Raw genomic sequence first — 55,327 nt, forward strand, 5'->3', positions numbered from 1 at the left:
CACCTCCACATATGGTGAATCACAAAATCCGGCCCGTGGAAATCCCATCGATTCAGATTTCAAGGATGACGCTTTAGTCTGTCGTTTCGACGATCAGCAATTCCCGTTCGGACGCGCCACGCGCGTGGCTCAGCGCCTCTTGGTATTCGGGCGAGTGATAGCAGGCCTCGGCATCCTCGACCGAGGGGAATTGCGCCACCACGTTGCGCGGCCGTTCCTTGCCTTCCAGCTGCACAAAGCGCCCGCCGCGGGCGATGAACCGGCCGCCGTGCTTGGCGATGGCCGGCCCGGCCAGTTCGGCGTAGCGGCCATAGGCCTCGGCGTCGGTGACGGTCACATGGGCGATCCAGAGTGCGGGCATGTCTTATCCTCCAATCACGGCTTCGGCGGCCTTGATGGCGGCCTCGGCATTTTCGGCGCTGGCGCCGCCGCCCTGCGCCATGTCCGGACGGCCGCCGCCGCCCTTGCCGCCCAGTTCGGGCACCGCGGCCTTGACCAGATCGACCGCCGACACACGGCCGGTCAGATCCTCGGTCACGCCCGCCGCCACGGCGGCCTTGCCGCCGGTGTCGGCGATCAGCAGCACCGCGCCCGAGCCCAGCCGCGCCTTGTGCTCGTCGATGAGCGGCGGCAGATCCTTGCCCGACACGCCCTGCAGCACCTGCGCCACGAACTTGACGCCCGCGATTTCGCGCGCCTCCGCCCCGCCTTGCGCGGCGCCACCCGCCATGGCCAGATCGCGGCGCAGCTGCGCCACCTCGTTGGCCAGCGCGCGGCGTTCCTCCATCAGCGCGCGGACCCGTGCGGGCACGTCGGCGGCCTGGGTCTTCAACTCGAGCGCCAGATCGGTGATGCGGTGATCCTGCTCGCTGAGATACCGAAAGGCCTCGGCCCCGGTCAGCGCCTCGATCCGGCGGACGCCAGCGCTGCTGGCGCTGTCGCCCAGCGTGACAAAGACACCGATATCGCCGGTCTGGCGCACATGCGTGCCGCCGCACAGCTCGATCGAATAGGTCTGGCCATCCGCCCCCTTGCCCGAGCCGTGCTGAACGCCCATGCTGACCACCCGCACCTCGTCACCGTATTTCTCACCGAACAGCGCCTGCGCGCCGATGCCGCGCGCGTCATCCGGCGTCATGATCCGCGTCTCCACGGGCGCGTTCTGGCGGATGTAGCCGTTGACCTCTTCCTCGACCTGTTTCAGCTCTTCGAGGCTGAGCGCCTTGCCATGGCTGAAGTCGAACCGAAGCCGGTCGGGTGCGTTGAGCGAGCCGCGCTGCGCGACGTGATCGCCAAGCGCGCGCCGCAGCGCCTCGTGCAGCAGGTGTGTCGCCGAGTGGTTGGCCCGGATCGAGCCGCGCCGGGCATGGTCCACCTCCAGCTGCACCGCGTCGTTTCGGGCGAACGTGCCGCGTTCGACCGTCACCTGATGGGCAAAGACCTTGCCGCCGCCCATGCGCTGGGTGTCGGTCACGGTGGCGTAATCGTCCTCATCCTCCAGCCGCCGGATCCAGCCGTGATCGCCGACCTGGCCGCCGGATTCGCCATAGAACGGAGTCTGGTTCAGCACGATCCAGCCGTTTTCGCCCGCCTTAAGCGCGTCGACCGCCTTGCCGTCGCGCACCAGCGCCAGCATCTGGCCCTCGGCCACCTCGGTGTCGTAGCCCAGAAAATCAGTCGCGCCATGCTCTTCGGCGATGTCGAACCAGATTGCCAGATCCGCGGCCTCGCCCGATCCGGCCCAGGCCGCGCGGGCCTTGGCCTTCTGCTCGGCCATGGCGGCGTCGAAGCCATCTGTGTCGACGGTCCGGTTACGCTCGCGCAGCGCATCCTGCGTCAGGTCGAGCGGAAAACCGTATGTGTCGTAAAGCTTGAACGCCGTCTCGCCGGGCAGCGCGGCGCTGTCGGGCAGGTCCTTCAGCTCTTCGTCCAGCAGTTTCAGCCCGCGGTCCAGCGTCTGCTTGAACCGTGTCTCCTCCAGCCGCAGGGTTTCCTCGATCAGCGCCTGCGCGCGGCCAAGCTCGGGATAGGCCGCCCCCATCTGCCGCACCAGCGCGGGCACCAGCCGGTGCATCACCGGATCCTGCGCACCCAGCATATGCGCGTGCCGCATCGCGCGCCGCATGATCCGGCGCAGCACATAGCCGCGCCCGTCGTTCGACGGCATCACGCCGTCTGCGATCAGGAACGAGGTCGAGCGCAGATGATCGGCGATCACCCGGTGATGGGTCTTGCCCGGCCCATCGGGATCGGAGCTGGTGGCATCCGCGCTGGCCTCGATCAGGCTGCGGATTAGGTCGGTGCTGTAATTGTCGTTGGTCCCCTGCAACAGCGCCGCGACCCGCTCGATCCCCATGCCGGTGTCGATGCTCTGCGCCGCCAGCTCCTTGCGGGTGCCATCCTCGAACTGCTCGTATTGCATGAAGACGAGGTTCCAGATCTCGACAAAGCGGTCGCCGTCCTCTTCCGGGCTGCCCGGAGGGCCGCCCCAATATTGCTCGCCGTGATCAAAGAAAATCTCGGTACAGGGGCCGCAGGGGCCGGTCGGGCCCATCATCCAGAAATTGTCATCCGTGGCGATGCGGATGATCCGGTCCTCGGGCACGCCGGTCTTTTTCCAGATCTCCGCCGCCTCGTCGTCAGTGTGGTAGATCGTGACCAAAAGCCGGTCCTTGGGGATGTCGAGCTCTTTGGTGATCAGCTCCCACGCAAAGGGGATCGCCTCGGATTTGAAGTAATCGCCAAAGCTGAAATTCCCCAGCATTTCAAAGAAGGTATGATGCCGCGCGGTATAGCCGACATTATCCAGATCGTTGTGCTTGCCCCCGGCGCGCACGCATTTCTGCGCGGTGGTGGCGCGCTTGTAATCGCGATGCTCGACGCCGGTGAAGAGGTTCTTGAACTGAACCATGCCGGAATTGGCGAACATCAGTGTCGGGTCGTTGCGCGGCACCAGAGGGCTCGAGGCGACAACCTCGTGACCCTGTTTTTCAAAGTAGCCGAGAAAGGTGGATCGGATATCGTTCAGCGTGGGCATGAGAGTATCGCCTTTTGCGCGCGTCGTCGGGATTGGCGCAGGTGTAACGGCCTGATCTGGCACTGTCCATAAGCGCATGTACCGCAGGCCCGGCCCCGGCCCGGAACGAAAAAGGGCGCCCCGTCGGGCGCCCCTGTGACTTTGCCTGTCTCGGCTGGTCAGGCTTCGACGACGTCGCCGTCCTCGCCACCCTCGCCACCGCCTGCCATGTCGAAGTCCAGGCCGTGCGCTGCACGAATCTTGTCCTCGATCTCCAGCGCTGTGCCGGTGTTCTCGCGCAGGAAATTCTTGGCGTTCTCGCGCCCCTGCCCGATGCGTTCGTCGCCGTAGGAATACCAGGCGCCGGATTTTTCGACCACGCCGGCTTTGACGCCCAGATCCAGCAATTCGCCGGTCTTGGAAATCCCCTCGCCATACATGATGTCGAATTCGACCTGTTTGAACGGCGGCGCGACCTTGTTCTTGACCACCTTCACGCGGGTGGCGTTGCCCACAATCTCGTCGCGGTCCTTGACCGAACCGATGCGCCGGATGTCGAGTCGCACAGAGCTGTAGAATTTCAGCGCGTTGCCGCCGGTCGTCGTTTCGGGGCTGCCGAACATCACGCCGATCTTCATCCGGATCTGGTTAATGAAGATGACCATGCAATTGCTGCGCGCGATCGAGCCGGTGAGCTTGCGCATCGCCTGGCTCATCAGGCGGGCGTGCACGCCGACGCTCGAATCGCCCATATCGCCCTCAAGCTCGCTCTTGGGGGTCAGCGCGGCGACCGAGTCGACGACCACCATGCTGACCGCCCCCGATCGCACCAGCGTATCGGTAATCTCGAGCGCCTGTTCGCCGGTGTCGGGCTGCGAGATCAGCAGCTCGTCCAGATCGACGCCCAGCTTGCGCGCGTACTGCGGATCGAGCGCATGTTCGGCGTCGACAAAGGCGCAGACGCCGCCCTTTTTCTGTTCCTCGGCCACGCAATGCAACGTCAGCGTCGTCTTGCCCGACGATTCGGGCCCGTAGATTTCGATGATCCGCCCCTTGGGCAGCCCGCCGATCCCCAGCGCGATGTCCAGCCCCAGCGACCCGGTCGAGGTCGACTCGATATCCTTGATGGCGTTTTCGCCGCCCAGTTTCATGATCGAGCCCTTGCCGAACTGCCGTTCGATCTGGGCCAGCGCACTGTCGAGCGCCTTTTTCTTGTTCGCGTCGCGCTTGCTGTCCATCGTCAAAAGATCTGCCGTTGCCATGATTTGATTGTCCTTATTCCACACCCCGTCACGGGCGGCAATTGCTGCTTTCGTTCACCTCTTGTTCCGTTATGTATGAGATCAAAAAGAGAACATTTCAAGTCGTATTTTCTTTGCTCACTCTGGGGCCTCAGCGTTAAAGATTGGTTTACGACGATTGACCGACCGGTGAAGGAGCGCAGATGCTGGTTTTCTGGAAGCAAAGGCTGGTGGTGCTGGCGGTGCCCAAGACCGGCACTTCGGCCTTTGCCCGCGCGCTTGCGCCGCATGCGTCGATGAGCGTTCAGGACCCGCCCGAGCTCAAGCATGCGCCGCTTTACCGCTACAACCGCTTCTTCCGGCCGATGTTCGAAAAGATGGGCGCGGATCACATGGAGACGGTGGCGGTTCTGCGCGAGCCGGTCAGCTGGCTGGGCAGCTGGTATCGCTACCGGCAGCGGCCGTTTCTGGACGGCAAGCCCGTTTCGACGAAGTCCATGTCCTTCGACGCCTTCGTCGAGGCCTATACCCGCGGCGATCGCCCGCCCTTCGCCAATGTGGGCAGCCAGGCGAAATTCATCGAGCCGCGGCCCAACGGCACGGCGGTCACGCATCTATACAAGTACGAAAACCAGGCCGGGCTGATCGGGTTTCTGGAGGACCGGCTGGGGCTGAGCATCGACCTTCCGCGTGAAAACGTGTCGCCCCGGCGCGATCTGGCGTTGTCGGCGGACCTAGAGGCCAAGCTGCGGCGCAAATGCACGGCGGATTTCGCGGCGTGGGACTCGGCGCTCTGACGTCCGGGATCAGGCGAACTGTGCGTGCACGACGTCGGTCAGCTCGTTGAGCGAGAAGGGTTTGGGCAGAAAGACCGAATCGACCGGGCGGTCCTGGCCTTCGCCAAAGGCGTCCTCCGCATAGCCCGACATGAAGACCACGCGCACCTCGGGCCGTTTGACCAGCGCCTCGCGCACCCAGGTCGGGCCGTCCATCCCGGGCATCACCACATCGGTCACGAAGACATCGACCTCCAGCGTGCCGTCGTCTAACAGCGACAGCGCCTCTTCGGCGGATTCCGCCTCGATCACCGTGTAGCCACGCAGCCGCAGCGCCCGCGCGGCGAAGGCGCGCACCGGGGCCTCGTCCTCGACCAGCAGAACGACGCCTTCGCCGTTCCGCGTGATCGCGGGCGTCTCTTTCACCGGTTTGGCGGTCTCCTCCGGGGCGGCTTCCTCGAAGGCGGGGAACATCAGGGTGAAGCAGGTGCCCTTGCCGACGACGCTGTCGACGAAGATGAACCCGCCGGTCTGTTTGACGATCCCGTAGACCGTCGACAGGCCCAGCCCCGTACCCTCGCCGGTGGGCTTGGTGGTGAAGAACGGCTCGAACACCTTTTGCAGCTGGTCCTTGTGGATGCCCACGCCCTCGTCGGTGACCTTGACGGTCACATAGGTGCCGGGCGCCACGACCGCGCGGTCGCGCCGGAACGGTTCGCGCAGCACCGCGCGCTCGGTCTCGATCAGCACGCTGCCGCCGTTGGGCATGGCGTCGCGGGCGTTCACGACGAGGTTCATCATCACCTGTTCAAGCTGGCGCTTGTCGCCCCGGATCGCCGGCAGCACCGGTTCGTGGCTGAGCTTGAGCTTGACCCGCTCGCCGACCAGCCGGTTGAGCAGGTGGGTCAGATCCGCCAGCGTGTCACGTAGATCCAGAACCTCGGGGCGCAGGGTCTGCTTGCGCGAGAACGCCAGCAATTGTGACACAAGCGCGGCGGCGCGGTTGGCGTTCTGGTTGATCTGCACCAGGTCGCCGTAATCCGGATCGCCCTGATCGTGGCGCAGCAGCATCAGGTCGCAATGGCCGGAAATGGCGTTCAGCAGGTTGTTGAAATCATGCGCCACACCGCCCGCAAGCTGGCCGATGGCCTGCATTTTCTGGCTCTGGACGAACTGCGCCTCCAGCGTCTTGAGCTCGGTCGCGTCGTTCAGCACGGCCACCAGCAGGGGTTGGCCGTCCTCGATCACGCGGTTGAGCGTGACCTGAACGAACATCTCGCGGTCGGTGCGCGAGAGCCGCAGAAATTCCGAGCGGTTAAGGCCACGTCCCGCCGCCGCATCGGTCAGCCAGTCCGAAATCGACCTGCCCAGCCCCTCCATCAGATCGCCCATCGTCAGGCGCGGCGTGATTTCGGTATCCAGCAGCTGGCGCGCCTCGCGGTTGGCGCGCAGCACCTCGCCGGACGGGTTCACCTTGAGCAGCGGCACGGGAAGGCTGTCGAACTCGGTCTTGTCGGCGGGTTTCAGGGTCGCGTCGCCGACCGCCTCGAACAGCAATTCCTCGCGCCCGGCGCCGGCTTCGCCGACATGGATCAGATAGCGGCGCGTGCCGTCGGGTGTGTGCACGTTGTGGATGTCGCCCGGGGAGATGCGTTCCTCCTCTATCGCCTCGGCGATGTTGCGGGGCCGCTTGCCGAGCAGGTTGCGCGCCTGTTCGTTCATATAGAGCACCGCGCCCCGCCGCCCCAGCGTCAGGATCGGATGTTGTTTGCCCTTGTCCGGCCCCTGCCCGGCCTGGCCCGGCAGCGTCAGGCGCCAGACCACGGTTTCCCCGTCGAGCTGCTGCACACGGATGCAGGCGGTGCCACGCGGGCCCGCCACATCCTCGACCGCGATACCGTTTTCCGAGGCGCGCAGCTGCAGGCGGAACACGATTGCGGCCGGGCTGGCGAAATGTCCGTCGAGCGCGCTGGCCAGCGGCTCGCCGGTGCGCAGCGACAGGGCGTCACGCGCGGCAATATTGGCAAAGCGGATGCGGCCGTCGCAATCGGTCACGGCCGCCGGCGTCGCCTCGCCCTCCAGCAGCTGGGTGACCAGGGCGAAATCGGTCTTGCCCTGCGCCCGCGTCACCAGCGACCAGGCCGTCAGCCCGACCGCGACCGTTGCGATTGTCGCCGCCGCGGTCAGAAACCCCAGTTGCGCCGCCAGTCCCGGGGCCAGCATCGCAAGCCCAAGACACAACAGCGCCAGCGCAAAGAGCACGCCCTTGCGGCGCATCATCGATCTGGAGGCACGCGCCACCGGCGAAAAGCTCATCGTCGTATCGGCCAAGATGCCCACCGCTTACATGATTCCCTTCGGCATCATTGAAGCGTTCCGGGGTTAAACGTAAATTAACCGAAGATCCGAAATCTGGCAACAACTTAGAGTTGTTGTCCGTCACGCGTGCCGCAGCAGCGCCAGGAAAAAGCCATCGCCATCCTTGCCCGGCAGAAACCGGTTCTGCAGGACATTCGTCCAGCCGTCGCGCCGGGACAGGAAATGTGTCACTCGATTCGCGTTTTCCCCGTCCAGTACGGAACAGGTGACATAGGCCAGATACCCGCCATCGGCGACCAAAGCCGAGGCTTTCTCGAGGATCTGGTCCTGCGTGTGCATCAGGTCCTCCAGCCGCTCGGGCGTCAGCAGCCACTTGCCCTCGGGTGCGCGCCGCCACGAGCCAGACCCCGAACAGGGCGCGTCGCAGAGCACCAGATCGAAGGCCCCCTCCGGTGCATCGACAGGCGTGACGACCGCCCCCGCCCGCTGGGCGCGCACAGGCAGATCGCGCATGCGGCGCGGGTCGGCGTCATGGGCGATCACCTCGGCCCCGGTGCGCGCGGCCATGGCCAGCGCCTTGCCGCCGCCGCCGGCGCAATAATCCAGCACCCGCGCGCCCTCGGTCAGAGGCAAAAGATCGACGACCTTCTGGCTGGCGGCATCCTGCAGCTCGACCAGACCGTCGCGGTAGGGGGCGGAGTTCTGGATGCGGCGCGGGTTTTCGGTAACGCGCAGGGCGGTCGGCACGTCCGCGACGGGCTCGGTGCCCACGCCCTCGGCGGCCAGCGCAGCCTGCGCCGCGGCCACATCCGTCTTGCGCATGTTCACCCGCAGGAAGGTCGGCGCGCGGTGGCGCAGGGCCTCGGCGACCTCGGACGCCTGCTCTCCGAGCGATACGCGGAACGCGGCAAAAAGCCAGTCCGGCAGATCGGCGGCCTCTTGGGGCGTCGGCGCGCGGCCCCCGGCGCCTTCCTGCTCTGTCAGAGGCGACGGCCCGTGGCGCGACCCGTCGAAGAGCGTCTCGATCGCCAGCCCGCTCTGGCGCAGATGTCCGATCATCAGCGTGCGCCCACCCTCGCCGCCGCCACGCGCCGCCGCGCTGCGGCGGGTGCGCAGGATGTCGAAGACCAGATCGCGCACCGCCGCCCGGTCGCCGGACCCGGCATAGCGCGCGCCGCGCGCCCAGTTGGTCAGCGCCTTTTCGGCGGGCACCCCGTCGCCCATCCGGGCCAGCACCTCGATCGCGGCCTGAACGCGCGCGGCGGGGGTCATGCGGCGGGCTCAGGCAAGACGGTAGTTCGGGCTCTCGCGGGTGATCTGCACGTCGTGCACATGGCTCTCCTTGAGCCCCGCGCCGGTGATCTTGACGAACTGGCAGTTCGTGCGCATCTCTTCGATGGTGGCGCAGCCGGTATAGCCCATGGCAGCACGCAATCCGCCAACCAGCTGGTGCAGCACCGCGCCCGCGCCGCCCTTGTAGGGCACCTGCCCCTCGATCCCCTCGGGCACCAGCTTGTCGCTGGCGGCGTCCTTCTGGAAGTACCGGTCGGCCGAGCCGCGCGCCATCGCGGCGAGCGAGCCCATGCCGCGATAGGCCTTGAAGCTGCGGCCCTGGTACAGGATCACCTCGCCGGGCGACTCGTCGGTGCCCGCCAGCATGCTGCCCACCATCGCACAGGAGGCCCCCGCCGCGATGGCCTTGGCGAAATCGCCCGAGAACTTGATGCCGCCGTCGGCGATCACAGGCACGTCGCCCGCCGCCCTGGCGCAATCCATGACCGCGGTCATCTGCGGCACACCGACACCCGCGACCATCCGCGTGGTGCAGATGCTGCCCGGGCCGATGCCCACCTTGATCGCGTCCGCCCCGGCATCGATCAGCGCGCGGGTGGCCTCGGCGGTGGCGACGTTGCCGGCCACGATCTGCACCTCGTTCGACAGCGTCTTGGCCCGTTCGACGGCCTTGGCCACGCCCTCGGAATGGCCATGGGCGGTGTCGATCACGACCATGTCGACGCCCGCATCCACCAGCGCCTGCGTCCGTTCGAACCCCGCGTCGCCCACGGTCGAAGCCGCGGCGACCCGCAGCCGGCCAAGGCCGTCCTTGCAGGCGGTGGGGTTCAGAACGGCCTGTTCGGTATCCTTGAGCGTCAGCAGCCCGGTCAGCTTGCCGTTCGCGTCGGTCACCAGCAGCTTTTCGATGCGGCGACCCTTCATCAGGCTGATCGCCTCCTGCCGGTCGGCCGGTTCGCGCAGGATCGCGAGGTTTTCCGAGGTCATCATCACGCTGACCGGCGTGTCGTCGTGTTCGGCAAAGCGCATGTCGCGGTTGGTGACGATGCCGACGACCCGGCCCTCCGGGTCGACCACCGGGAAGCCGGTAAAGTTGTACCGTTCGATCAGCGCCTTGGCGTCGGCCAGCGTCTGATCGGCGCGCAGCGTTACCGGGCTGTAGACGATGCCGGATTCAAAGCGCTTGACCCGCCGCACCTCGCGCGCCTGCTCCTCGACGCTCAGGTTACGGTGAATGACCCCCATGCCGCCGGCCTGCGCCATGGTGATCGCCATACGTCCTTCGGTCACCGTGTCCATCGCAGAGCTCAAAAGCGGAATGTTGAGCGCGATGGCCTTGGTCACACGCGTGCGCGTGTCGGCCGTGCTGGGCAGCACGCTCGATGCCCCGGGCACCAGAAGAACGTCGTCGAAAGTGAGCGCCTCGCGAATCTCCATGGGTCTCTCCTTGGGAGGGGTCGGTTGGCAGTTGCCTATCGCATGGCATCCGCCCAAGGAAAACCCCAAAAGCATCGCTTTTGCATGTGCGGCATTACCCGCCACCGCGATAGGGACGGCAGCAAAGCCTCAAAGGACCGTGGTCACATCGGGCGCAGCAGTCTAGGCTGGCGGTCACGAGGTATGAACTTGGTCAAGGGGGCGGGATATGACGGACGGACACAAAGGCCGCTGCCTTTGCGGCGAGGTGGCCTACGATACGGGCGCCGCGCCGCTCTGGCTGACGATCTGCTATTGCCGGTTCTGCCAGCGCGCGACCGGTTCGGACCGCATGATCGAACCTATCTTCGAGCGCGCGCCCTTCGCCTTCACCCAAGGCCAGCCGACGGTCTACACTCTGCCGTCCGAGGGCAGCGGACAGGACGTCAACGTGCACTTCTGCGGCAAATGCGGAACCAAGCTGGCGCTGACGTTCGCGCGCTGGCCTGACCGGCTGGGCATCTATATCGGCACTCTCGACGACCCGGCGTCGATCGCCGCGACACCCGACAACAGCAAGCACATCTTCGTCTCGGAGGCCCGCCCCGGCACGATACTGCCTGCGGGCGTCAAGACCTTTGACCGCCACGCCACCGAAATCGACGGCACCCCGATCGAGCCGACCGTTCATGGCGTGCAGTTTTTTGTGGAGGGGTGACAGGGTGCTGCGTTTGGATCGAGACCCGGTTCGGCAACGATCCGGTTCAACCGCGAATTCGAACCGACGCCCGATTTTAGCTCAAGGCCGACATTCCGGTTAACGCCTATGCGGCTTGGAGCGGTTTCTGATGCAGCGGACGGTGAGCTGACGTTTGCTGCGGTATGCTCCAACGGCCGCTAGGTGTTTGATCCCAGGGTTTGATGGTGCGATCCATTCGTTGGAATGGAAGGACGCCTTATGGGACAGATACGCCACGGCTGGACACAGGCGTGGAACTCGGGCTCTTTAAGGATGTCTTCACACCGGAAAGGAGCCAGCATGGCACATGGCTATGACAGCGGGCGGCTTGATCTGCCGTTTACCGGCATCTGCACCTTCGCGCGCAAGCCTCATGTGGCGGATTGGTCCGCGCTGCAGGCCGATGTGGCTGTGCTGGGCGCGCCGTTCGACGCGGGCACCCAGTGGCGGCCGGGCGCGCGGTTCGGGCCGCGCGCGGTGCGCGAGGCCTCGACGCTTTTCAGCTTCGGCCATGCCGGGGCTTACGATCACGAGGACGACGCCATCTACCTCGGCCCCGAGGTGCGGATCGTCGACATGGGCGACGCCGATATCGTCCATACCGACACGCTGAAAAGCCACGCCAACATCCGCGCCGGCGTCGAGGCGGCGCTGAATGCGGGCGCGCTGCCGGTGGTGATCGGCGGCGATCATTCGGTCAACATTCCCTGCATCGAGGCGTTCGAGGGCCACGCGCCCTTCCATGTGCTGCAGATCGACGCGCATCTCGACTTTGTCGACGAACGCCACGGGGTAACACGCGGCCACGGCAACCCGATGCGGCGTGCGGCGGAAAAGACCCATGTCAGCGGGCTGACGCAGGTCGGCATCCGCAACGTCAGCTCGACCGCCAAGGAGGGCTATGACGACGCCCGCGCCATGGGCTCGGACATCCTGTCGGTGCGGCAGATGCGCAGGCTCGGCCCCGCCGCCACCGCCGCCCGAATCCCCGAGGGCAGCCCGGTCTATATCACCATCGACATCGACGCCTTCTGCCCCTCGATCGCGCCGGGCACCGGCACGCCCAGCCACGGCGGGTTTCTTTATTACGAGGTGCTCGAGCTTTTGCAGCAGGTCGCCCAAAGCCATGAAATCGTCGGCATCGACCTGGTCGAGGTGGCACCCGATTACGACCCCACGGGCAGCACCGCCATTCTTGCCGCGCAGTTGCTGATGAACCTGCTGGGCTTCGTGTTCCACGCGCGCGGCGCGTAGCCGCAGCGCCTCCGCCCGGAAAACGGGCGCGGGCAGGCTTATTCCCGCCACGCCGCGATCCATGACTTGCGGCGGCGGCGCGATCTGTCACAGATTGGGGAAAAACCACGCACAACCACAGGCAGCACACATGTCCCTACCCCTAGACGGATGCCTCGTTCTCGACCTCACCCATGTTCTGGCCGGCCCCTTCTCGTCGATGACCCTGCTCGATCTCGGGGCCAAGGTGATCAAGGTCGAACGCCCCGGCACCGGCGACGACACCCGCGCCTTTCCACCCTTCAAGGACGGCAAATCCGCCTATTTCGCGGCCATCAACCACGGCAAGAAGTCCATCGCGCTCGACCTCAAATCCGACGGCGACCGCGAGATTTTCGACCGGCTGCTGGCGCGCGCCGACATCCTGCTGGAAAACTACCGCCCCGGGGTGATGGAGCGGCTGGGCTATGGCTGGGGGACGCTGCACGAACGCTATCCGGCGCTGATCTATGGGGCGGTGTCGGGCTTTGGCCACACCGGGCCGGACGCCAAACGACCGGCCTACGACATGGTCGTGCAGGCGCGCGGCGGGGTGATGTCGATCACCGGCGAGAAAGACCGCGATCCGGTGCGCGTGGGCGCCTCGATCGGCGATATCGTGGCGGGCATGTACCTGACGCAGGGTCTGCTGGCCGCGCTTTACGACCGCACCCGCAGCGGCACCGGGCGCAAGGTGGATATCGCGATGCTCGACAGCCAGCTGGCCATTCTGGAACATGCCATCGCGCTGACCACCGTCACCGGCAAGGCCCCCGGCCCCTCGGGCGCGCGGCATCCCTCGATCACCCCGTTCGAGACGTTCCACGCCTCCGACGGGCTCTTCGTGATCGCGGCGGGCAACGACGTGCTATTCGAAAAGCTCTGCGTCGCGCTCAACCTGCCCATCGCCGACGATCCGCGCTTTGCCACCAACCCCGAGCGCTGCAAGCACGCACGCCTTCTGAAACGGCTGATCGAGGCGGTGACGCTGGATCACACCCGCGCGCACTGGATCGCCAAGCTGACGGCGGCGGGCATTCCCACCGGCCCGATCCAGACGGTGGACCAGGTGCTGAAGGATCCGCAGATCCTGGCGCGCAACATGGTGGTGGACGTGCTCGACAAACACGGGCGCGCCGCGTTCAAGGCCGCAGGCAACCCGATCAAGATGTCCGATACCGAGGACCGCACCACCCGCGCCCCCGCCCCCGATCTCGATGGCAACCGGGGCGAAATCCTGCGCTGGCTGGATTCCTGAGCCCGCCGGCGGCCGCCCCGCCCTCACGATGCCGTTTTCAGCCCCGGGCGCGCCGGAACCCGGCTTTCCATTCGCGCGCGCCGCGATATGGTGCGCGCACATCTTCCAGGAGCCGCCATGAGCACCGATCCCCTCGTCGTTTTCACCCCGTCCGGCAAGCGCGGCCGCTTTGCCAAGGGCACGCCGATCCTGACCGCCGCGCGGCAGCTGGGCGTCGATCTCGATTCGGTCTGCGGCGGGCGCGGGATTTGTTCGAAATGCCAGATCGCCCCGTCCTTCGGCGATTTCCCCAAGCACGGCATCACCGTGGCGCAGGATGCGCTGTCCAAGTGGAACGCGGTCGAGGAACGCTACCAGCAAAAGCGCGGGTTGAAGCCCGGGCGGCGGCTGGGTTGCCAGGCGACGGTGCAGGGCGACGTGGTGATCGACGTGCCCCCCGAAAGCCAGGTGCACCGCCAGGTCGTGCGCAAGGCCGCCGCCGTGCGGGCCATCGAAATGGACCCGGCCACGCGGCTTTTCTATGTCGAGGTCGAGGAACCCGACATGCACGAACCCACCGGCGATCTGGAGCGTGTGGCGCGCGCCTTGCAGGCACAATGGGGGATCGAGGAGATATCCACAGACTTTTCCACACTTCCCCTTTTGCAACCTATTCTGCGCAAAGGTCAGTGGAGAATCACCGTCGCCTTGCACAAACGCGATAAATCCGCTTTACCCAAGCTGATCGCCGCCTGGCCCGGCCTGCATGAGGCCGGCATCTTCGGTCTGGCCATCGATCTCGGCTCGACCACCATCGCCGCGCATCTGACCAACCTCGATACAGGCGAGGTCGTGGCCAGCGCGGGCATCATGAACCCGCAGATTCGCTTTGGCGAAGATCTGATGAGCCGGGTCAGCTATGCCATGATGAACCCCGGCGGCGCGGTCGAGATGACTCGCACCGTGCGCGAGGCCATCGACCAGCTGACCAACGACATCGCCGCCGAGGCCGGGATCGCGCCCGCGCTGATCCTCGAGACGGTCTTTGTCTGCAACCCGGTGATGCATCACCTGCTGTTGGGGATCGACCCGGTCGAGCTGGGCCAGGCGCCTTTTGCGCTGGCCACCTCGAACGCCATCGACATGACCGCGACCGAGCTCGGGCTGACCGCCCTGCCCGGTGCGGCGCAGATCTACCTCCTGCCCTGCATTGCAGGCCACGTCGGCGCCGACGCCGCTGCCGTTGCGCTGTCGGAACAGCCCGGCAAATCCGAGGATCTGGCGCTGATCGTCGACGTGGGCACCAATGCCGAGATCCTGCTGGGCAACACCACCCGCGTTCTGGCCTGCTCTTCCCCCACCGGCCCCGCCTTCGAGGGCGCGCAGATCAGCAGCGGCCAGCGCGCCGCCCCCGGCGCGATCGAGGCCATCCGCATCGACCCCATGACTAAGGAACCGCGTTTCCGCGTCATCGGCTGCGATCTGTGGTCGGACGAGGACGGCTTTTGGGACCGGACCGCTGCCACCGGCATCACCGGCATCTGCGGCTCGGGCATCATCGAGGCGGTGGCCGAATTGCGGCTGGCGGGGCTGATGGACGCATCGGGCCTGATCGGATCGGCCGAACAGACCGGCACCGCCCGCTGCCTGCCCGCCGGCCGCACCCACGAATACCTGATCCACGACGCCACCGCCGAGGGCGGGCCCCGCATCACCGTCACCCAGGGCGACATCCGCGCAATCCAGCTGGCGAAGTCGGCGCTCTATGCGGGTGCTCGGCTCTTGATGGACGAAATGGGCGTCGACAAGGTCGACCGTGTGGTGCTGGCCGGGGCTTTCGGCGCGCATATCTCGTCGATACACGCGATGGTGCTGGGGATGATCCCCGACGTGCCTCTGGACAAGGTCACCAGCGCCGGCAACGCCGCCGGCACCGGCGCGCGCATCGCGCTCTGCAACGTCGCCGCACGGCGCGAGATCGAACAGACCGTGCGCCGGATCACCAAGGTCGAGACCGCGATCGAGCCGAAATTCCAGGAACATTTCGTCGCCGCAAACGCGATCCCGCACAAGACCGACCCGTTCCCAGAACTGCTCAAGATCGTGACCCTGCCCCAGGTCAGCTTCAACACCGGCGGCGACAGCGAAGGCGGCGGCCGCCGCAGACGGCGGCGCGCGGGCTGAGATCGGTCGCGCGCCCCCTTGACCTGCCCCCGCCGCTTGCCTAATCAACGTCCAGAGCGCGGGTATGGTGAAAAGGTATCACGCGAGCTTCCCAAGCTTAAGTTACGGGTTCGATTCCCGTTACCCGCTCCAAATTATTGCATAAATCACTGATAAAATGAGAAAATTCAGGATCGGGTATGAATCTCCGCCTTTAAATCTGCCCGCAAAATTTCTGAAAGATCACGCGGTTTGCATCCTAATCCTAGATGATCTTTCCAAAGGCTCTGTATCGAACCTTGTTCGAATGGCACCAGCATAGTTCGAATGGCACCAGCATATCATCCGCCAAACCACCTTTAGCGGCAAGCTATCGGAACGAGCCCAGCTTTACCGCCTGACCGACTTTGGCCGTTTGGGGATGCTTAGGCTTGAAAGTAACCGGTTTGTCTTGGCGGGTACCTTCATGTCAGCATCTACTTACGCTTAATGATGACGTCGGCGACAAAATCCGAAAGAACCCAGATCGACTGGTCTGCCCACTGGGGTGCCAGTTCATCCCAAAGTTGGATGAACCGGGTCGCTGTGACCAAAAAATCATGCTCGGTTCGCGCGCCAGATTCCAGAACTACAGCACAGCGGGCCCATGAAGCTTGATTAGCGCACAATTTGGCTGCAAAATGGCATCGACGATGTTCCACTTCAGGGACATCGGTGTAAATAAATTATTGGGAAGCAGAAATGAATGGAACTATACTTCACATTGGCCATGACAGTGGTTAGGGGGCAATTAAGGGGCAAGATTGAAATAGATACAATTTTTTTGTCACACCATGTATCCACAGATATCCGCAAGCTCAGGCCCGGTTTGCGCGTTGATTTTGTTATAAACAATGGCCAGGCAGATGAGATATTGCCTGATATTGCATCTGGTCCAATTCCCGCGCATAAAAGCAAAATTGCCGCAGCGCTTTTGGCGCTTTTCCTAGGTGGCATTGGCATTCACAAATTCTATCTGGGAAAATCAACCGCAGGTATAATTACACTTGTAGCATCATTTACTGGAATATTTCTCCTGTTTATTCCAAACCTTTTAATTGCAATTATTTCACTGATTGAGGCGGTGATCTATTTGAATAAGTCAGAAGATGAGTTTTATGATAAGTATGTAATTGGAGATAAGGCTTGGTTTTAATATTATTGCTCAAGTTAGTGATGGTAATATTGGGTCCTGTCAAAAGCATTCCAGTAATTTCTTCTTTCGGTTGAGTGTTTCGGGATTTCCCTTTCGGGATGACCCCATGGGCCCGCAACGTCCCGTTGCCACGATCAGGATGCTGCCAACGTTTCATTGGCCGCCCGTGCCGAATATCTTGCTGCGCGCGCCTATCGGTTTCAGCGCGCGCCCGGCTTTACCCGTCAGACAAAAGGCTCCACCGATTTGCACGTTCACGCTAACCAAGAGAACCAGCGTCCGGTGCCCAACCGGATTTCGTCACAGGTCGAATTCCAGAACAGCGATTCCGTCCGATGTACCAAACGCACCACCAACGCGACGGGTGACATGAAAGATCGTACTACCCTTCGACCTTTACGAATCACGTTGCCCGCTCCACTTCTCCGTCAGACCTCTGCCATGAGCCGTGCGCGTAGCGTGTCGACGTCCGCGCGCAGGGTGTCGCGAATCGGCCCTTCCCTGGGCGTGTCGCGCAGGGTCGCGACCAGTTCCGGCCCCGGGCGGGCCTTACGGGTCCACGACAGCGCCGCGAGGATCGCGCGGGCCTCGGGCGGCAGGCGGTCGGGCACCTCGGCGCCGCTCAGTTCCGCCCATACGGAGGTCCAGCAGCGCGCCACGCTCCACGGGTTGTAGCCGCCGCCGCCCGACACGATCAGGCGCGGGCTGAGCGGGCGCAGGGCGCGCACCGCCGCCACATGCGCGCGGTTCGAGAGCGCCAGGCGCGACAGCGGATCCTCGGTCAGCGCATCGGCGCCGCATTGCAGGAACACGGCGTCGGGGCGAAAGGTCTCGACCGCAGGCAGGATCACCCGGTCGAGCACCAGCGCGAATTCGGTGTCGTTGAACCCCGCCGCCACCGGCAAGTTGAAGGCTGCGTCACCGCCCCGGTCGGTCAGCAGGCCGGTAAAGGGCCAGCGCCGCGCCTCGTGCACCGAGATCACGCGCACCTCTTGGGATCCGTCAAAGGCGGCCTCGACCCCGTCGCCGTGATGCGCGTCGATATCCACATAGGCCACGCGCCGCAGCCCCATCTGCAAGAGTTGCCGGATCGTCAGCACCGGCTCGTTCAGGTAACAGAACCCCGCCGCCCGGTCCGCAAAGCCGTGATGCGTGCCGCCGCCCGGGTTGTGCACCACGCCGCCGTCGCGCACCAGTTCGGCGGCCAGCAACCCGCCGCCTACTGCCGTGGCCGGGCGGCGGTACATCTCGGGAAACACCGGGTTGGAGAGCGTGCCCAGCCCGTGGCGGGCGCGGACATCGTCGCTTACCTCTTGCGCGGCTTCGGCGGCCTGAAGCGCCGTCACATAGTCCTGCGTATGAAACAGCCGTAGTGCCGCCGGTTTGGCCATGGGGCTTTGCCGGTAACGCTCCGGCGGCAGCCACCCCAGCGCGCGCCCAAGGTCGATGACCGTCGGCACACGCGGGATCGACAGCGGGTGCCGGCGGCCATAGCTCGACCCGCGATAGATATTGGACCCGATGAAGACGGCCTGCTGCATGGGGTCCAACCTAACCGCCCTGGCCGCCGCGCCAAGGGGCGTTGCGCTTGGCGCCGGCTTGGCTTAGCCCATTCCCATGCCCGCCTTCGACCATCGAACGATCGCCCTGACCGCCGCATTGCTGATGCTCGGCGCGGCGGGGGGTGCCGTGGCGCAGGCGCTGTCGCTGCCGATGCCGTGGATGCTGGGCAGCCTCGCGGCCTCTGGCGTCGCGGTGGGGCTGCTGCAGGACGGTGTTCTGCGCAGCTATTCCTTTCCGCAGCGCTTTCGGACGTTCTTTGTCGGGCTGATCGGCGTCATGATCGGTACTCAGGTGACGCCCGAGTTGCTGGGCCTTGCGGGGGAATTGCCACTGACGCTGGGGGCGCTGGTGATTTTCGTGGCGCTGGCGCATGGCGGCAACCACCTGATCTTTCGCCGGATCGGCGGCTACGACCCGCCCACGGCCTTCTACGCCGCCACGCCCGGCGGCATCATGGAGAGCCTCTTTCTGGGCGAGCGCGCGGGCGCTGATCTGCGCATTCTGACCTCGCAGCAATTCCTGCGGATCATCTTCGTGGTCACATTGGTGCCGGCGGGGCTTTCGATCTGGTTGGGCCATCCGGTGGGGTCGGCGGCGGGGATGAGCGCGGTGGGCAGCCAGCAACCGCTGACCGCCGCGACGCTGGGGCTGATCGCCACGGTCACGCTGGCGGGGCTGGCCGTTGCGCATTTCATCCACCTTCCGGCGGCGCAGATCACCGGACCCTTGCTGCTGGCGGCGGGGCTGACGGTCTGGGCGGGGCTCGATCTGCAGCTGCCGGTCTGGCTGATCATGGTGGCGCAGGTCGTGGTGGGCGTGAGCCTCGGCATGCGGTTCAAGGGCGTGACGGCGGCGATGCTGCGCCGGTCGGTCTGGCTCAGCGCGCTGTCGGTGGGCTATATGCTGATCCTGGGCGGTGTCTTCGCGGTGGGTCTGGCGCAAGCCACCGACATCCCGTTCCTGCACCTGCTGATCAGCTACGCGCCCGGCGGCGTCACCGAAATGTCGGTGATCGCGCTTAGCCTCGCGGCGAACCCGGCGCTGGTCAGCCTGCATCACGTCTCACGCATCCTGATGACGGTCGCCGCGCTGGCAGTGGCGCAGCGGGTCTGGGGCGGCGCGCGCTGAGGCGTTTACCACCCAGCGTGGTACAAGCCGCGACCAGCGCCTGCCCGTGGGATGGCGCAGCAGCATCAGGTCTCCGCGCTTTATGCGAGCCCAGTCATTGCTCCGAATGAGCGGCGCGCTGACGTCGCCAAAGCGGCGGCCTTCGGGCTTGATTACGCGACATTGGGCCACGAAGCCCCTTGGGCCCTACCCCTCCGCCTCGGCCTTTTCAGCAAGCGTCAGCCAATCCTCTTCGGCCTGGGCCAGCGCCTCTTGCCGGGTGACCAGCGCCTCGGTGGCCTTCTGGAATTTGACCGGCTCGCGGGTGAAAAGGTCGGGGTCGGCCAAAAGCGTCTCGAGCTTGCCGATCTCGGCGGTCAGCCGGTCGATTTCGCCCGGCAGAGCCTCGAGCCGGTGCTTTTCGGTAAAGCTGAGCCCCTGCGGCTCTTTCCTGGCCTTGGGGGCGGGTTTGGGCGCGGGTGACGCCGCCTTGCCGGCAGGTGCGGACGCGGCCGCCGTCTCGGTCTTCTGCGCCTGATAATCGCTCCAGCCGCCGGCATAGACCGTGGCGCGGCCGTCACCCTCCATGGCGATGGTCGTGGTCGCCACCCGGTCGAGGAAATCGCGGTCGTGGCTGATCAGCAGCACCGTGCCGTCGTATTCGCCCAGCAGATCCTGCAACAGATCGAGCGTTTCCACGTCAAGATCGTTGGTCGGTTCGTCCAGCACCAGAAGGTTCGATTCGCGCGCCATGATCCGCGCCAGCAAAAGCCGCGCCTTCTCGCCCCCCGACAGCGACCGCACCGGCGCGCGGGCCTGCCGCTCGTCAAAGAGGAAATCCTTGAGATAGCCGACCACATGGCGCGGCTGGCCCCGCACCAGCACCTGGTCGGCCTTGCCGCCGACCCGCATCTCGGCATCGCCGGTCAGGCTTTCCCACAGCGACATCTCGGGATCGAGCTGCGCGCGGGTCTGGTCGAACACCGCAGGCACCAGGTTGGTGCCCAGCGTGACCGTGCCCTCGTCCGGCGCGATCTCGCCCATCAGGATGCGGATCAGCGTGGTCTTGCCGACGCCGTTGGGCCCGACAAAGGCCACCCGGTCGCCGCGCTGAACGGTCAGGTTCAGGTTGCGCACGATGGTCTTGTCGCCAAAAGCGTGGCTGACGTTGCGCGCCTCGATCACCTTCTTGCCCGAGGCCGGACCGCCGCTCAGCTCCATCGCGGCGGCGCCCTGGCGGCGGATCTGCGAGGCGCGTTCGGCGCGCAGATCCTGCAGCGCGCGCACCCGGCCCTGGTTGCGCTTGCGCCGCGCGCTGATGCCTTCGACCGCCCAACGCGCCTCGGCCTTGATCTTTCGATCAAGCTTGTGGCGCTGCATGTCCTCGTCTTCCCAGACCTTGTCGCGCCAGGTCTCGAACTCGGCGAATCCGCGCTCTTGCCGACGCACCTGCCCGCGGTCGACCCAGAGCGTGGCACGGGTCAGCTGGCTGAGAAACCGGCGGTCGTGGCTGATCAGGACAAAGGCCTTGCGGGTCGCCCTCAGCTCATCCTCGAGCCAGCCGATGGCGGTGATGTCGAGATGGTTGGTCGGCTCGTCCAGAAGCCGGATGTCGGGATCCTGCGCCATCAGCCGCGCCAGCGCCGCGCGCCGCCGTTCGCCGCCCGAGGCATTGGCGACGGGCGTCGACGGGTCGAAGCCCAGCCCCTCGCCTGCCCGCTCGACCTTGTACATCTCGCCCGGATCGAGCGCCGCAGTGGCGAAATCGCCCAGGGTTTTGAAGCCCGACAGATCCGGGTCCTGCTCCATATAGCCGACGCTGACATCGGGCGGCACGACGCGCGTGCCGGTGTCGGGCTCGACCAGCCCGGCCATCACCTTCATCAGCGTGGATTTGCCCGATCCGTTGCGCCCCACCAGCGCCACCCGGTCCCCCGGCTGGACAATGAGCGACAGGTCGGAAAAGACCGGCGCCCCCCCGAAGGTGAGCGCGATATCGGTGAGTTGCAGAAGCGGTGTCATGGCCATGTCCGTGCGCTAGGGCCAATGGCCTCCGCCGTCAAGCGGGCGGTCTTGTTCGCTATTTCACGAAATATCGAAGGAGGCCGCCAGGCGGCGCAGCGCCTGCGCGCGCGCGGGCGGGATCCGCGCCACCTCGATCCCGGTGAAGACATGCAGCGTGTTCATCTGCCGGTCGATCACCGCATGGTCCGACACCCGACCGCCCATCGCCAGATAGCTGCGCAGCAAGGGCGGCAGCCCGGCGGCCGGCGGCGCGCCGCCCTGCCCGTCCGGTTCAAGCGCGACCGTCTCGGCGGCCTTCACGCCGGGGGCCCAGCGGGCCGGGGCCAGGAACCCGTCGGCCAACGTGGCCAGTGCGGCGCGATGCGGCGCGGGGTCGGTGCCGGGAAAGCTGCTGCAGCCAAAGAGGAACCCCACACCCGCCGCATCGACCATCGCGGTGACCGCCGCCCAGGCCATGCGCGGGATTTGCGGATCGCGCCAGCCGGGATGCAGCGCAAAGCGCCCCAGCTCGAGCAAGGGGGCGGGATAACGCCGCAGCCGCGTCAGATCGTAGAATTGCGCGGAATAGCTGGTATGGGCGTCCCGCGGCGCGATCACCCTCGCCCGGCAAGTGCAGACCGCCGCGCCCGTCGCGCGTTCCTCGACCAGCACATGGCGGCAGCGTGCATCGTGATCGTCCCCGTCCTCGCGCGCCAGCCGGAAGGCCAGACGCCGCAGCGCGCGGGCGGCCTCCAGATCGGACGCGCTCTGCGCCAGACGGCAGCGGAGTCGCGCGGGCGTCGGATCTGCCTTCGGCACCGGGATCGTGGTCGCATCGTCCGCCGGGCGCGGCACGCGTCAGCTGCCCAACAGATCCTCGGCGCGGATTCGGCCGATGTTGCCAAAGAGCTTGCGGATAAAGCTGATATCGCCATCGCCAGACCGCGTCACACGACGCGCCAGCGGCACCACCCGCCCGTCCTCGAGCCCGTAGCGCACGATGTTGTCGACCACCCCGTCGACGTCGAAGGTGATTGCCAGAACCTCGCGGTCGATGACTTCGGGGGCTTGCCAGGCAAAATGCCGGACCTGCGATTCGACGTAATAGAACCCGCTGTTGTCGAGCACGCCCGAGGTCGAAGGCACGCCGATCACGTCCTCGACCGTGGCGCGGGTGTCGACGCCGGGGACGATCTGCTGCAGGTCCGCCTCCAGCGGAACATAGCCGTGCTGACGGAATTGCGCCGTGCAGGCGGTGGTCGCGGTCAGCACCACGGCCAGAAGCCCGAACCTCAGCTTCGCTCTGAACCCGTCCATGACGCCCCTCTTGCCTTGGCCCTGCATGCCTCATATCTCGCTTACGACAGGTCGCGCGACCATTCAAGTAAAGGAAACCCCCGGACAATGGCCGAATTCGACGATCAGACCGACCGGCTGCGCGTCGCCAGCCTCAGCACCAAGCGGGAAACCGCCTTCGATCTGCGCCCGGGCGAGGCGCAGCGCGCCGCCCTGGCCGAGACGCTGGGACTGAGCGCGCTGCGCAAGCTGCGCTTTGCCGGCACCGTCGCGCCCGAGGGCAAGCGCGGCTGGCGGCTCGATGCCATGCTGGGAGCGACGGTGGTGCAGCCTTGCGTGGTCACCCTGGCCCCGGTCACCACCCGCATCGACGAGCCGGTGACCCGGCTCTTTCTGCCCGAGGCGCTGATCGAACCGGCCGCCCCCGAAGGCGAGATGGAAATGCCCGAGGACGACACCATCGACCCGCTGGGCGACACGATCAACCTTGGCCGGATCATGGCCGAGGCGCTGGCGTTGGCGCTGCCGCAATATCCCCGCGCCGACGACGCCGCGCTGGAAGAGGCGCAATTCGCCGCCGACGGCGTCACGCCGCTAAGCGACGACGACGTCAAACCGTTTGCCGGTCTGCAGGCGCTGCGCGACAAGCTTGCGGGGGAAGACTGACTTTCCGCTTGCGATTTTCGCGCGCGTCCCTATGTTCTCGCCTTCACGAGATTCAGGGTTGTCATGGGGCGGCATTCGCGCCTATGTGGCCCGATATTCCGCCACACGACGGGCGCCCGACGCGGAGCCCGTCCAGACAAAGATAGGTTGAGACATGGCCGTCCAACAGAACAAAGTATCGAAATCGCGCCGCAACAACCGCCGCGCGCATGACGCATTGGTCGCGGGCAACCCGAACGAATGCGACAACTGCGGCGAACTGAAGCGGCCGCACCACGTCTGCCCGTCCTGCGGTCACTACGCGGAACGCGAAGTCGTCGCGGCGACCGACGAAATCGAACTGGACGAAGACGCGGCATAATCCCGGATCAGGCCCCTTTCATGACCTCCCAGCAGGATCGAACGAAGGCGGGCAGCGATCAGGTGGTTCTGTCGATCGACGCCATGGGCGGCGATCTTGGGCCGGCGGCAGTTGTCGCCGGCATTGCTCTGTCCGCCAAGGCGAATCCCGAAATCCGCTTCCTGCTGCATGGCCCAAAACCAGAGCTGGAGCGGCTTCTGGCCAAGCGCGGCGATCTCGCCGACCGCTGCGAGCTGCGCCATGCCACCGGCGTCGTCAAGATGGACGACAAGCCAAGCTATGTCATGCGCAACGGCAAGGACACCTCGATGTGGTCCACGCTCGAGGCGGTGCGCAACGGCGAGGCGACGGTCGCGGTCAGCTGCGGCAACACCGGCGCGCTGATGGCGCTGTCGATGGTGCGGCTGCGCAAACTGCCGGGCATCAACCGCCCCGCCATCGCGATCCTCTGGCCTTCGCGCAACCCGCAGGGCTTTAACGTCATGCTGGACGTGGGCGCCGATATCCGCGCCGACGCCGAGGACCTTTTGCAATACGCGCTGATGGGCATGTCCTACGCCCGCAATGGCCTTGGCCTGACGCGCCCGCGCGTCGGCCTGCTGAATGTCGGCACCGAAGAACACAAGGGCCGCGCCGAGCTGAAAGAGGCGCATGAGCTGATCGGCCGCCACGCCGAGGCGGGCAGTTACGATTTCGTCGGCTTCGTCGAGGGCGGCGACATCCCCGGCAAGCGCTGCGACGTGATCGTGACCGACGGTTTCACCGGCAATGTCGCGCTCAAGACCGGCGAAGGCACCGCCAGCCTGATCGGCGATCTGCTGCGCCAGGCCTTCGCCTATTCCTTCATGTCGCGGCTGGCCTCGCTTTTGGCCTTTACCTCGCTCAACCGGCTGAAAAAGCGCATCGACCCGCGGCGCGTGAACGGCGGCGTGTTCCTAGGGCTGAACGGCACCGTGGTCAAATCCCACGGCTCGGCGGACGAGACCGGCGTGTCGGCCGCGGTCAAGCTGGCGGTCCAGCTGGCCCAGCAAGGGTTCAACGACAAGCTGGCGGCACGGGTTGCAACCGCGGCCGAACTGGCGCAAGACACTACCGGGCAATCAGACGAGACAGCTTCATGACCATTCGCGCCGCCGTGGCCGGCGTTGGGCACTACCTGCCCGACCGCGTTGTTCCGAATTCCGAATTCGAGAAAAGCCTCGATACCACCGACGAATGGATCCGATCCCGGTCTGGCATCGAACGCCGGCATTTCGCCGCCGAAGGGCAGACGACATCCGACATGGCGACCCGCGCCGCGCGCGCCGCATTGGACGATGCGGGGATGACGCCCGGCGATCTCGATGCGATCATCGTCGCCACCTCGACCGCCGATCTGACCTTCCCCTCCGCCGCGACCATGGTGCAGGCGCAGCTTGACATGAACCACGGCTTCGCCTTCGACGTGCAGGCGGTCTGCGCGGGGTTCATCTATGCGCTCTGCAACGCCAACGCGCTGATCCTGTCGGGCCAGGCCAAACGCGTTCTGGTCATCGGCGCCGAGACGTTCTCGCGCATCATGGACTGGACCGACCGATCGACCTGCGTGCTTTTCGGCGACGGCGCGGGCGCGCTGATCCTCGAGGCGGTCGAGGGCGAAGGCACCGCTGAGGACCGCGGCATCCTTGCCGCCGATCTGAATTCGGATGGTTCTTTCCGCGATATCCTCTATGTCGACGGCGGCGTCAGCACCCAGACCACGGGCTACCTGCGGATGGAAGGCAAAGAGGTCTTCCGCCACGCGGTGGAAAAGCTCGCCAGCACCGCGACCACGGCGCTGGGCAAGATCGGGCTGACCGGCGATCAGGTCGACTGGATCGTGCCGCATCAGGCCAATATCCGCATCATCCAGGGCACCGCGAAAAAGCTCGGCCTGTCGATGGACAAGGTCGTCGTCACGGTTCAGGACCACGGCAACACCTCCGCCGCGTCGATCCCGCTGGCGCTGTCGGTCGGCAAGCAGCGCGGCCAGATCAAGCCCGGCGATCTGATCATCACAGAGGCCATCGGCGGCGGTCTTGCCTGGGGCGCGGTCGTGCTGCGCTGGTAGCATAAAGCCGCCCTTACAAGCCATTGATATTGACTCGGAAATTGCGCACGCCCTATGCTGCGTGAAACTGGAGGGATAGCATGGGCGACAAAACACTGACCCGCATGGACCTGAGCGAAGCCGTGTTCCGCGAGGTGGGGCTGTCGCGCAACGAAAGCGCCGAGCTTGTGGAATCCGTTCTCACCCACATGTCAGACGCGCTGGTGGACGGCGAACAGGTCAAGATCTCGTCCTTCGGGACCTTTTCGGTCCGCGAAAAGGCCGCACGTGTGGGCCGCAATCCCAAGACCGGTGAGGAAGTGCCGATCCAGCCGCGCCGGGTCCTGACCTTCCGTCCCTCGCACCTCATGAAAGAGCGTGTCGCCGCCGGTAACAAACGCTGAGGCCCGGACCATGAGCAAATCCCGCGACGCCTTCCGCACAATCAGCGAGGTGGCGGAATGGCTCGACACACCCGCGCACGTGCTGCGGTTCTGGGAAAGCAAGTTCAGTCAGGTCAAACCGGTCAAGCGCGCCGGCGGCAGGCGCTATTACCGACCCGCCGATATGGCGCTTCTGGGCGGGATCAAACAGCTCTTGCATGACGAGGGCATGACCATCAAGGGTGCGCAGAAAACTCTTCGGGAACAAGGCGTTAAATACGTTTCTTCACTCTCGCAACCGATCGACGGCGAACCGGTGGAACCGGCGGGTCAGATCGAGGACGCCCCCTTCGCCCAGGCGGTCGAGCCCGAGGACACCGTGGTGCCATTCCCCGCCAATGAAGAGCCCGCGCCCGAGCCCGATCTCTTCGCCGCGCTGGCCGAACCCGCGTCAGACCAAATCGCCACGCCTCTCGCCGATCCGGCCGAACCCGAAACGGCGGAAGCCGTCGAGGGCGCAACAGCCGAGCCGGCGGTTCCCCCGGATACGCCGGATGCCACAGCCGACGCCGAAGAGGCGGAGGCACAGGGCATCGACACGCTGCCGGCCTTTCTGCAAGAACCCATGGCCGAGGTCGCGCCGCCCGAAACCGACAATCCTCCGGAGCCGGAACCGGAGCCCGAAGAGGGCGCGGCTGAGGAAGACGCGGTCACGCTCGCCTCCGAACCGGACCCGACAGAGGTCGCCGCGGAACCGGAGCCAGCCGAGCTCCCGCCCGAGCCGGAATCAGCCGGGTCCGCGGCGGAATCGGAACCGACAGAGGCCGCGGCAGCCCCCGAACCGGTTGTGATTCCACCCAAACCAGACCTCGATGCGATCCGCCCCGGCCCCGGCGCGCTCACCCATCTGGCCCGGATCGACGCGCTGCGCCCGATGCAGGCGGCCGAGCTCGCGCCGCTGGCGCGCGCGCTGCGCGACCATCTCGACGTCATGACCGCGCCGCGTGGCTGAAACGGCACTGCCGATTTCGTGATATTCGGGGTTGCGACTGGCCGCAAATCGGGTAAGACACGTCGCAGAGTTCGGGCTATGGCGCAGCCTGGTAGCGCGTCCGTCTGGGGGACGGAAGGTCGCAGGTTCGAGTCCTGCTAGCCCGACCAATTCATCCGAACATATCACCCTCCTGCCTTCTCACGACGGCCTTGGCAGGGCTTTTTCTCTCCCCCTTCCGGGCCGGGCTTGCTATGCAGGCGCAACGAAGGCGATTTTCACGGGGGGACGCGGATGACGGGCGTTTTGGCCAGCCAGCAGATCGAAGCGCTGTTTCAGAACGGCGCCATCGCCGCCGATGTCGCGCCGGTGGCGGGACAGGTTCAGCCCGCCAGCCTTGATCTGCGCCTGGGCAACGTTGCCTACCGGGTCCGCGCGTCGTTTCTGGCCGGCACGGGCCGTCCGGTGGCCGAGCGCATAGAAGAGTTCGAGATGCACCGCATCGACCTGACCCAGGGCGCGGTGCTGGAGAAAGGCTGCGTCTATGTCGTCCCGTTGATGGAGCGACTGGCCCTGCCCGATTATCTGCACGCCATCGCCAATGCCAAAAGCTCGACCGGGCGGCTCGATCTGCTGACGCGGACGATCACCGACGGCGGGACAGAATTCGACCGCATCGCGGCGGGCTACGCGGGCCCGCTCTACGCCGAGATCTGCCCCAGGTCGTTTTCGGTGCTGGTGAGGCCGGGGATGCGTCTGAACCAGATCCGCTTTCGCGAGGGCCGCGCGGTGCTGGACGACGCCGCATTGACCGACCTGCACGCGCGCGAAGAGCTGGTCACCGGCGGCGCGGCGGTGATCGGCGAAGGGCTGGGGTTTTCGGTCGATCTGCAACCCGCCGAGGGCACGCTGGTCGCCTACCGCGCCAAGCCGCATACCGGCGTGATCGACCTAGACCGCATCGGCCATTACGACCCCGCGGAGTTCTGGGATGCGCTGCATACCGATCGCGGGCGGCTGATCCTCGATCCGGATGCCTTCTACATCCTCGTTAGCCGCGAGGCGGTGCATATCCCGCCGCGCTACGCCGCCGAGATGGCCCCCTATCTGGCCATGGTCGGCGAATTCCGGGTGCATTACGCGGGCTTTTTCGATCCCGGCTTCGGCCATGCGCAGGCGGGCGGCAAGGGGTCGCGCGGCGTGCTCGAGGTACGCTGCCACGAAGCGCCCTTCGTTCTGGAACACGGCCAGGTGGTCGGGCGGCTGGTCTATGAGCAGATGTCAGAGGTGCCGCAGCAATTGTACGGTGCCGGGCTGGCGTCGAACTATCAGGGACAGGGCCTGAAGCTGAGCAAGCATTTCCGCGCTTGAACGCCCGGGTCAGAGCCGCCCCGCGCGACGCGCGGCCCGCGCGGCCTGGCGCGCGCGTTTCGCCACGCGGCGGGCTTGGCGCGCCTGTTTGCGTTCGGCCGGGGTCAATTCCTCGGGGGTGTCGGCGTGATGCGTCTGGCCGTCGCCCGCGGTGTTCCGGCCCTTTACGGCGCGGTTGATACCGGCGTTGACGCCCTTGTTCACAAGGCGCCGCAGCACCATACGCGAAATCATGTTGAAAAGCTGGTTCGCGTTCATCGCGCGCTCCGTTTTTGACTGCTTAGGTCAGCCCTACCACAGATCCGAGGCCATTTCAGTACCGCCGCGAAAAGAATTCCCGCCTGCCGCGCTGCGGCCCAGGCGGTCAGGCGCCGTCGTGGACCAGCTCGACCCGGTTCCGGCCCAAGGTCTAGGCGCGGTAGAGCGCCATATCCGCATGCCCCAGCCAAAAGCTCAGATCGCGCCCAGACCCCGGCTTGCTGAGCACCGCGCCGAACGAGGCCGTCACGCCGCCAACCTCGCCCTCGGGATCGCGGATCGCCGCAAGATGCCGGCGCATCCCCTCGACCCGGGATTCGAGAATGCCCTCGTTCGGACAGGCGAACAGGATCAGAAATTCCTCTCCGCCCCAGCGCACCAGCAGATCGTCGATCCGCATCCCCTGACGCAGGCTGCGGGCTATTTCCACCAGCATTCTGTCGCCGGCGGGATGGACGTAGCGGTCGTTGATGGCCTTGAAGTGATCCACGTCGATCATCACCGTGCCAACCGGCATCTCGTCGAGATGCGAGGCAAAGTAACTGGTGGCGGCCGACCGCCGGGACGCGCCGGTCAGCAGATCGATCTGACTTTCGCGGAAGAGATGGCGTTGCGTGCGCCGCGCCCGCGCGCTGATGTCGGAAAACCGCAGCCCGAACAACACGATGGCCACCAGCACCGCCAGGCACTCGGCGGTGTGCAGCACCGCAAGCGAGTTGTCCGATCTGAAGCCGAGCATGCTGAGCAGTGCGGTCGACACGATCGCACCGACAGCCCACAACAGCATCTGCAGCCGGACAAGCCGCCCGACCGACGTGTCGCTTAGGATCAGGCCAGGGCGCGGCGGCGGGCAAAGCGCACCAGATTGGCCAGTGACAGGGGCAGCAGGACCAGCGTGGTCGTCAGGGCCATTTCGCCGAAAAATTCCGAATGCCCGAGGATGTAGCCGTTGACGCTGATGAAGGGCGAAATGAGCGACAGCAATGCGCAGACGAAGGCCGCCCCGCTCATCCGGGCGCGCAACAACTGGCCAAGCGCGATCAGCAAGAGCGAAATGGCCGTGTTGATCCCCATCCGGCCCGGATGCGCCACGCCCAGCCATGCCATCAACCCGGCCGATTCGAGCGCCGGATAGACCAGGACGCAGGCGCAGACGCCCAGCCAGAGCCGGGTTTCGGTGCGCGACGCGACCTTGAGAGGCCGCTGGCTGAGCGTCGCGAGAAACCCCAGGACCAGCGCCACTGCGGTGATCGGGTTGGTGTGCGCATCCCCCGCAAGCACCGCGTTGAGATCGACGCCCGCAAAAAGATAATCGACCCAGATCGCCACCAACCCGACCGCGATCGCCGCAAAGCAGAATTTCCGCAGCGTCACCAGGCTTCGCAGATGCGAAAACGCCGGCATGGTGATGTCTTTTTCCCCTCGGTGGCCAGAAACCGGCGAGGACGATCCGACCATGCTGCCCAACCCGACCCTCATGCGTGACTGATCCATTCGCGCTCTCCCCAGATTCCCGGCAAGGTCGCACGCATCGGTTAAGAAATGGTCTAGGATTTCGGGAAACGAGCCGCGGGGTCAGTCCTCAAAAAGCTCGCTCTGGCCCTCGTCGGGGGATTCGTCGGCATCGACATCGCCCTCGCCCATTTGCGGCAGCGCGCCCGGCGGCGGGCGATTGTCCAGCAGGCCCGCGGCGCGCAATTCCTTCAGCCCCGGCAGATCGCGCGCCGATTCCAGGCCGAAGTGATCCAGGAAATCCTGCGTCACCACAAAGGTCACCGGCCGCCCCGGCGTCATCTTGCGGCGGCCAAAGCGGATCCACTCCATCTCGAGCAGCTGGTCCACCGTGCCCCGGCTGACGCTGACGCCGCGGATCTCTTCGATCTCGGCGCGGGTCACGGGCTGATGATAGGCGATGATCGCCAGCGTCTCGATCGCCGCGCGGCTGAGCTTGCGGGTCTCGGTGGTTTCCTTCTGCATGAGGAACCCCAGATCGGGCGCGGTGCGCATGGCCCAGCTGTCGCCCACCTTGACCACCTGCACGCCGCGCCCCTCGTAGCGCTTGCGCAGATGCACCAGCGCCTCGGCGGCGTCGCAGCCATGCGGCATGCGGTCATTCAGTTCCTTGACGGTGACCGGCTCGGCGGTGGCGAAGAGGATCGCCTCGACCATGCGCTCCTGCTCGCCCATGGGCGGCGCTTCGAAAAGCGTGCCCTCTTCCTCGGGCAGATCGTCGGGCGTGGTGTCCTCAGCCATCGCGGCCCTCCCGGCGGCGCAGTTCGATGGGGGCGAAGGATTCGGATTGGCGCAGTTCGGCCTTGCCTTCCTTCACCAGTTCCAGCGAGGCGGCGAAGGTGGCCGCGGTGGCCGAGCGCCAGCGCACCGGATCGGCATCCCAGCCTTCGGGCAGATAGCTGGAAATGTCGGTCCACGTCCCGGCAAAGCCAATGAGCCCGCGCATCCGGTCCAGAGCCTGCTCCATGGTAAACACGCTGTCGCGGTCCATCACGAAGGGGCGGAATTCGTCGCGTGTGCGGATGCGGCTGTAGGCCTGCATGAGGTCGAGCAGCGTCGCGGTGTATTGCACCCGCCGCACCCGCTCCATCCGTTCGGGCAGGCCCCGGGCAAAGAAATCGCGCCCCAGACGGTCGCGCCCCATGAGCCGCGCGGCGACGTCGCGCATCGCCTGCAGCCGTTCCAGCTGAAACGCCAGATGTGCCGCCAGTTCCTCGCCCGAGGGGCCTTCGTCGGTCGGGTCCGGCGGCAACAGAAGGCGCGATTTCAGGAAGGCCAGCCAGGCGGCCATCACAAGGTAGTCGGCGGCAAGTTCGATCCGCAGCGTTTTGGCCTTCTCGACGAAGGCCAGATATTGCTGTGCGAGCTCCAGCACGCTGATCTTGCGCAGGTCGACCTTCTGCGTGCGCCCCAGCGTCAGCAGAAGGTCGAGCGGGCCCTCGAATCCGTCCACATCCACGATCAGCGCCTCGGCGGCGAGCCGTTCGGCCACGCTGGGCAGGCTGCTGGTATCGGGCGTGTCGGTCATCAGGTTGCCGGGCCAAGGGTCATGTCAGGGCGCGAAGGTCATCGGCCAGCGCGTCAATGTCAACCTCGACCGGTTCGGGACGCCGTGCAAGCGCTGCGTCGGCGCGTTTCTGGCCTGCGTCATCCAGCTGGCCGACACGATCCATCAGCGCGCGCATCTCCTCCAGATCGCCGTTGCAATGCAGCACCGCATCGCAGCCCGCCGCCAGCGCCGCTGCACCACGCTCGGGAACGGTGCCCGACAGCGCCTCCATCGAGATGTCGTCGGTCATGATTAACCCGCCAAAGCCGATGTCCTCGCGGATAAGCCGCATCATCACGGGCGACACGGTCGCGGGGCGGTCCGGGTCAATGCGGTCAAAGACCAGATGCGCGGTCATGCCAAGCGGCAGGTCGGCAAAGGGTTTGAACGCGGCAAAATCCAGCGCCTCCAGCGCGTCGCGCGGTTCGGCGATATGCGGCAGCTCCAGATGGCTATCCAGCGTACCGAGCCCGTGGCCCGGCATATGCTTGACGACGGGCAGCACGCCCGCATCCAGATGCGCCTGCGCCGTGGCGCGCCCCAGCGCTACCACCTGATCCAGCGTCTCGCCATAGCAGCGGTTGCGCAGGAAAGGATGGGTGTCGGGGCGGGCGATATCCAGCATCGGCGCGCAATTGCCGTCGATGCCGTACCGCATCAGCTCAGTCGCGAGGATGCGGTAGCGCAGGTAAAAGCCGCGCGCGGCTTTCTCACCCAGTGCCGCGGCATGGTCCAGCGGCGGCGGCCATTCGCGCGCCAGCGGCGGGCGCAGGCGCTGCACGCGCCCGCCCTCCTGGTCGATGAAGATCGGCGCGTGCCATCCGACGGCATCGCGCAGATCGGAGGTCAGGGCGCAGAGTTGATCCGCGTCCTCGACGTTGCGGGCAAAGAGGATGAAGCCAAAGGGCTGGCAGGCGGCAAAGAAGGCGCGTTCGGCAGACGTCAGGCGCGGGCCGGCGCAGCCCAGGATCGCCGCGCCGAAACGCGCCGTGCTCACCGTGTGACCACCGGGATGCAATCGGCGTTCTCGGCCACGAAGGCCGCGCAGAAGCGGCGCGCGTCCGAAAGATCGCCGAAACCATGCGCGCGCAAACGGTAGAACACCCGCCCGCCAGAGCTGGCGCGCTGGATCACCCGGTCCTTGCCGTCCATGTAATCGCCGAACCGCGCCTCCAGCCGGGCCCATTCGTCGCGCGCGATATCGGGGCTGGCATAGGCGCCAAGCTGGACCAGCCGCGTGCCTGCGGGCAGGCTTTCGGGTTCGAGCTCTGCCGGGCCCTCGGGCGCGGCCTCGGCAGGGGCGAGGGCTACGGTGCGCAGGCCGCTGGGCCGCACCTGCGGGCGCAGCGACCGGGCAAGGCCGGGGCCAAGGTCGGGCGCGGGCGCCGCGACGGCTGCCAGTTCGGTCGCGACGGGCGGCGCGTCGGCGGTGTCGACCTCGCTCAGCGGGGCGACGCCCGCGGCGATCTGATCGGCGAGCGCCTGGATCGGGTCGATCTCGTCGGGGGTGTCGGTCGCGGCTTGCGAGAGGGACGTAGCCTGCTCGTCCTCCGGCCCGGTGTCGAGTGCCGTAAGTTCCACTGTCTCGGGCGGCGCCTCCTCGGCCACGGCGGCCAGCGGCACGTCCTCTTCGGTCAGCCCGATGGGCTGCGGCGCCAGCATCAGCCGGTCCGCCGGGGCAGCCGCCAGACCAGTGCCCGCGACATCGTTCACCGCCAGCCCCTGATGATCGGCCAGCCGCCCACCGGGGTCTTCCGGCGCGACGCGCATCGGCCCCTCGGCAGCGCGCACGACCGGAATACCGCTGACATCGCGCACCAAAAGCTTGTAGCCCCAGACCCCGACCCCCACGATCAGCGCCAGCGAAACCGCCGCACCGGCCCAGTTCGCCATGCTCGCGAAATTGCGGGGGGAAGGCGCCGGTTGCCCCGGCGCGGCCTGCGAATACTCTGCCATGTCCGCCTCTCTGCCCCCGGGTGGCCACGGCCCCCGGACGGTTTTCTTGCACTGCCTCGACCGGCCATGGCGCGCCTTTGTCAGCGCATCTCTTCTGCCGGTGTGACGCCCAAGATACCAAGACCTGCGGAAATGACAACTGCCGCGGCCCGCGCGAGGGCGATTTTGCCCTGCGATACGGCCGGATCGTCCTCTTGTAGGAACCGCAAGGACGGCTCGTCATGGCCGCGGTTCCAGAGCCCGTGCAATTCTGCCGCCAGCTCGCCCAGATAGGTGGCGATGCGGTGGGGTTCGTGCACCCGCGCGGCGATCTCTATCTGGCGCGGCCATTCGGCGATCTTGCGCGCCAGCGCCAGCTCGGCCTCGTGGGTCATGCCCGACAGATCGGCCCCGGCCAGCGTGGCGTCGGAAACGTCGATCCCCGCCGCTTCGGCCTTGCGCAGCACCGAGGCCACGCGGGCATGGGCGTATTGCACGTAAAAGACCGGGTTTTCCTTGGATTGCTCGACCACCTTGTCGAAATCGAAATCCAGCGCCACGTCGTTCTTGCGCGTCAGCATGTGAAAGCGCGCCACGTCCGGGCCGACCATATCCACCAGATCGCGCAGGGTGACGAAATTGCCCGCGCGCTTGGACATCTTGAAGGGCTCGCCGTTCTTGAAGAGCTTCACCAGCTGCAAAAGCTTGATGTCGAGCGGCACCTTGCCGCCCGAAAGCGCGCTGACCGCGGCCTTCATCCGCTTGACATAGCCGCCGTGATCGGCGCCGAAGATGTCGATCAGCTGATCGAACCCACGGGTGATCTTGTCGTAGTGATAGGCGATGTCGGGCGCGAAATAGGTCCAGCTGCCGTCCGACTTGATGATCGGGCGATCCACGTCGTCGCCATGTTCGGTCGATTTAAAGAGCGTCTGTTCGCGCGGCTCCCAATCCTCGGGGGTCTTGCCCTTGGGCGGCTCGAGCACGCCGCGATAGATCAGCCCCTTGTCGCGCAGGCTTTCGATGGCAGCCTCGATCTTGCCTGTGCCGTAAAGGCTCTTTTCACTGAAGAAGTGATCCATGTGCACGCCGAGTGCGGCCAGATCCTCGCGGATGAGCGCCATCATGGCGTCGGTGGAAAAGCTGCGCACCTCGGCCAGCCAGACGTCCTCGCCCTTGCCGACATAGGCGTCGCCCACCTTGTCTTTCAGCGCTTGGCCCACCGGCACCAGGTAATCGCCCGGATAAGTGCCGTCGGCGAATTCCACGTCGTGGCCATGCGCCTCGAGATAGCGCAGATAGACCGACCGGGCCAGAACATCGACCTGCGCGCCGCCGTCGTTGATGTAGTATTCGCGGGTCACGTCGTAGCCCGCGAAATCCAGCAGCGCCGACATGGCGTCGCCGACGATGGCGCCGCGGGCGTGGCCCACATGCATCGGGCCAGTGGGGTTGGCGCTGACGAACTCGACGTTGACCCGCGTGCCCTGCCCCATGTCCGAGCGCCCGAATTCCGCGCCTTGCGACAGCACCGCGCCGGGCAGCTCCTGCCAGACGGCATCGGCCAGCCGCAGGTTGAGGAACCCCGGCCCCGCCACCTCGGCGCTGGCGATGCGCGCATCGGCGGCCAGACGCGCGGCCAGCGCCTCGGCGATATCGCGCGGTTTTTGGCGGGCGGGCTTGGCCAGCACCATCGCGGCATTGGTGGCCATGTCGCCATGCGCGGCGTCGCGCGGGGGCTCGACCGTGATGTTAGACAGATCCAGATCGCCCGGCAGCGCGCCGGAGCCCTGCAGATCGGCTATCGCCGAGACGACAAGCGTGCGGATATCGGTAAAGAGGTTCATGAACGCCATCCTTGAGGTTGCCCGGGGTTTAGCACGGGCAATCCCGGCGTCAATCCGTCAGGCCTGTTGGCGTTCGGGCCGCTTGCCCATCATCGCCAATAGACGGATGCCGTCGCCATCCCGCGGCGCGTCGTCGGGGCCCAGAAAGCGCAGCTGACCGGCGGGGCCGATATCGGCGATGGCCACGGCCTCGGGATGGGTCTCGCGCCAGTTCTCGAGGGTGAATTCGGCGCTCAGCTTGGTGATGCGGAATTCGCAGCCGCCGGCCATGCGGGCGTTGACCTCGAAATAGGTCTCATTGGCGCCGATGGCGCGTCCGCCGAGGCTGGCGGGCAGCGCGTGGCGGGTGGATTTGTCGCGCACACGGCGCAGCTGAAAGACGTTCTCGCGCCCGAATTCCGGGGCAAGGTCGGTGGCCACCAGCGTGTTGTAGGCGTCGTTGTCGGTGGCGGCGATGATCTTTTCATAGCGCACCAGATCCAGCCGGTCCTCGGCCACCTCGGCCAGGATGTCGCCGAAGAAGGTCTCGACCCCGGCCTCGCGCGCGCCGCGCAGATGGGCGTGGTTCGGGTCGGCCACCACCACTGGCAGGTCCATCTTGCCAAGCGCGTCGGCCAGCGCCGTGGCCCATTGCGAGCCGCCGACGATGATCACACCGGGCCGGTCGGTGGCGTTGAGGCCCAGCAGCTTGGCCAGAGGCGACAGCGTGAAGCCGTGCAGCACCACGCTTGCCGCCACCAGCGCAAAGGCCAGCGGCGCGACCTGCGCGCCGTCGGCGATGCCAAGCTCGGTCAGCCGTTCGCCGAAAAGCCCCGCCACCGCCACCAGAACCACGCCGCGCGGGCCAGTGAAGGCCACCAGAAGCCGCTCGGCCCAGGGCACATCGCTGAACGCCAGCGACACCAGCACCGTCACCGGCCGCGCCAGCAGGATCACCGCGATCACGAAGGCCAAAGTCGTCCAGTCCAGCGACAAGAGCACCTCGCGGCTCATGTTCGCGGCCAGCAGGATAAAGACCCCCGACACCAGCAACACCGTTGCGTGTTCCTTGAAGCGGCGCATCTCGGTGTAGCTGGGCAGGTCGGCATTGGCGATGAAGACGCCCATCAGCGTGACCGCCAGCAGGCCGCTTTCGTGCAGCACCGCGTCCGACAAGGCAAAGACCGTCAGCAGCACCACGAACAGCACCGGCACCTTCATGTATTCCGGCACCCAGGCCATGCGGAAGGACTTGGCCAGCGCCCAGCCCGCCGCAACCCCCATGCCCGACGCCACCGCGATCCCGAGGGCGATATCGGCAACGGCGTCGCCGGGGCCGGTCGCCGTCTGCAGCACGATCACCACCTCGAAGGCCAACACCGCCGCCAGCGCGCCGACCGGGTCGTTGACGATCGCCTCCCATTGCAAAAGCTTCCCGGGCCGTCGTTTCAGCCGCGCCTGCCGCAGAAGCGGCGCGATCACTGTGGGGCCGGTGACGATCATGATGCCGCCGAAGACCGCCGAGGCCTCCCACCCCAGCCCGGCGATGTAATGCAGCGCCGCCGCCGAGGACAGCCAGCCCAGCGGCGCGCCGATCAGCACCAGCCGCCGCACGCCCACCGCCGCATCCTTGAGCGAATGGAAATTGAGCGTCATGCCACCCTCGAAAAGGATGATCGCCACGGCAATGGCCACCATGGGTTGCATCAGCGCGCCGAAATCGCGGGACGGGTTGAGCACGCCCAGCACCGGACCCACCAGCAGCCCGGCGGCCAGCATGACCACGATGGCCGGCATCCGCAGCCGCCAGGCCAGCCATTGCGACCCCACGCCCAACGCGCCCACCAGGGCAAAGCCCATCACCGGGTCGATGCCCACATCGGTTGCTGTCGCCATTCTGAAACCTTCGTACCTGACCTTGCGCCGCAGGTGGCAACCCCCGGCGGGCCATATTGGTTCCGCCGCCTGTCGGCTGTCAAACGCTCAGGTCAGATCGCCCAGCACGTGCGTGCCGGTCAGCCGCGCGTGTTCCTGCAGCGCGAAACGGTCGGTCATCCCGGCGATGTAATCCGCCACGAACCGCGCCAGCGCCGCATCCGTGGCGGCCTGCGCCACGTCCCTCTGCCAGCGCCCCGGAAGCAAACCCGGATCGGACATGTAAAGCGGGAAGAGATCCTCGACCACCTTTGTCACCTTCTCGCGCTGCGCCATCACGCTGGGGGCGCGGTACATACGCTGAAAGAGAAAGGCCCGGATCTCTTTCAGATCGCCCCGAAGCCGGTCGGAAAACGCGATCACCGGGCGGCCCAGATCGCGGATCGCCTGCGCCCCGGCGCAACCCGACCCCGCCAAAGCGTCGCGCGAGGTGTCGATCAGATCGGCCACCATCGCGCCAAAGACCCTGCGCAGCGCCTCGTGCCGGCGGCGGTAGGGTTCCAGCCCCGGATAGCGCGCATCGACCTCGCCGTAGGCCGCGCCGATGATGGGAAGTGCGGCGATCTGATCTTCGGTGAAAAGCCCCGCGCGCAGCCCGTCGTGCAGATCGTGGTTGGTATAGGCCACGTCGTCCGACAGCGCCGCGACCTGCGCCTCGGCCCCGGCGTGGCTGTGCAGTTCCAGATCGTGCAGCGCGTTGTAGGCCGCCAGCGCATAGGGCACCGGATCGCCCACAGGCCCGTTGTGCTTGGCGATGCCCTCTAGCGTGTCCCAGGTCAGGTTCAGCCCGTCGAAATCGGCGTAATGCTTTTCCAGCTCGGTCACGATCCGCACCGTCTGGGCGTTGTGATCGAAGCCGCCGTAAGGCTGCATCAGCGCATTCAACGCATCCTCGCCGGTGTGGCCGAACGGCGTGTGCCCCAGATCATGCGCAAGCGCCACCGCCTCTGTCAGGTCGGTGTTCAGCCCCAGGGCGCCCGAAATCGTGCGCGCCACCTGCGCCACCTCGATCGAATGGGTCAGCCGCGTGCGGTAGAAATCGCCCTCGTGCTCGACAAAGACCTGGGTCTTGTGCTTGAGACGCCGGAAGGCGCTGGAATGGATGATCCGGTCGCGGTCGCGCTGGAAACACGAGCGAAAGGCGCTCTCTTCCTCGGCCACCCGCCGCCCGCGCGTCTGCGCCGGATCGCATGCAAAACTTGCCTGACCCAAAGCTTACCTGTCCTTGTCGCCTGTCCCCGCCGCCCATATATTACGGACGACACACGAAGGAAACCAGAGGATCGCCCCGATGCAACTCCCGCCCAAAGTCACCGACCGCGCCTTTGCCCGCCTGGCCGAGATCGGCGCGGGCGACCAGGGCCATGCGCTGCGCGTCGCCGTCGAGGGCGGCGGCTGTTCCGGCTTTCAGTACGAGATCAAGCTCGACGCGCCTGCCGACGACGATCTGGTGCTCGAAGGCCAGGGGCAGAAGGTGGTGGTGGATTCGGTCTCCCTGCCCTTCCTGACCGGCGCGGTGATCGACTTTTCTGACGAACTCATCGGCGCGCGGTTCGTGATCGAAAACCCCAACGCGACCTCGTCCTGCGGCTGCGGCACCAGCTTTTCGATGTGACGCCGCCCCGGCCTTGTCACCTGCGCCGCGCTGCGCGATAGATGCGTTGCACAGCAAAGGGGCCCGCGCCGTGAAAATCGCGACATTCAACATCAACGGCATCAAGGCGCGCCACGCCGCGCTGACCGATTGGCTGGACGAGGCACAGCCCGATGTCGCGCTCTTGCAGGAAATCAAGTCGGTCGACGAAAACTTCCCGCGCGAGCTTTTCGAGGATCGCGGCTACAACGTGGAAACCCACGGACAGAAAGGCTTCAACGGCGTCGCGATTCTGTCGAAACACCCGCTCGAGGATGTCAGCCGCGGCCTGCCGGGCGACGACAGCGACGAACAGGCCCGCTGGATCGAGGCGACGGTGGTCGGCGAACACCATGCCTTGCGGCTCTGCGGGCTTTATCTTCCCAACGGCAACCCCGCGCCGGGGCCGAAATACGACTATAAACTCGCCTGGATGGAGCGGCTCTTTGCCCGCGCGGAGACACTTCTGGCCGATGAGACGCCCGCGCTGATGGCCGGCGATTACAACGTCATCCCCCAGGCCGAGGACGCCGCCAAACCCCAGGCCTGGAAAGATGATGCGCTTTTCCTGCCGCAGACCCGCGCCGCCTTCCGCCGCATCCTGAACCTGGGCTTCACCGAGGCGTTCCGCGCCCGCACCCAAGGGCCCGGGCATTACAGCTTCTGGGATTATCAGGCCGGCGCGTGGGAGCGCGACAACGGCATCCGCATCGATCATTTCCTGCTCAGCCCCGCCTGCGCCGACCTGATGACCGATTGCCAGATCGACCGCGCCGTCCGGGGCCGGGAAAAACCCTCCGATCACGTGCCCGTCTGGGTCGACCTCGCCCTCTGACCCCCGCACAATCTTCGTCAAAGCGGGCTCACGCCCGCCACAGGCACCAGAATAAAGCGTGCGCTTGCGCACTCCGCTGGATTGCCCCCGCCGAACCGCTTGCGCCCGCCCGCGCCGCCGCCTACATCACGTAAAGACCGCAACGAACGGAGCGCCCCATGGCCATGCAAGCGCAGGAAATCGAGGATCTCATCCGCGCCGCCTTTCCTGAGGCCCGGATCACCATCACGGATCTGGCTGGTGACGGAAACCACTACGCCGCCGAGGTCATCGACGAAAGCTTCCGCGGCAAGAACCGCGTCCAGCAGCAACGCGCGGTCTATGCCGCGCTCAAGGGCAAGATGGACGGCGCCAACGGCGAATTGCACGCCCTGGCGCTGACCACCAAGGCCCCCGACTGACCCCGGACGATCCACCGACCGCAACGCCGCCCGCCCCGCCGGACGGCCCTTCGCAAGAGGACAACACCATGACCGACGCAAAGACCCGCATCGACGAAACCGTCAAAGCCAACGACGTGGTGCTTTACATGAAAGGCACCAAATCCATGCCGCAGTGCGGCTTTTCCAGCCGCGTGGCAGGCGTACTGAACTACATGGGCGTGGATTTCACCGATGTGAACGTGCTGGCCGATGACGACATCCGCCAGGGCATCAAGGATTATTCCGACTGGCCGACCATCCCGCAGCTCTACGTCAAGGGCGAGTTCGTCGGCGGCTGCGACATCATCACCGAGATGACCCTCTCGGGCGAGCTGGATGAATTGTTCGAAACCAGCGGCGTCACCTACGACAAGGACGCCGCCGACAAGATCCGCGAAGCGAACGGCTGACCGGCCGAACGACCGGGGCGGATTGGCGGGGTTGACCCCGCCCGGCCCGGCGCTTCGACGCCGGGCTCCGGGCGCCTCTATTGTCAGCGCCCGGCCTTTTCCTCGACCTCTGCGGCGATGGATTCGGCGCGCGCGGCGATTTCCGCCAATGTCTCGGTAACGGCCTCCGGCACCACCGGCACCTCGACGCGCTCGGGTTCGGGCGCGGGGCGTTCCTGCCAGTAGCGCAGATCCGATTGCAGCGTGCCGACGCGGTCCTCGGCCTCGCGCAGACGATCCTCCAGCCCGGCCGTCTTGTCGGCCAGCATCAGCCCGGCCATCAGCAGCATCCGTGCCTCGGGCATCCGCCCGATCTGGTCCACCAGCACCTGCGCTTCGTTGTCCAAAAGCTTGGCGGCGGTCAGCAGGTATTGCTCTTCGCCCTCCTGGCAGGCGACCTCGAAGGACCGGCCGCCGATCTGGATTTCAACCTCGGGCATCAGGCTGTCTCCCCTTCGTTCTCTGCCGGTTCCTGCGCCGCCTCGGCCAGCATCGGCTCGAGCGCATCGAGAATGGCGCGGGTTTCTGCGGCCTCGGTGGCGCGCGCGGCGCGGATGCTTTCCAGCTCGGCCAGCATCGCCTTGTTGATCAAATGCGGCTCGCCAACGTTTTCCTCAAGCGCAGCGCGCATTTCCTGATTGGTGACGCGGAGCATCTCATTGGCCTTGCGCAGGCGCTGCAGCTCGCCGTCCAGCCGCTCCATGCTTTCGCGATGTGCGGCCAGTTGTTCCTGCAGACCCGCGACCTGCCCGTCCTGGCGGTCGTGCAGCGCGCGCACCCGCTCTTCGAGCTGCGCATTGGCCAGCTTTTCGTCCTCCAGCGCGGCGCGCAGCCCGACGACTTCGTCGCTGTCGCCTGCCTCCGGCGTCGCCTCGGCCTCGGGCGCCGGGGCCGCCGCGCCCGCGTCCAGCGCCTCGACACCCTGCGCAATGCGGTCCAGCGCCTGGGTGATGCGCCGCTCCAACTCATCGATCTGGGTCATAGGATGTGTCCCTTGGTCTGCCCCGGGGCTGTTGTCGCGCTCCGCGCCATCGCACGAATCGCCGCCGCCCCGTTTCCGCACAGTTTACCAATCGAAACCGGAAAAAGCGCCCCCTTATGTGTCAAGGCCTTACCGGGCGAGCTTGATCTTGGGGACGGGGCTGGTATTCAGCCTGCAACGCAGCCCAGATAAAGGACGTAAGCCCCGTGGACATCCAAGCGCTGAAAGCCGCCCACCCCGATCACTGGAACCGCGCCGCCGCAATCCGCGCCCTGGCGCTCGACGCCGTGGCCGCCGCCAATTCCGGCCACTCCGGCATGCCCATCGGCATGGCCGACGTCGCCACCGTGCTTTACTCGAAGCATCTGAAGTTCGACGCCGCCAACCCCACCTGGCCCGACCGCGACCGGTTCATCCTGTCGGCGGGTCACGGTTCGATGCTGCTTTACGCGCTGCTCTATCTCTGCGGCGATGCCGAGATCACGCTGGACGAGATCAAGAACTTCCGCCAGTGGGGCTCGCGCACCGCGGGCCACCCCGAAAACACCCACGCCACCGCGGTCGAGACCACGACCGGCCCGCTGGGTCAGGGGATTTCCAACTCGGTCGGCTTTGCCATCGCCGAGGAAGCGCTGCGCGCGCGCTTCGGGCAAAAGCTGGTCGATCACCACACCTATGTCATCGCCGGCGACGGCTGCCTGATGGAGGGCGTCAGCCACGAGGCCATCGGCCTCGCCGGCCGCTATGGCCTGGGACGGCTGATCGTATTCTGGGACAACAACGACATCACCATCGACGGCAAGGTGTCGCTGTCGGACCGCACCGACCAGGTCGCACGCTTCAAGGCGGCGGGCTGGCACGTACAGGAAATCGACGGGCATAACCCCGATGAGATCGACGCTGCTATCGTGGCGGCCAAGGCCTCTGCCCAGCCCTCGATGATCGCCTGCAAGACCCATATCGCCCTGGGCCACGCAGCGCAGGACACCTCCAAGGGGCACGGCGCGCTGACCAACGCCGATCAGAACGCCGCCGCGAAAGAGGCCTGGGGCTGGACCACCGGCCCCTTCGAAGTGCCCGCCGACATCAAGACCTGGTGGGAAGAGGTCGGCGCGCGCGGCGCCGCCGACCGCGACGCCTGGGAGGCGCGTCTGGAAAAGGCGCCCAAGAACCGCCAGGCCGAATTCGCCCGCGTCATCGCCGGCAAGGCACCGAAAAAGCTCTCGGCCACCATCAAGGCGCTGAAAAAGCAGATCAGCGAAGCGCAGCCCAAGGTCGCCACGCGCAAATCCTCGGAAATGGTGCTCGAGGTGGTGAACCCGATCATGCCCGAGACCATCGGCGGCTCGGCCGACCTGACGGGGTCCAACAACACGCTGACCGCCGACATGGGTGTCTTTGACGAGACCAACCGCGGCGGGCGCTACATCTATTACGGCATCCGCGAACACGGCATGGCGGCGGCGATGAACGGCATGGCGCTGCACGGCGGCATCCGGCCCTATGGCGGCACGTTCATGTGCTTTACCGACTACGCCCGCCCCGCGATGCGTCTGGCCGCGCTGATGCAGGTGCCGGCGGTCTTTGTGATGACCCACGACAGCATCGGCCTGGGCGAGGACGGCCCGACCCACCAGCCGGTCGAGCATCTGGCGATCAGCCGCGCGACGCCCAACACGCTGGTGTTCCGCCCCGCCGACACGGTCGAAACCGCCGAGGCCTGGGAGATTGCGCTGACCCAGACCGGCACGCCGTCCGTGCTGTCGCTGACCCGCCAGGGCCTGCCGACGGTGCGCAAGGATCACAAGAACTCGAACCTGGTCGAGAAAGGCGCCTATGTGCTGGCCGATGCCGAGGGCAAGCGCCAGGCGATCCTGATGGCCACCGGGTCGGAGGTCGAGATCGCGCTGGCCGCGCGCGACATCCTGCAGGCCGAGGGGATCGGCACGCGGGTCGTGTCGATGCCCTGCTGGGAGCTTTTCGAGGCGCAGGACGAAGCCTACCGCAAACGCGTCCTGCCCGGCGGCCCGGTGCGCGTGGGCATCGAGGCGGGCATCCGCTTTGGCTGGGACCGCTGGCTCTTCGGCGAGCGCGGCAAGCGCGAGAAGTCGGGCTTTGTCGGGATGCACGGCTTCGGCGCCTCGGCCCCGGCGGACGTGCTCTACAAAGAGTTCGGCATCACGCCCGAGGCCACCGCGCAGAAAGTGCGCGACCTGATCGAAGGCCGCTGGCAACCCGATCCGCGCACGTAAGACACAGGTCCCGGACGTGATCCGGGACCTCTTCCGCGCCCAGACCAAGAGACCCCGGATCACCTCCGGGGTCTTTGCGTTTTGACGTGACGGATGTTTCGGGGAACGAAGCTCTCAGTGGGCGCTCTTCTTGCCGCTGACAGCCGCGATGGCCGGGCCGACGATCCGGGTTGCGATGGGGATCAGGATCAGCCCGTAGATCAGGCCGAAGACCCCGTCCAGCGCCGCCGTCACCGCCCATTGCGCCGCGCCTGCGATCTGCGGCAGGGCGTGGGCCGCGGCCTCGGCCAGCACCTCGATACTGTGGCCCGGCTCGGCGATGTGGTATTCGTGAAAGCCGTGCAGCATGATCGACCCGCCGACCCACAGCATGGCCGCGGTGCCGACGACGGACAGCACCTTGAGCAGCACCGGCATGAATTTTACCAGCCCGCGCCCAAAGCCGCGCCCCGCCCCCGTCCGCGCGTTCTGCGCCAGAAAGAGCCCCACGTCGTCCATCTTGACGATCAGCCCGACCGATCCGTAGACCGCCACAGTCACGCCCACCCCCACGACCGCCAGCGTCGCGGCCTGGAGATAGACGTTCGGCGCCTCGATCGCGGCCAGCGCGATGGTCATGATCTCGGCCGAGAGGATGAAATCGGTCTTGATCGCGCCGCGGACCTTTTCCTCTTCCAGATGGCCCGGATCCTTGACCGACATATCCGCCTCGACCCGGGCGTCGGCATGGGGAAAGAGCGCGTGGAATATCTTTTCCGCCCCTTCGAAACATAAATAGGACCCGCCCAGCATCAGCAGCGGCGTGATCAGCCAGGGCGCAAAATTGGCCAGCAGCATGGCCAGCGGCAAGAGGATCACCAGCTTGTTGAAGAACGACCCTCGCGTGATCCGCCAGATGATCGGCAGTTCGCGCGCGGGCGCGAAGCCCTGCACGTATTTCGGCGTCACCGCTGCGTCGTCGATAATCACGCCCGCCGTCTTGCTGCCGGCCTTGGCGGCGGCGGCGGCGACATCGTCCACGCTTGTGGCCGCGACCTTGGCAATGGCCGCGACATCGTCCAGCAGCGCCAGCAAACCGCTCATGCAACATCTCCCTCGTTCTGGCGCCAAACTAGCCTGTGTCGCCGCCCATGCAACCGCGCAGTGCCGGACCGCCGCCCGGGCGTGACGATTCCCCATCCCGATGGCGGCCCAAGGCCGTTACCGCAAACGCGCCGGATCGTTAGCGCCACCATCCGCGCGGTCCGGAAATTTAACGCTAACATATTGCCAAAAAAGCAAAATCCGCCTTCCTGCCTGGCGCATACTTTCGTATACGACTGCAAAGGCAATCGCGCAGGAGACCCGATCATGACCGTGACCCTAGGCATCAACGGCTTTGGCCGCATCGGGCGCTGCACCCTCGCCCATATCGCTGAATCCGCGCGCAACGACGTGCAGGTGGTCAAGATCAACGCCACCGGCCCGATCGAGACCAACGCCCATCTGCTGCGCTACGACAGCGTCCACGGCCGCTTCGGCGGCGAGGTGCGGGTCGACGGCAACACCATGGACCTGGGCCGCGGCCCGATGGAGGTCTTCTCGACCTATGAGCCCGCAGAGCTCGACTGGTCGGGCTGTGACGTGGTGCTGGAATGCACTGGCAAGTTCAACGACGGGCAGAAATCCGCCGTGCACCTTGAGCGTGGTGCCAAGAAGGTGCTGATCTCGGCGCCCGCGTCGAATGTCGACCGCACCGTGGTCTACGGCGTCAACCACCGCGACATGCTGGCGGACGAGCGGATGATCTCGAACGGGTCCTGCACCACCAACTGCCTGGCCCCGCTGGCCAAGGTGCTGGACGAGGCCATTGGCATCGAAAGCGGCATCATGACCACAATCCACAGCTACACCGGCGACCAGCCGACGCTGGACCGCCGGCACAAGGACCTTTACCGCGCGCGCGCCGCGGCAATGGCGATGATCCCCACCTCCACCGGGGCCGCGAAGGCGCTGGGGGAAGTGCTGCCGAACCTCGCGGGCAAGCTCGACGGCACCGCCATGCGCGTGCCCACGCCCAACGTCAGCGCCGTGGACCTGACGTTCGAGGCGGGCCGCGACGTGACCGCCGAGGATGTCAACGAGGTGGTGGCCGAGGCTGCCGCGGGCCGCATGGGCACCGTGCTGGCCTACGACCCCGAGCCCAAGGTTTCGATCGACTTCAACCACACCACCGCCAGCTCGATCTTTGCGCCCGACCAGACCAAGGTCGTGGGCCGCCGCCTGGTGCGGGTGCTGGCGTGGTACGACAACGAATGGGGCTTTTCGGCGCGCATGGCCGATGTCGCCTCGGCGATGGGGCGTCTGCTGCACTGACCCGACCTTTACGCGCAAGACCAAGGCCCGGATCGACAAGATCCGGGCTTTTTTCGTGCCGACCGGCGGGGAACCGCTCTAAACCGGGGGTGTAGAGGCGGTCAGCCGGTCGCCAGTCCAATGGTCCGACGCGCCTCCATGCCCTTTTTACGGAAAGACCCGCGGCACTCCCGCCCGGGTCTTCCCAAGGAAAGGACACCGACATGACCCGCATTCTCACCCTCACCCTCGCCGCCCTTCTGCCCGTGGCCGCCTTTGCCTCTGGCGACGATGCGCTGGACGCCACCACCGCCGACCAGATCCGCACCCGGCTGACCGCCGAAGGCTACTACGTGCGCAAGATCGAACGCGAGGACGGCATGATCGAGGTTTACGCCCTGAAGGACGGCCAGAAATACGAGCTTTATCTCGACGCCGCGCTGAACGTCGTGCGCAGCAAGATCGACGACTGATCCGCGCCCCGAAGAGGGAACACATCATGAGAACCTATCGCATCTGGGATCCCTTCGTGCGGCTCTTTCACTGGTCGCTGGTGATCGGCTTTACCGCCAACGCGTTTTTCATCGACGACGACAGCGCGCAGCACGAATGGGTCGGCTATGCCGTGGTTGCGCTGATCGCGCTGCGGCTGGTCTGGGGGCTGATCGGCCCGCGCTACGCGCGGTTTGCCAGCTTCTGGCCCAGGCCGCAGGGCATTCGGGACCAGCTTTCCGACCTCGCCACCGGCCGCCGCCGCGTGCATCTGGGGCATACGCCGCTGGGCGGCGTGATGATCCTGAACCTGCTGGGCACGATCCTGCTGCTCGGTCTGACCGGCTGGCTGATGACCACCACGGCCTTTTGGGGCGTCGAATGGGTGGAAGAGGCGCATGAGGCCCTTGTGCTCTGGGCTGAATTCAGCATCGTTCTGCATATCGCCGCCGTGCTGTGGGAAAGCCTGCGCACCGGTGTCAACCTGCCCCGCGCCATGGTCACAGGACGCAAAGACATGCCCGACAACGCCCGTATCGCCCCATGAGCCCAGCCGCGACCGAGGCCAAACCGCTCGCCCTGCTGGTCCTGATCGCCGCGCAAAGCTTTTGCGCGGCCTTCTTTCTGTGGGACGTGGCCGCCGACGGCGGGGCCCTGGGCTGGGCGGCGCTGCGCTCGGCGCATTTCCTGATCGAGCTTCTGGCGGCGCTGGCGCTGGTGGCGGCGGTGATCTTCGAGACGCGCTACCTGCTGCGGCTGCTGCGCCGCAAGGCGCATCTGGAAGAACAGCTGGGCCTCGCCGCCGGGGCGTTTCACGATATCGTCACCGACCGGTTCCAGCGCTGGGGGCTGACGCCGTCGGAACAGGATGTGGCGATGTTCCTGCTCAAGGGCTTCGGCATCCCCGAAATCGCCCAATTGCGTGGCAGCGCCGAGGGCACGGTCAAGGCGCATCTCAATGGCATCTACCGCAAGGCCGATGTGACCGGGCGCGGGGCCTTCGTCAGCCTTTTCATCGAGGACCTGATGAGCGGCCTCCCCCAAGATCGCGGATGACAGCGCCCCGCCCGTCTGACACAAGAGCCCCGAAAAGACGGAGCCAGTCATGACCAATTCCATCGCCATCGCCCTCGGCCTGCTGATCGTCGGGCTGCTGGGTTTGGATTACCTGGTGTTCGGCTCTGACCACCTGATTTTTCTGGGCAAGAAGTTCTTTGAACTGCTCGATTGGGTGGCCTTCTGGCGTTGATCCCGCGTCCCTGTTGACCCCGCGCGCCATGCGCCCCACCTTGACCTTGGACGGATTATCTGGTCGTTAGCGGTAACATCCGCAAAACGACGCCAAGCAGCGAGGAGATTTTCATGACCGTCAAGGTTGCCATCAACGGATTTGGACGCATCGGGCGCAACGTTCTGCGCGCGATCATCGAGTCGGGCCGCACCGATATCGAGGTGGTCGCGATCAACGATCTGGGCCCGGTAGAGACCAACGCCCATCTGCTTCAATACGACAGCGTGCACGGCCGCTTCCCGGTCGAGGTGAAGACGGGCGAGAATTCGATCGACGTGGGCCGTGGCCCGATCGCCGTCACCGCGATCCGCAACCCGGCCGACCTGCCGTGGAAGCACATCGACGTGGTGATGGAATGCACCGGCATCTTCACCAGCAAGGAGGCCTGCAAGGCGCATCTGGAAAACGGATCGAGCCGGGTGCTGATCTCGGCCCCGGGCAAGGATGCCGACAAGACCATCGTCTACGGGGTCAACCACGACACGCTGACCAGCGACGATATCATCGTGTCCAACGCCTCTTGCACCACCAACTGCCTGTCGCCGGTGGCCAAGGTGCTGCACGACACCATCGGCATCACCCGCGGTTTCATGACCACGATCCACAGCTATACCGGCGACCAGCCGACGCTGGACACGATGCACAAGGATCTCTACCGCGCCCGCGCGGCGGCTATGTCGATGATCCCCACCTCGACCGGTGCTGCCAAGGCCGTGGGGCTGGTGCTGCCCGAGCTGAACGGCAAGCTCGACGGCGTGGCGATCCGCGTGCCGACGCCCAACGTGTCGGTCGTCGACCTGACCTTCGAGGCCGCCCGCGCCACCAGCGCCGATGAAATCAACGACGCCATCCGCAAGGCCGCCGCCGCTGCCCCGCTCAAGGGCATTCTGGGGGTGACCGACGCCAAGCTGGTCAGCATGGATTTCAACCACGACCCGCATTCCTCGGTCTTCGCCACCGATCAGACCAAGGTCATGGACGGCACCATGTGCCGGATCCTGACGTGGTACGACAACGAATGGGGGTTCTCGAACCGCATGGCCGACACCGCCGTGGCGATGGGCAAGCTCATCTGACCCCTTCGCCCTCGGCGAAAAACCCAAGGCCCGGTCCCCGCGACCGGGCCTTTTTCATGCGCGCCCGCCATGCATCCAGTGCATCGGGGCTTTCCGTTTTCGTCAATTGTGCTGCGCTGCAGCAAGCATATGTTAGCGCCAACGGAAACGAAGAAAGGCGAAAGGAGACAATCATGACGCTGCTCTCCACCCTGCGCACGAACATCGCCAAGCGTGCACAATACCGGCGCACCGTTCAGGAACTGCGGCACCTGCCGCTGGACGTGGCGCTGGACCTCGACATCAATCCCGGCGACGCCGAGCGGATCGCCGCCCGTGCCGTCTATGGCAACAATGCGCTGTAACCCACTGCGCAACCGAGATTTTCAAGGAACGAACCCATGACCCATCTGATGCAGAACTGGCGCAACCGGATCGCCAAACGCGCCGCCTTCTCCGACACGCTGCACGAGTTGCAGAGCCTGCCGCTTAACGTGAAACTCGACCTCGACATCGCGGGGATCGAAAGCAAAGTGGCCGCGCGCGCCGTCTACGGCTAAGCCCCGCACCACGGACAAAGGCCGCCCCCCGGGGCGGCCTTTTGCGTTTCAGCGCCGCTCAGGTGAATTTGCGCTGCAAGGCCTGCGCCACCGGAGGGGTGACGAATTTCGACACATCCCCGCCCAGCCGCGCGATTTCCTTGACCAGCTTCGAGGCGATCGCCTGATGCCGCGCCTCGGCCATCAGGAACACCGTCTCGATACTGTCGTCCAGCGCGCGGTTCATGCCGACCATCTGGAATTCATATTCGAAATCCGCCACCGCGCGCAGGCCGCGGACGATAATCTGCGCGCCCACATCGCGGGCACAGTCGATCAGCAGGTTCTCGAACGGATGGACGACGATCTCGACGCCGGTCTGTTCGGACAGGCTGGCGCATTCCGCCTCGATCATCGCGACCCGCGCGTCGAGATCGAAGAGCGGCCCCTTGTCGCGGTTGATCGCCACGCCAATCACCAGACGGTCCACCAGCAGGGTGGCGCGGCGGATGATGTCGATATGCCCATGGGTAATGGGGTCGAAAGTGCCGGGGTAAAGGCCGATGCGCATGTCGCTCCCCTTATCTGTGGTCGCGGGGACGCAACAATATTGCGCGGCGGATTGCAAGGCGAATCCGGTCCCGGGTCCGGAGTGGTGTCACCACTGGCCTGTGATCATGCCTTCCAGCGCGTCTTTTTCCATCGACAGCTCGGACAGCCGTGCCTTGACCACGTCGCCCAGCGTTATGAGACCGATCAGCTTGCCGTCCTCGACCACCGGCATGTGGCGGAACCGGCCTTCGGTCATCTGCTGCAGGATATGGTCGGCGCTGTCGCCGCGGGTGCAGGTGACCAGCTTGGAGGTCATGTAGGCATCCACCGCCTCGTCCAGACAGCCGCCGCCGCGCGCGGCAAGCTCGCGCACAATATCGCGCTCGGACAGGATGCCCTCGGCCGTCGTGCCATCGGTCGAGATCACCACCGTCCCGATGCGCTTGTCTGCGAGGATCTTCGCCGCCTCGGCCACCTTGGTTCCGGGCGGAACCGTGACGACAGAGTCATCCGCCTTGCTTTTCAGGATGTTGAGAACCTGCATGGACACCTCCTCCTAGGTCTTGCAAGACCAGCGTTGCCGCCCGCAGCGCACCTGTCAAGCCGCGACAATCGTCGCATTGGCATCAATCGGCGGGCAAACTCCCCTCCAGCCGCTGAATTTCGCCGCGCAGGCCGGTCGCCACGGCCTCGGCCAGCCGGTTCAGGCGCTCCAGCCGACGGTCGTCGGCGTGGCGCACCATGTAGAAGCTGCGGCGCAGGCGGAAGGCCCCGGGCAACAGCCGCCGCACCTCGGGCGCGGTCGGCAGGGCGAAATCGTGCACGATGCCGACCCCGCCCCCCTGACGCACCGCGCTGAACTGCACCGCCACCGAATTCGAGGCCAGATGCACCCGTTCGAGACCGGTGTCGGTCAGGTAATCCAGCTCTTTGTCAAAGATCATGTCTGGGATGTAGCCGACCACTCGGTGATGCCGCAGGTCGTCCAGCGCGGCGATCGGCGGGGACGTTGCCAGGTATCCCTCGCTCGCGGCCAGCGACAGGTGGTAATCGCAAAGCTTCTGCACCAGCAGCCGCCCCGCGCTCGGCGGGCTGACGGTGATCGCAAGATCGGCCTCGCGCCGCGACAGGTTGACCACCCGTGGCAGGGCGAGGATCTGGATATCCAGATCGGGATTCGCCGCGACCAGCGCGGCACAGACTTGCGGCAGCACGAAATTCGCGCAGCCGTCCGGCGCGCCGATGCGCAACTGCCCGCTCAGCCCTTCCGACGCGCCCACGGCGGCCTCTTGCGCCGCCTGCATCGCCTGTTCCGCCGCCTCGGCATGGCGCGTCAGCCGCGCGCCCGCGTCGGTCAGCGCATAGCCCTGGGGGCTCTTGGCGAAAAGCGGCACGCCCAGCCGCGCCTCGAGCCGCGCGATGCGCCGGCCCACGGTGGCCGGATCCATCCGCAGACCCCGCCCCGCCGCCGACAGGCTTTCGCTGCGCGCAACGGACAGGAAGATGCGCATGTCGTCCCAGCTCTCGGCCATGATCAACCTTGCATTTTTGCAAAACCTTTTTGGTAACTTGCCTCTGTTTCCCGCATTTTTGCAAGGGTAGAAAGGCGCGAACCTTATGGGAGGATGCGACATGCAGGAACTTCATCACTACATCAACGGCCAGCTGGTCAAAGGCAGCTCGGGCCGTTTCGCCGACGTCTTCAACCCCGCCACCGGCGAGGTGCAGGCCAAATGCCCGCTGGCCAGCCGCAACGAGATGGATGCCGCCATCGCCGCCGCCGCCGAGGCGCAGCCGGCCTGGGGCGCCACCAACCCGCAGCGCCGTGCGCGGGTGATGATGAAGGTCGTCGATCTTCTGAACCGCGACATGGACAAGCTGGCCGAGGCGCTAAGCCGCGAGCACGGCAAGACCATCCCCGACGCCAAGGGCGACGTGCAGCGCGGGCTCGAGGTGATCGAGTTCTGTATCGGCGCGCCGCATCTGCTCAAAGGCGAATACACCGACGGCGCGGGCCCGGGCATCGACATGTATTCCATGCGCCAGCCGCTGGGCGTGGTGGCGGGCATCACGCCCTTCAACTTCCCCGCCATGATCCCGCTCTGGAAGATGGGCCCGGCGCTGGCCTGCGGCAACGCCTTTATCCTCAAGCCGTCCGAGCGCGACCCCTCGGTGCCGCTGATGCTGGCCGAAATCTTTAAAGAGGCCGGCCTGCCCGACGGCGTGCTGCAGGTGGTCAACGGCGACAAAGAGGCCGTCGACGCCATTCTTGAAAACGAAACCGTGCAGGCCGTGGGCTTTGTCGGCTCGACCCCGATCGCCGCCTATATCTATGCGAAGGGCTGCGAAAACGGCAAACGGGTGCAGTGCTTCGGCGGCGCCAAGAACCACATGATCGTCATGCCCGACGCCGATATGGACCAGGCCGCCGACGCGCTGGTGGGCGCGGGTTACGGCGCTGCGGGCGAACGCTGCATGGCGATCTCGGTCGCCGTGCCCGTGGGCGAGGAAACCGCCGACCGCCTGATCGAGGCGCTGGTGCCGCGCATCGAAAAGCTGAAGGTGGGCCCCTACACCGCCGGCAACGACATCGACTACGGCCCCGTGGTGACCGGCGCGGCCAAGCAGAACATCCTGAACCTGGTGCAATCGGGCATCGACCAGGGCGCCGAGCTGGTGGTCGACGGGCGCGACTTCAAGCTTCAGGGCTATGAAGACGGCTTTTTCGTGGGCCCGCATCTCTTTGACCGGGTGACGCCGGACATGGACATCTACCGCAAGGAAATCTTTGGCCCGGTCCTGTCGACCGTGCGTGCGGCCAGCTACGAAGAGGCCATCGGCCTGGCGATGGACCACGAATACGGCAACGGCACCGCGATCTTCACCCGCGACGGCGACGCCGCGCGCGATTTCGCCAGCCGGATCAACATCGGCATGGTGGGCATCAACGTTCCGATCCCGGTGCCGCTGGCCTATCACACCTTCGGCGGCTGGAAGAAATCGGGCTTCGGCGATCTGAACCAGCACGGGCCGGACAGCTTCAAGTTCTACACCCGCACCAAGACCGTCACGGCCCGCTGGCCGTCGGGCATCAAGGAAGGCGGCGAATTCAACTTCAAGGCGATGGACTGACCGGTCGCGAACCGCCGCAATTTTAATGATTATTCGACGGGCAGGCCTCTTCCGGCCTGCCCGTCTGCTTTTTTGCCCCGTGTGCAGCAGAGTTGACACGCCATCCCCCCAAATTTTCAACTGGAAATTGAAAGGCCTCTCCGAACTGTGCAGAGTCAAGGAACGAATGCGCAGATACCACATGTCCAGGAGAGTGATTTGCCAGCCACCTTCTCGGTTCTCAAAGCCCATAATCTCGTCTTGTTCCGTTTTCCCGACACTCTGACGCCCGAAATCAACCGGGCCGTGGTCAACGCGTATTTCGTTAGCCCGGAATATTGCGAAACCTTCGATTTTCTGGTCGATTTCTCGGACGGCCCGAGAATGGACATCACCTTTCACTCCATGATGCACATGGTGCTCCGGATGGAGCCGGTCCGTCGCCGACGCAGCCCAATGGCCCGTACGGCAATCTATGCGCCTGATGACCTCAGCTTTGGCGTCGCGCGAATGTACCAAAGCCTGGTCACCGCCGAAGAGTCCTGGCAAGTCGAGGTGTTTCGGGACGCCACGCCCGCGCTGGCCTTTCTCGGCCACGCCCCCGAATTGGCACCGGCGCTCTGTCTGACCCATTAACGCTTGCCCGGGCGGACAGGCTTTGGTCAACTGGCGGTCAAACGCCGGAGGAGCCAACCGCATGTCAGAGCCGGATTTCACCCTCGGGATCGAAGAGGAATACCTGCTGGTCGATCTCGACAGCATGGCGCTGGCCGAGGCGCCCGAGGGCCTGATGGAGGCCTGCGCCGCCGAGCTTGAAAACCAGGTCAGCCCCGAGTTCCTGCAATGCCAGATCGAGATCGGCACCAAGGTCTGCGCCGACATCGCCGCCGCGCGCGAGGATCTGAAACGCCTGCGCAGCACCGTGGCCCGCCACGCCAAAACCTATAACCTGGCGCCCATCGCCGCCTCGTGCCATCCGCTGGCGGATTGGAAGAACCAGCATCACACCGACAAGGACCGCTACAACGCGCTCAGCCGCGATCTGGGCGGTGTGGTGCGGCGGATGCTGATCTGCGGGATGCACGTGCATGTGGGGCTGAACGACGACACGCTGCGCGCCGACCTGATGCGGCAGCTCAGCTATTTCCTGCCGCATCTTCTGGCGCTTTCGACCTCTTCGCCGTTCTGGCAGGGGCAGGATACGGGGTTGGCCTCGTACCGGTTGACGGTGTTCGACAACCTGCCCCGCACCGGTCTGCCGCCGCAATTCGAGACCTGGCAGGAATACCGCCGCTCGGTGGATTCGCTGATCGACGTCGGCGTGATCGAGGACACGACCAAGATCTGGTGGGATCTGCGCCCCTCGGACCGGTTTCCGACGCTCGAGACCCGGATCATGGACGTGCAGCCGTTGATGGAGGACGCGCTGACGCTGGCGGCGATCAACCAATGCCTGCTGCGGATGCTCTGGCGGCTGCGCAAGGGCAACCTGCGCTGGCGGATCTACGACCGCTTCCTGATCGGCGAGAACCGCTGGCGCGCGCAGCGATACGGCGTGTCGGCGGGTCTGATCGACTTTGGCCGCGGCGAGATCGTGTCTTTCGAGGATCTGATGAACGAGCTGATGGAGATGATCGGCGAGGATGCGGGCGTCCTGTGCTGCTTGCCCGAGATCGAGAACGCCAAGCACATCGTGGCGCGGGGCACGTCGTCGACCCGGCAGCGCGCCGTGGCCGAGGCCGCCCATGCCGCCGGCGCCAGCCACGAGGAGCAGATGCGCGCCGTGGTCGGCCACCTTATCGAGGAATTCCACGATGGGCTTTAAGGGCCAAAGCCCCCGCAGCAAAGCAGACTAGCGTGAACTTCCGCCCCTAAAAGACTGATCTTA

Annotated in this window: 56 protein-coding genes and 2 tRNA genes; 32 read left to right on the plus strand and 26 right to left on the minus strand. The window is 65.9% G+C overall.

All coding sequences use genetic code 11. The annotated features are described in order from the left end of the window. Positions 1-73 precede the first annotated feature (73 nt). The 3 genes from RXV88_RS15325 to recA form a co-directional block, all read right to left on the minus strand. The gene (locus RXV88_RS15325; protein WP_316294368.1) at positions 74-361 is read right to left on the minus strand and encodes a DUF1330 domain-containing protein; all 288 of its coding nucleotides are present in this window, start codon (positions 359-361) and stop codon (positions 74-76) included. A 3-nt stretch (positions 362-364) separates the two neighbouring features. After that, on the minus strand, positions 365-3,037 hold the full coding sequence (alaS, locus tag RXV88_RS15330; protein WP_316294369.1) for an alanine--tRNA ligase: 2,673 nt from the start codon (positions 3,035-3,037) through the stop codon (positions 365-367). Between the two features lie 158 nt (positions 3,038-3,195). After that, positions 3,196-4,278 carry a recombinase RecA gene (recA, locus tag RXV88_RS15335; protein WP_316294370.1) on the minus strand — a complete coding sequence of 361 codons (1,083 nt, stop codon included), beginning with the start codon at positions 4,276-4,278 and terminating at the stop codon, positions 3,196-3,198. A 182-nt stretch (positions 4,279-4,460) separates the two neighbouring features. Between recA and RXV88_RS15340 the strand changes: the two genes are divergently transcribed. Then, positions 4,461-5,054, plus strand: a complete 594-nt coding sequence (locus RXV88_RS15340; protein WP_316294371.1) for a gamma-glutamyl kinase — start codon at positions 4,461-4,463, stop codon at positions 5,052-5,054. A 9-nt stretch (positions 5,055-5,063) separates the two neighbouring features. Here the strand turns inward: RXV88_RS15340 and RXV88_RS15345 are convergent, their stop codons facing one another. From RXV88_RS15345 to guaB, 3 genes are all read right to left on the minus strand, one after another. Further along, positions 5,064-7,313, minus strand: a complete 2,250-nt coding sequence (locus RXV88_RS15345) for an ATP-binding protein (protein WP_316294372.1) — start codon at positions 7,311-7,313, stop codon at positions 5,064-5,066. 159 nt (positions 7,314-7,472) lie between these two features. Continuing rightward, positions 7,473-8,624 (minus strand): RsmB/NOP family class I SAM-dependent RNA methyltransferase, encoded by a 1,152-nt coding sequence (locus RXV88_RS15350; protein WP_316294373.1) that lies wholly within the window; start codon positions 8,622-8,624, stop codon positions 7,473-7,475. A 9-nt stretch (positions 8,625-8,633) separates the two neighbouring features. Next, positions 8,634-10,082 carry an IMP dehydrogenase gene (guaB, locus tag RXV88_RS15355; protein WP_316294374.1) on the minus strand — a complete coding sequence of 483 codons (1,449 nt, stop codon included), beginning with the start codon at positions 10,080-10,082 and terminating at the stop codon, positions 8,634-8,636. Positions 10,083-10,290: 208 nt separating this feature from the next. On the opposite strand from guaB, the gene RXV88_RS15360 reads away from it, so the two are divergent. From RXV88_RS15360 to RXV88_RS15385, 6 genes are all read left to right on the plus strand, one after another. Next, positions 10,291-10,779, plus strand: coding sequence for a GFA family protein (locus RXV88_RS15360; protein WP_316294375.1), 489 nt, complete (start codon positions 10,291-10,293; stop codon positions 10,777-10,779). Between the two features lie 321 nt (positions 10,780-11,100). Next, positions 11,101-12,054, plus strand: coding sequence for an agmatinase (gene speB, locus RXV88_RS15365; protein ID WP_316294376.1), 954 nt, complete (start codon positions 11,101-11,103; stop codon positions 12,052-12,054). A gap of 130 nt (positions 12,055-12,184) precedes the next feature. Next, positions 12,185-13,330 carry a CaiB/BaiF CoA-transferase family protein gene (locus tag RXV88_RS15370; RefSeq protein WP_316294377.1) on the plus strand — a complete coding sequence of 382 codons (1,146 nt, stop codon included), beginning with the start codon at positions 12,185-12,187 and terminating at the stop codon, positions 13,328-13,330. 117 nt (positions 13,331-13,447) lie between these two features. Beyond that, on the plus strand, positions 13,448-15,493 hold the full coding sequence (locus RXV88_RS15375) for an ASKHA domain-containing protein (RefSeq protein WP_316294378.1): 2,046 nt from the start codon (positions 13,448-13,450) through the stop codon (positions 15,491-15,493). Between the two features lie 58 nt (positions 15,494-15,551). Further along, a tRNA-Gly gene (locus RXV88_RS15380) sits at positions 15,552-15,625 on the plus strand. 592 nt (positions 15,626-16,217) lie between these two features. After that, positions 16,218-16,667, plus strand: coding sequence for a TM2 domain-containing protein (locus tag RXV88_RS15385; protein WP_316294379.1), 450 nt, complete (start codon positions 16,218-16,220; stop codon positions 16,665-16,667). A 428-nt stretch (positions 16,668-17,095) separates the two neighbouring features. On the opposite strand, the gene RXV88_RS15390 is transcribed toward RXV88_RS15385, so the two are convergent. Next, entirely contained in the window at positions 17,096-18,208 is a 1,113-nt protein-coding gene (locus RXV88_RS15390) for an acetoin utilization protein AcuC (RefSeq protein WP_316294380.1), read from the minus strand. Between the two features lie 76 nt (positions 18,209-18,284). On the opposite strand from RXV88_RS15390, the gene RXV88_RS15395 reads away from it, so the two are divergent. Beyond that, a complete protein-coding gene (locus RXV88_RS15395; RefSeq protein WP_316294381.1) occupies positions 18,285-19,358 on the plus strand; it encodes an AbrB family transcriptional regulator in 1,074 nt (357 codons plus the stop codon). Positions 19,359-19,544: 186 nt separating this feature from the next. Here the strand turns inward: RXV88_RS15395 and RXV88_RS15400 are convergent, their stop codons facing one another. The 3 genes from RXV88_RS15400 to RXV88_RS15410 are packed head-to-tail and all read right to left on the minus strand — an operon-like array spanning position 19,545 to position 22,658. Beyond that, positions 19,545-21,365 (minus strand): ABC-F family ATP-binding cassette domain-containing protein, encoded by a 1,821-nt coding sequence (locus RXV88_RS15400; RefSeq protein ID WP_316294382.1) that lies wholly within the window; start codon positions 21,363-21,365, stop codon positions 19,545-19,547. Positions 21,366-21,422: 57 nt separating this feature from the next. Continuing rightward, a complete protein-coding gene (locus tag RXV88_RS15405) occupies positions 21,423-22,196 on the minus strand; it encodes a GNAT family N-acetyltransferase (protein WP_316294383.1) in 774 nt (257 codons plus the stop codon). A 3-nt stretch (positions 22,197-22,199) separates the two neighbouring features. After that, positions 22,200-22,658, minus strand: coding sequence for an outer membrane protein assembly factor BamE (locus RXV88_RS15410; RefSeq protein ID WP_316294384.1), 459 nt, complete (start codon positions 22,656-22,658; stop codon positions 22,200-22,202). A gap of 87 nt (positions 22,659-22,745) precedes the next feature. On the opposite strand from RXV88_RS15410, the gene RXV88_RS15415 reads away from it, so the two are divergent. From RXV88_RS15415 to RXV88_RS15450, 8 genes are all read left to right on the plus strand, one after another. Next, positions 22,746-23,303 carry a DUF177 domain-containing protein gene (locus tag RXV88_RS15415; RefSeq protein WP_316294385.1) on the plus strand — a complete coding sequence of 186 codons (558 nt, stop codon included), beginning with the start codon at positions 22,746-22,748 and terminating at the stop codon, positions 23,301-23,303. Positions 23,304-23,457: 154 nt separating this feature from the next. Beyond that, positions 23,458-23,664 carry a 50S ribosomal protein L32 gene (rpmF, locus tag RXV88_RS15420; RefSeq protein ID WP_316294386.1) on the plus strand — a complete coding sequence of 69 codons (207 nt, stop codon included), beginning with the start codon at positions 23,458-23,460 and terminating at the stop codon, positions 23,662-23,664. A gap of 20 nt (positions 23,665-23,684) precedes the next feature. Continuing rightward, on the plus strand, positions 23,685-24,785 hold the full coding sequence (gene plsX, locus RXV88_RS15425; protein ID WP_316294387.1) for a phosphate acyltransferase PlsX: 1,101 nt from the start codon (positions 23,685-23,687) through the stop codon (positions 24,783-24,785). After that, the gene (locus RXV88_RS15430) at positions 24,782-25,753 is read left to right on the plus strand and encodes a beta-ketoacyl-ACP synthase III (RefSeq protein WP_316294388.1); all 972 of its coding nucleotides are present in this window, start codon (positions 24,782-24,784) and stop codon (positions 25,751-25,753) included. The genes plsX and RXV88_RS15430 overlap by 4 nt, the downstream gene beginning before the upstream one ends. Before the next feature lie 80 nt (positions 25,754-25,833). Continuing rightward, complete coding sequence (gene ihfA / locus RXV88_RS15435) at positions 25,834-26,136, plus strand: integration host factor subunit alpha (protein WP_316294389.1); 303 nt, start codon at positions 25,834-25,836, stop codon at positions 26,134-26,136. A gap of 10 nt (positions 26,137-26,146) precedes the next feature. After that, positions 26,147-27,127, plus strand: a complete 981-nt coding sequence (locus RXV88_RS15440; RefSeq protein WP_316294390.1) for a MerR family transcriptional regulator — start codon at positions 26,147-26,149, stop codon at positions 27,125-27,127. A 72-nt stretch (positions 27,128-27,199) separates the two neighbouring features. After that, a tRNA-Pro gene (locus RXV88_RS15445) sits at positions 27,200-27,276 on the plus strand. Positions 27,277-27,400: 124 nt separating this feature from the next. Further along, entirely contained in the window at positions 27,401-28,477 is a 1,077-nt protein-coding gene (locus RXV88_RS15450) for a 2'-deoxycytidine 5'-triphosphate deaminase (protein ID WP_316294391.1), read from the plus strand. Between the two features lie 9 nt (positions 28,478-28,486). Here the strand turns inward: RXV88_RS15450 and RXV88_RS15455 are convergent, their stop codons facing one another. The 10 genes from RXV88_RS15455 to RXV88_RS15500 all read right to left on the minus strand — a co-directional run bounded on the left by RXV88_RS15455 (position 28,487) and on the right by RXV88_RS15500 (position 38,704). Continuing rightward, positions 28,487-28,735 (minus strand): hypothetical protein, encoded by a 249-nt coding sequence (locus tag RXV88_RS15455; protein ID WP_316294392.1) that lies wholly within the window; start codon positions 28,733-28,735, stop codon positions 28,487-28,489. Positions 28,736-28,886: 151 nt separating this feature from the next. Continuing rightward, positions 28,887-29,474, minus strand: coding sequence for a GGDEF domain-containing protein (locus RXV88_RS15460; RefSeq protein WP_316294393.1), 588 nt, complete (start codon positions 29,472-29,474; stop codon positions 28,887-28,889). 89 nt (positions 29,475-29,563) lie between these two features. After that, positions 29,564-30,229, minus strand: a complete 666-nt coding sequence (locus tag RXV88_RS15465; RefSeq protein WP_316294394.1) for a hypothetical protein — start codon at positions 30,227-30,229, stop codon at positions 29,564-29,566. Between the two features lie 81 nt (positions 30,230-30,310). Beyond that, the gene (gene scpB / locus RXV88_RS15470; RefSeq protein WP_316294395.1) at positions 30,311-30,988 is read right to left on the minus strand and encodes an SMC-Scp complex subunit ScpB; all 678 of its coding nucleotides are present in this window, start codon (positions 30,986-30,988) and stop codon (positions 30,311-30,313) included. Further along, positions 30,981-31,775 carry a ScpA family protein gene (locus RXV88_RS15475; RefSeq protein ID WP_316294396.1) on the minus strand — a complete coding sequence of 265 codons (795 nt, stop codon included), beginning with the start codon at positions 31,773-31,775 and terminating at the stop codon, positions 30,981-30,983. The genes scpB and RXV88_RS15475 overlap by 8 nt, the downstream gene beginning before the upstream one ends. A gap of 19 nt (positions 31,776-31,794) precedes the next feature. After that, positions 31,795-32,793, minus strand: coding sequence for a glycoside hydrolase family 3 N-terminal domain-containing protein (locus RXV88_RS15480; protein ID WP_316294397.1), 999 nt, complete (start codon positions 32,791-32,793; stop codon positions 31,795-31,797). Beyond that, positions 32,790-33,752: an SPOR domain-containing protein gene (locus tag RXV88_RS15485; RefSeq protein WP_316294398.1), complete on the minus strand. Its 963-nt coding sequence runs from the start codon at positions 33,750-33,752 to the stop codon at positions 32,790-32,792. The genes RXV88_RS15480 and RXV88_RS15485 overlap by 4 nt, the downstream gene beginning before the upstream one ends. An 80-nt stretch (positions 33,753-33,832) precedes the next feature. Then, entirely contained in the window at positions 33,833-35,578 is a 1,746-nt protein-coding gene (gene argS / locus RXV88_RS15490; RefSeq protein WP_316294399.1) for an arginine--tRNA ligase, read from the minus strand. 57 nt (positions 35,579-35,635) lie between these two features. Next, positions 35,636-37,453 (minus strand): sodium:proton antiporter, encoded by a 1,818-nt coding sequence (locus RXV88_RS15495; RefSeq protein WP_316294400.1) that lies wholly within the window; start codon positions 37,451-37,453, stop codon positions 35,636-35,638. 87 nt (positions 37,454-37,540) lie between these two features. After that, a complete protein-coding gene (locus RXV88_RS15500) occupies positions 37,541-38,704 on the minus strand; it encodes a deoxyguanosinetriphosphate triphosphohydrolase (RefSeq protein ID WP_316294401.1) in 1,164 nt (387 codons plus the stop codon). Between the two features lie 79 nt (positions 38,705-38,783). Between RXV88_RS15500 and RXV88_RS15505 the strand changes: the two genes are divergently transcribed. The 4 genes from RXV88_RS15505 to grxD all read left to right on the plus strand — a co-directional run bounded on the left by RXV88_RS15505 (position 38,784) and on the right by grxD (position 40,792). Then, positions 38,784-39,107, plus strand: coding sequence for an iron-sulfur cluster assembly accessory protein (locus RXV88_RS15505; RefSeq protein ID WP_316294402.1), 324 nt, complete (start codon positions 38,784-38,786; stop codon positions 39,105-39,107). 70 nt (positions 39,108-39,177) lie between these two features. Beyond that, positions 39,178-39,960, plus strand: coding sequence for an exodeoxyribonuclease III (xth, locus tag RXV88_RS15510; protein WP_316294403.1), 783 nt, complete (start codon positions 39,178-39,180; stop codon positions 39,958-39,960). Positions 39,961-40,118: 158 nt separating this feature from the next. Continuing rightward, the gene (locus tag RXV88_RS15515) at positions 40,119-40,361 is read left to right on the plus strand and encodes a BolA family transcriptional regulator (protein WP_316294404.1); all 243 of its coding nucleotides are present in this window, start codon (positions 40,119-40,121) and stop codon (positions 40,359-40,361) included. 68 nt (positions 40,362-40,429) lie between these two features. Further along, positions 40,430-40,792 carry a Grx4 family monothiol glutaredoxin gene (grxD, locus tag RXV88_RS15520; protein ID WP_316294405.1) on the plus strand — a complete coding sequence of 121 codons (363 nt, stop codon included), beginning with the start codon at positions 40,430-40,432 and terminating at the stop codon, positions 40,790-40,792. An 83-nt stretch (positions 40,793-40,875) separates the two neighbouring features. On the opposite strand, the gene RXV88_RS15525 is transcribed toward grxD, so the two are convergent. After that, positions 40,876-41,271: a cell division protein ZapA gene (locus tag RXV88_RS15525; RefSeq protein WP_316294406.1), complete on the minus strand. Its 396-nt coding sequence runs from the start codon at positions 41,269-41,271 to the stop codon at positions 40,876-40,878. Beyond that, positions 41,271-41,813 carry a hypothetical protein gene (locus RXV88_RS15530; protein ID WP_316294407.1) on the minus strand — a complete coding sequence of 181 codons (543 nt, stop codon included), beginning with the start codon at positions 41,811-41,813 and terminating at the stop codon, positions 41,271-41,273. The genes RXV88_RS15525 and RXV88_RS15530 overlap by 1 nt, the downstream gene beginning before the upstream one ends. 206 nt (positions 41,814-42,019) lie before the next feature. On the opposite strand from RXV88_RS15530, the gene tkt reads away from it, so the two are divergent. Next, positions 42,020-44,065, plus strand: coding sequence for a transketolase (gene tkt, locus RXV88_RS15535; RefSeq protein WP_316294408.1), 2,046 nt, complete (start codon positions 42,020-42,022; stop codon positions 44,063-44,065). Positions 44,066-44,179: 114 nt separating this feature from the next. Here tkt and RXV88_RS15540 read toward each other — a convergent pair whose 3' ends face one another. After that, positions 44,180-45,148, minus strand: coding sequence for a DUF808 domain-containing protein (locus RXV88_RS15540; protein WP_316294409.1), 969 nt, complete (start codon positions 45,146-45,148; stop codon positions 44,180-44,182). 267 nt (positions 45,149-45,415) lie between these two features. Between RXV88_RS15540 and gap (RXV88_RS15545) the strand changes: the two genes are divergently transcribed. The 8 genes from gap (RXV88_RS15545) to RXV88_RS15580 all read left to right on the plus strand — a co-directional run bounded on the left by gap (RXV88_RS15545) (position 45,416) and on the right by RXV88_RS15580 (position 49,797). Then, positions 45,416-46,420 (plus strand): type I glyceraldehyde-3-phosphate dehydrogenase, encoded by a 1,005-nt coding sequence (gene gap / locus RXV88_RS15545; RefSeq protein WP_316294410.1) that lies wholly within the window; start codon positions 45,416-45,418, stop codon positions 46,418-46,420. A gap of 203 nt (positions 46,421-46,623) precedes the next feature. Further along, complete coding sequence (locus tag RXV88_RS15550) at positions 46,624-46,872, plus strand: PepSY domain-containing protein (protein WP_316294411.1); 249 nt, start codon at positions 46,624-46,626, stop codon at positions 46,870-46,872. Between the two features lie 26 nt (positions 46,873-46,898). Then, positions 46,899-47,438: a cytochrome b/b6 domain-containing protein gene (locus RXV88_RS15555; RefSeq protein ID WP_316294412.1), complete on the plus strand. Its 540-nt coding sequence runs from the start codon at positions 46,899-46,901 to the stop codon at positions 47,436-47,438. Next, positions 47,435-47,947, plus strand: coding sequence for a helix-turn-helix transcriptional regulator (locus tag RXV88_RS15560; RefSeq protein ID WP_316294413.1), 513 nt, complete (start codon positions 47,435-47,437; stop codon positions 47,945-47,947). Before RXV88_RS15555 ends, RXV88_RS15560 begins: the two co-directional genes overlap by 4 nt. Before the next feature lie 49 nt (positions 47,948-47,996). Next, positions 47,997-48,140, plus strand: a complete 144-nt coding sequence (locus RXV88_RS15565) for a hypothetical protein (RefSeq protein ID WP_316294414.1) — start codon at positions 47,997-47,999, stop codon at positions 48,138-48,140. Positions 48,141-48,253: 113 nt separating this feature from the next. Then, the gene (gene gap / locus RXV88_RS15570) at positions 48,254-49,258 is read left to right on the plus strand and encodes a type I glyceraldehyde-3-phosphate dehydrogenase (protein WP_316294415.1); all 1,005 of its coding nucleotides are present in this window, start codon (positions 48,254-48,256) and stop codon (positions 49,256-49,258) included. A 173-nt stretch (positions 49,259-49,431) separates the two neighbouring features. Then, positions 49,432-49,602, plus strand: coding sequence for a hypothetical protein (locus RXV88_RS15575; protein WP_316294416.1), 171 nt, complete (start codon positions 49,432-49,434; stop codon positions 49,600-49,602). Between the two features lie 36 nt (positions 49,603-49,638). Further along, positions 49,639-49,797, plus strand: coding sequence for a hypothetical protein (locus RXV88_RS15580; RefSeq protein ID WP_316294417.1), 159 nt, complete (start codon positions 49,639-49,641; stop codon positions 49,795-49,797). Positions 49,798-49,855: 58 nt separating this feature from the next. On the opposite strand, the gene coaD is transcribed toward RXV88_RS15580, so the two are convergent. From coaD to RXV88_RS15595, 3 genes are all read right to left on the minus strand, one after another. Next, positions 49,856-50,347: a pantetheine-phosphate adenylyltransferase gene (coaD, locus tag RXV88_RS15585; RefSeq protein ID WP_316294418.1), complete on the minus strand. Its 492-nt coding sequence runs from the start codon at positions 50,345-50,347 to the stop codon at positions 49,856-49,858. Positions 50,348-50,434: 87 nt separating this feature from the next. Beyond that, positions 50,435-50,872 (minus strand): CBS domain-containing protein, encoded by a 438-nt coding sequence (locus tag RXV88_RS15590; protein WP_316294419.1) that lies wholly within the window; start codon positions 50,870-50,872, stop codon positions 50,435-50,437. Positions 50,873-50,954: 82 nt separating this feature from the next. After that, positions 50,955-51,860 carry a LysR family transcriptional regulator gene (locus tag RXV88_RS15595; RefSeq protein ID WP_316294420.1) on the minus strand — a complete coding sequence of 302 codons (906 nt, stop codon included), beginning with the start codon at positions 51,858-51,860 and terminating at the stop codon, positions 50,955-50,957. A gap of 100 nt (positions 51,861-51,960) precedes the next feature. Here RXV88_RS15595 and RXV88_RS15600 point away from each other — a divergent pair, with 100 nt between their 5' ends. The 3 genes from RXV88_RS15600 (at position 51,961) to RXV88_RS15610 (ending at position 55,264) form a co-directional block, all read left to right on the plus strand. After that, positions 51,961-53,460: a CoA-acylating methylmalonate-semialdehyde dehydrogenase gene (locus RXV88_RS15600; RefSeq protein ID WP_316294421.1), complete on the plus strand. Its 1,500-nt coding sequence runs from the start codon at positions 51,961-51,963 to the stop codon at positions 53,458-53,460. Positions 53,461-53,658: 198 nt separating this feature from the next. After that, complete coding sequence (locus RXV88_RS15605) at positions 53,659-54,075, plus strand: hypothetical protein (RefSeq protein WP_316294422.1); 417 nt, start codon at positions 53,659-53,661, stop codon at positions 54,073-54,075. A 61-nt stretch (positions 54,076-54,136) separates the two neighbouring features. Continuing rightward, the gene (locus RXV88_RS15610; RefSeq protein WP_316294423.1) at positions 54,137-55,264 is read left to right on the plus strand and encodes a carboxylate-amine ligase; all 1,128 of its coding nucleotides are present in this window, start codon (positions 54,137-54,139) and stop codon (positions 55,262-55,264) included. Positions 55,265-55,327: the final 63 nt, after the last annotated feature.

The sequence above is a fragment of the Aestuariicoccus sp. MJ-SS9 genome, assembly GCF_032586235.1.
In the GTDB taxonomy this organism is placed as follows: domain Bacteria; phylum Pseudomonadota; class Alphaproteobacteria; order Rhodobacterales; family Rhodobacteraceae; genus Aestuariicoccus.

Excerpts from the sequence above, each read along its gene's own strand:
- RXV88_RS15325 (WP_316294368.1), bottom strand. The coding sequence starts at position 361 with ATGCCCGCACTCTGGATCGCCCATGTGACCGTCACCGACGCCGAGGCC.
- alaS (WP_316294369.1), bottom strand. The coding sequence starts at position 3,037 with ATGCCCACGCTGAACGATATCCGATCCACCTTTCTCGGCTACTTTGAA.
- recA (WP_316294370.1), bottom strand. The coding sequence starts at position 4,278 with ATGGCAACGGCAGATCTTTTGACGATGGACAGCAAGCGCGACGCGAAC.
- RXV88_RS15340 (WP_316294371.1), top strand. The coding sequence starts at position 4,461 with ATGCTGGTTTTCTGGAAGCAAAGGCTGGTGGTGCTGGCGGTGCCCAAG.
- RXV88_RS15345 (WP_316294372.1), bottom strand. The coding sequence starts at position 7,313 with ATGATGCGCCGCAAGGGCGTGCTCTTTGCGCTGGCGCTGTTGTGTCTT.
- RXV88_RS15350 (WP_316294373.1), bottom strand. The coding sequence starts at position 8,624 with ATGACCCCCGCCGCGCGCGTTCAGGCCGCGATCGAGGTGCTGGCCCGG.
- guaB (WP_316294374.1), bottom strand. The coding sequence starts at position 10,082 with ATGGAGATTCGCGAGGCGCTCACTTTCGACGACGTTCTTCTGGTGCCC.
- RXV88_RS15360 (WP_316294375.1), top strand. The coding sequence starts at position 10,291 with ATGACGGACGGACACAAAGGCCGCTGCCTTTGCGGCGAGGTGGCCTAC.
- speB (WP_316294376.1), top strand. The coding sequence starts at position 11,101 with ATGGCACATGGCTATGACAGCGGGCGGCTTGATCTGCCGTTTACCGGC.
- RXV88_RS15370 (WP_316294377.1), top strand. The coding sequence starts at position 12,185 with ATGTCCCTACCCCTAGACGGATGCCTCGTTCTCGACCTCACCCATGTT.
- RXV88_RS15375 (WP_316294378.1), top strand. The coding sequence starts at position 13,448 with ATGAGCACCGATCCCCTCGTCGTTTTCACCCCGTCCGGCAAGCGCGGC.
- RXV88_RS15385 (WP_316294379.1), top strand. The coding sequence starts at position 16,218 with ATGGAACTATACTTCACATTGGCCATGACAGTGGTTAGGGGGCAATTA.
- RXV88_RS15390 (WP_316294380.1), bottom strand. The coding sequence starts at position 18,208 with ATGCAGCAGGCCGTCTTCATCGGGTCCAATATCTATCGCGGGTCGAGC.
- RXV88_RS15395 (WP_316294381.1), top strand. The coding sequence starts at position 18,285 with ATGCCCGCCTTCGACCATCGAACGATCGCCCTGACCGCCGCATTGCTG.
- RXV88_RS15400 (WP_316294382.1), bottom strand. The coding sequence starts at position 21,365 with ATGGCCATGACACCGCTTCTGCAACTCACCGATATCGCGCTCACCTTC.
- RXV88_RS15410 (WP_316294384.1), bottom strand. The coding sequence starts at position 22,658 with ATGGACGGGTTCAGAGCGAAGCTGAGGTTCGGGCTTCTGGCCGTGGTG.
- RXV88_RS15415 (WP_316294385.1), top strand. The coding sequence starts at position 22,746 with ATGGCCGAATTCGACGATCAGACCGACCGGCTGCGCGTCGCCAGCCTC.
- rpmF (WP_316294386.1), top strand. The coding sequence starts at position 23,458 with ATGGCCGTCCAACAGAACAAAGTATCGAAATCGCGCCGCAACAACCGC.
- plsX (WP_316294387.1), top strand. The coding sequence starts at position 23,685 with ATGACCTCCCAGCAGGATCGAACGAAGGCGGGCAGCGATCAGGTGGTT.
- RXV88_RS15430 (WP_316294388.1), top strand. The coding sequence starts at position 24,782 with ATGACCATTCGCGCCGCCGTGGCCGGCGTTGGGCACTACCTGCCCGAC.
- ihfA (WP_316294389.1), top strand. The coding sequence starts at position 25,834 with ATGGGCGACAAAACACTGACCCGCATGGACCTGAGCGAAGCCGTGTTC.
- RXV88_RS15440 (WP_316294390.1), top strand. The coding sequence starts at position 26,147 with ATGAGCAAATCCCGCGACGCCTTCCGCACAATCAGCGAGGTGGCGGAA.
- RXV88_RS15450 (WP_316294391.1), top strand. The coding sequence starts at position 27,401 with ATGACGGGCGTTTTGGCCAGCCAGCAGATCGAAGCGCTGTTTCAGAAC.
- RXV88_RS15455 (WP_316294392.1), bottom strand. The coding sequence starts at position 28,735 with ATGAACGCGAACCAGCTTTTCAACATGATTTCGCGTATGGTGCTGCGG.
- RXV88_RS15460 (WP_316294393.1), bottom strand. The coding sequence starts at position 29,474 with ATGCTCGGCTTCAGATCGGACAACTCGCTTGCGGTGCTGCACACCGCC.
- RXV88_RS15465 (WP_316294394.1), bottom strand. The coding sequence starts at position 30,229 with ATGGATCAGTCACGCATGAGGGTCGGGTTGGGCAGCATGGTCGGATCG.
- scpB (WP_316294395.1), bottom strand. The coding sequence starts at position 30,988 with ATGGCTGAGGACACCACGCCCGACGATCTGCCCGAGGAAGAGGGCACG.
- RXV88_RS15475 (WP_316294396.1), bottom strand. The coding sequence starts at position 31,775 with ATGACCGACACGCCCGATACCAGCAGCCTGCCCAGCGTGGCCGAACGG.
- RXV88_RS15485 (WP_316294398.1), bottom strand. The coding sequence starts at position 33,752 with ATGGCAGAGTATTCGCAGGCCGCGCCGGGGCAACCGGCGCCTTCCCCC.
- argS (WP_316294399.1), bottom strand. The coding sequence starts at position 35,578 with ATGAACCTCTTTACCGATATCCGCACGCTTGTCGTCTCGGCGATAGCC.
- RXV88_RS15495 (WP_316294400.1), bottom strand. The coding sequence starts at position 37,453 with ATGGCGACAGCAACCGATGTGGGCATCGACCCGGTGATGGGCTTTGCC.
- RXV88_RS15505 (WP_316294402.1), top strand. The coding sequence starts at position 38,784 with ATGCAACTCCCGCCCAAAGTCACCGACCGCGCCTTTGCCCGCCTGGCC.
- RXV88_RS15515 (WP_316294404.1), top strand. The coding sequence starts at position 40,119 with ATGGCCATGCAAGCGCAGGAAATCGAGGATCTCATCCGCGCCGCCTTT.
- grxD (WP_316294405.1), top strand. The coding sequence starts at position 40,430 with ATGACCGACGCAAAGACCCGCATCGACGAAACCGTCAAAGCCAACGAC.
- RXV88_RS15525 (WP_316294406.1), bottom strand. The coding sequence starts at position 41,271 with ATGCCCGAGGTTGAAATCCAGATCGGCGGCCGGTCCTTCGAGGTCGCC.
- RXV88_RS15530 (WP_316294407.1), bottom strand. The coding sequence starts at position 41,813 with ATGACCCAGATCGATGAGTTGGAGCGGCGCATCACCCAGGCGCTGGAC.
- RXV88_RS15540 (WP_316294409.1), bottom strand. The coding sequence starts at position 45,148 with ATGAGCGGTTTGCTGGCGCTGCTGGACGATGTCGCGGCCATTGCCAAG.
- gap (WP_316294410.1), top strand. The coding sequence starts at position 45,416 with ATGACCGTGACCCTAGGCATCAACGGCTTTGGCCGCATCGGGCGCTGC.
- RXV88_RS15550 (WP_316294411.1), top strand. The coding sequence starts at position 46,624 with ATGACCCGCATTCTCACCCTCACCCTCGCCGCCCTTCTGCCCGTGGCC.
- RXV88_RS15555 (WP_316294412.1), top strand. The coding sequence starts at position 46,899 with ATGAGAACCTATCGCATCTGGGATCCCTTCGTGCGGCTCTTTCACTGG.
- RXV88_RS15560 (WP_316294413.1), top strand. The coding sequence starts at position 47,435 with ATGAGCCCAGCCGCGACCGAGGCCAAACCGCTCGCCCTGCTGGTCCTG.
- RXV88_RS15565 (WP_316294414.1), top strand. The coding sequence starts at position 47,997 with ATGACCAATTCCATCGCCATCGCCCTCGGCCTGCTGATCGTCGGGCTG.
- gap (WP_316294415.1), top strand. The coding sequence starts at position 48,254 with ATGACCGTCAAGGTTGCCATCAACGGATTTGGACGCATCGGGCGCAAC.
- RXV88_RS15575 (WP_316294416.1), top strand. The coding sequence starts at position 49,432 with ATGACGCTGCTCTCCACCCTGCGCACGAACATCGCCAAGCGTGCACAA.
- RXV88_RS15580 (WP_316294417.1), top strand. The coding sequence starts at position 49,639 with ATGACCCATCTGATGCAGAACTGGCGCAACCGGATCGCCAAACGCGCC.
- coaD (WP_316294418.1), bottom strand. The coding sequence starts at position 50,347 with ATGCGCATCGGCCTTTACCCCGGCACTTTCGACCCCATTACCCATGGG.
- RXV88_RS15590 (WP_316294419.1), bottom strand. The coding sequence starts at position 50,872 with ATGCAGGTTCTCAACATCCTGAAAAGCAAGGCGGATGACTCTGTCGTC.
- RXV88_RS15595 (WP_316294420.1), bottom strand. The coding sequence starts at position 51,860 with ATGGCCGAGAGCTGGGACGACATGCGCATCTTCCTGTCCGTTGCGCGC.
- RXV88_RS15600 (WP_316294421.1), top strand. The coding sequence starts at position 51,961 with ATGCAGGAACTTCATCACTACATCAACGGCCAGCTGGTCAAAGGCAGC.
- RXV88_RS15610 (WP_316294423.1), top strand. The coding sequence starts at position 54,137 with ATGTCAGAGCCGGATTTCACCCTCGGGATCGAAGAGGAATACCTGCTG.